The 56006-nt window shown below is 57.4% G+C and carries 57 protein-coding genes (2 of these 57 cut by a window edge); 21 read left to right on the forward strand and 36 right to left on the reverse strand.

What is annotated here, in order from left to right; translation table 11 throughout:
- From SK53_RS12180 to hycA, 8 genes are all read right to left on the reverse strand, one after another.
- Positions 1 to 56: the 5' end (the start) of a formate hydrogenlyase maturation HycH family protein gene (locus SK53_RS12180; RefSeq protein ID WP_003862143.1), read on the reverse strand. It extends 355 nt beyond the left edge of the window; the window shows 56 of its 411 coding nt (coding positions 1-56); it begins with the start codon at positions 54 to 56; its stop codon lies beyond the left edge, outside the window.
- Positions 53 to 820, reverse strand: a complete 768-nt coding sequence (locus SK53_RS12185) for an NADH-quinone oxidoreductase subunit B family protein (protein ID WP_003862141.1) — start codon at positions 818 to 820, stop codon at positions 53 to 55. Before SK53_RS12185 ends, SK53_RS12180 begins: the two co-directional genes overlap by 4 nt.
- Positions 820 to 1362 (reverse strand): formate hydrogenlyase complex iron-sulfur subunit, encoded by a 543-nt coding sequence (locus SK53_RS12190; protein ID WP_003862138.1) that lies wholly within the window; start codon positions 1360 to 1362, stop codon positions 820 to 822. The genes SK53_RS12185 and SK53_RS12190 overlap by 1 nt, the downstream gene beginning before the upstream one ends.
- A gap of 9 nt (positions 1363 to 1371) precedes the next feature.
- On the reverse strand, positions 1372 to 3081 hold the full coding sequence (gene hycE / locus SK53_RS12195) for a formate hydrogenlyase subunit HycE (RefSeq protein ID WP_048209519.1): 1710 nt from the start codon (positions 3079 to 3081) through the stop codon (positions 1372 to 1374).
- Between the two features lie 15 nt (positions 3082 to 3096).
- Positions 3097 to 4020, reverse strand: coding sequence for a respiratory chain complex I subunit 1 family protein (locus tag SK53_RS12200; RefSeq protein WP_048209520.1), 924 nt, complete (start codon positions 4018 to 4020; stop codon positions 3097 to 3099).
- Position 4021: 1 nt separating this feature from the next.
- Positions 4022 to 5836: a formate hydrogenlyase subunit 3 gene (gene hycC, locus SK53_RS12205; RefSeq protein ID WP_048209522.1), complete on the reverse strand. Its 1815-nt coding sequence runs from the start codon at positions 5834 to 5836 to the stop codon at positions 4022 to 4024.
- On the reverse strand, positions 5833 to 6441 hold the full coding sequence (locus tag SK53_RS12210) for a 4Fe-4S dicluster domain-containing protein (RefSeq protein ID WP_017692772.1): 609 nt from the start codon (positions 6439 to 6441) through the stop codon (positions 5833 to 5835). The genes hycC and SK53_RS12210 overlap by 4 nt, the downstream gene beginning before the upstream one ends.
- Before the next feature lie 72 nt (positions 6442 to 6513).
- On the reverse strand, positions 6514 to 6978 hold the full coding sequence (hycA, locus tag SK53_RS12215; protein WP_022651744.1) for a formate hydrogenlyase regulator HycA: 465 nt from the start codon (positions 6976 to 6978) through the stop codon (positions 6514 to 6516).
- A 210-nt stretch (positions 6979 to 7188) separates the two neighbouring features.
- Here hycA and hypA point away from each other — a divergent pair, with 210 nt between their 5' ends.
- The 10 genes from hypA to SK53_RS12265 all read left to right on the forward strand — a co-directional run bounded on the left by hypA (position 7189) and on the right by SK53_RS12265 (position 17118).
- A complete protein-coding gene (gene hypA, locus SK53_RS12220; RefSeq protein WP_022651745.1) occupies positions 7189 to 7539 on the forward strand; it encodes a hydrogenase maturation nickel metallochaperone HypA in 351 nt (116 codons plus the stop codon).
- Between the two features lie 3 nt (positions 7540 to 7542).
- Positions 7543 to 8406, forward strand: coding sequence for a hydrogenase nickel incorporation protein HypB (gene hypB / locus SK53_RS12225; protein WP_023323665.1), 864 nt, complete (start codon positions 7543 to 7545; stop codon positions 8404 to 8406).
- Complete coding sequence (locus SK53_RS12230) at positions 8397 to 8669, forward strand: HypC/HybG/HupF family hydrogenase formation chaperone (RefSeq protein WP_003862132.1); 273 nt, start codon at positions 8397 to 8399, stop codon at positions 8667 to 8669. The genes hypB and SK53_RS12230 overlap by 10 nt, the downstream gene beginning before the upstream one ends.
- Positions 8670 to 8672: 3 nt before the next feature.
- Positions 8673 to 9794 carry a hydrogenase formation protein HypD gene (gene hypD / locus SK53_RS12235; protein ID WP_045331298.1) on the forward strand — a complete coding sequence of 374 codons (1122 nt, stop codon included), beginning with the start codon at positions 8673 to 8675 and terminating at the stop codon, positions 9792 to 9794.
- A complete protein-coding gene (hypE, locus tag SK53_RS12240) occupies positions 9791 to 10801 on the forward strand; it encodes a hydrogenase expression/formation protein HypE (RefSeq protein ID WP_048209524.1) in 1011 nt (336 codons plus the stop codon). The genes hypD and hypE overlap by 4 nt, the downstream gene beginning before the upstream one ends.
- A 62-nt stretch (positions 10802 to 10863) precedes the next feature.
- On the forward strand, positions 10864 to 12936 hold the full coding sequence (flhA, locus tag SK53_RS12245; RefSeq protein ID WP_023323668.1) for a formate hydrogenlyase transcriptional activator FlhA: 2073 nt from the start codon (positions 10864 to 10866) through the stop codon (positions 12934 to 12936).
- Between the two features lie 149 nt (positions 12937 to 13085).
- Positions 13086 to 14084, forward strand: coding sequence for a siderophore ABC transporter substrate-binding protein EitA (locus tag SK53_RS12250; protein WP_022651749.1), 999 nt, complete (start codon positions 13086 to 13088; stop codon positions 14082 to 14084).
- On the forward strand, positions 14084 to 15121 hold the full coding sequence (locus SK53_RS12255; protein ID WP_022651750.1) for a FecCD family ABC transporter permease: 1038 nt from the start codon (positions 14084 to 14086) through the stop codon (positions 15119 to 15121). The genes SK53_RS12250 and SK53_RS12255 overlap by 1 nt, the downstream gene beginning before the upstream one ends.
- Complete coding sequence (locus tag SK53_RS12260; RefSeq protein WP_048209525.1) at positions 15121 to 15882, forward strand: siderophore ABC transporter ATP-binding protein EitC; 762 nt, start codon at positions 15121 to 15123, stop codon at positions 15880 to 15882. The genes SK53_RS12255 and SK53_RS12260 overlap by 1 nt, the downstream gene beginning before the upstream one ends.
- Before the next feature lie 15 nt (positions 15883 to 15897).
- A complete protein-coding gene (locus SK53_RS12265) occupies positions 15898 to 17118 on the forward strand; it encodes an MDR family MFS transporter (protein ID WP_048209526.1) in 1221 nt (406 codons plus the stop codon).
- 5 nt (positions 17119 to 17123) lie between these two features.
- Here the strand turns inward: SK53_RS12265 and SK53_RS12270 are convergent, their stop codons facing one another.
- Positions 17124 to 17468, reverse strand: a complete 345-nt coding sequence (locus SK53_RS12270; protein WP_032610039.1) for a nitrous oxide-stimulated promoter family protein — start codon at positions 17466 to 17468, stop codon at positions 17124 to 17126.
- Positions 17469 to 17642: 174 nt separating this feature from the next.
- Between SK53_RS12270 and SK53_RS12275 the strand changes: the two genes are divergently transcribed.
- The gene (locus tag SK53_RS12275) at positions 17643 to 17906 is read left to right on the forward strand and encodes a SymE family type I addiction module toxin (protein ID WP_023314732.1); all 264 of its coding nucleotides are present in this window, start codon (positions 17643 to 17645) and stop codon (positions 17904 to 17906) included.
- Here SK53_RS12275 and SK53_RS12280 read toward each other — a convergent pair.
- Positions 17891 to 18373 (reverse strand): hypothetical protein, encoded by a 483-nt coding sequence (locus tag SK53_RS12280; RefSeq protein ID WP_023314733.1) that lies wholly within the window; start codon positions 18371 to 18373, stop codon positions 17891 to 17893. The genes SK53_RS12275 and SK53_RS12280 overlap by 16 nt on opposite strands.
- Positions 18373 to 19197, reverse strand: a complete 825-nt coding sequence (locus tag SK53_RS12285) for a winged helix-turn-helix domain-containing protein (protein WP_032610277.1) — start codon at positions 19195 to 19197, stop codon at positions 18373 to 18375. The genes SK53_RS12280 and SK53_RS12285 overlap by 1 nt, the downstream gene beginning before the upstream one ends.
- A gap of 504 nt (positions 19198 to 19701) precedes the next feature.
- Here SK53_RS12285 and mutS point away from each other — a divergent pair.
- The gene (gene mutS, locus SK53_RS12290; protein ID WP_023323671.1) at positions 19702 to 22263 is read left to right on the forward strand and encodes a DNA mismatch repair protein MutS; all 2562 of its coding nucleotides are present in this window, start codon (positions 19702 to 19704) and stop codon (positions 22261 to 22263) included.
- A 90-nt stretch (positions 22264 to 22353) separates the two neighbouring features.
- On the opposite strand, the gene SK53_RS12295 is transcribed toward mutS, so the two are convergent.
- The 3 genes from SK53_RS12295 to SK53_RS12305 are packed head-to-tail and all read right to left on the reverse strand — an operon-like array spanning position 22354 to position 24605.
- Positions 22354 to 22575 (reverse strand): non-oxidative hydroxyarylic acid decarboxylases subunit D, encoded by a 222-nt coding sequence (locus SK53_RS12295; protein WP_003862116.1) that lies wholly within the window; start codon positions 22573 to 22575, stop codon positions 22354 to 22356.
- Between the two features lie 10 nt (positions 22576 to 22585).
- Entirely contained in the window at positions 22586 to 24013 is a 1428-nt protein-coding gene (locus tag SK53_RS12300; protein ID WP_048209527.1) for a non-oxidative hydroxyarylic acid decarboxylases subunit C, read from the reverse strand.
- Entirely contained in the window at positions 24003 to 24605 is a 603-nt protein-coding gene (locus SK53_RS12305; RefSeq protein ID WP_003862111.1) for a non-oxidative hydroxyarylic acid decarboxylases subunit B, read from the reverse strand. Before SK53_RS12305 ends, SK53_RS12300 begins: the two co-directional genes overlap by 11 nt.
- A gap of 173 nt (positions 24606 to 24778) precedes the next feature.
- On the opposite strand from SK53_RS12305, the gene SK53_RS12310 reads away from it, so the two are divergent.
- Entirely contained in the window at positions 24779 to 25186 is a 408-nt protein-coding gene (locus SK53_RS12310; RefSeq protein WP_022651767.1) for a MarR family winged helix-turn-helix transcriptional regulator, read from the forward strand.
- Here the strand turns inward: SK53_RS12310 and SK53_RS12315 are convergent.
- The gene (locus SK53_RS12315) at positions 25183 to 26070 is read right to left on the reverse strand and encodes a LysR family transcriptional regulator (protein WP_003862107.1); all 888 of its coding nucleotides are present in this window, start codon (positions 26068 to 26070) and stop codon (positions 25183 to 25185) included. The two genes, SK53_RS12310 and SK53_RS12315, sit on opposite strands and share 4 nt — an antisense overlap.
- 109 nt (positions 26071 to 26179) lie before the next feature.
- On the opposite strand from SK53_RS12315, the gene SK53_RS12320 reads away from it, so the two are divergent.
- Positions 26180 to 27382, forward strand: a complete 1203-nt coding sequence (locus tag SK53_RS12320) for an MFS transporter (RefSeq protein WP_048209529.1) — start codon at positions 26180 to 26182, stop codon at positions 27380 to 27382.
- Complete coding sequence (locus tag SK53_RS12325) at positions 27379 to 27756, forward strand: DUF4440 domain-containing protein (protein ID WP_048209530.1); 378 nt, start codon at positions 27379 to 27381, stop codon at positions 27754 to 27756. Before SK53_RS12320 ends, SK53_RS12325 begins: the two co-directional genes overlap by 4 nt.
- Positions 27757 to 27806: 50 nt before the next feature.
- On the opposite strand, the gene rpoS is transcribed toward SK53_RS12325, so the two are convergent.
- Both rpoS and nlpD read right to left on the reverse strand, forming a co-directional pair.
- Positions 27807 to 28799 carry an RNA polymerase sigma factor RpoS gene (rpoS, locus tag SK53_RS12330; protein WP_013098493.1) on the reverse strand — a complete coding sequence of 331 codons (993 nt, stop codon included), beginning with the start codon at positions 28797 to 28799 and terminating at the stop codon, positions 27807 to 27809.
- A 59-nt stretch (positions 28800 to 28858) separates the two neighbouring features.
- A complete protein-coding gene (nlpD, locus tag SK53_RS12335; RefSeq protein ID WP_306173475.1) occupies positions 28859 to 29932 on the reverse strand; it encodes a murein hydrolase activator NlpD in 1074 nt (357 codons plus the stop codon).
- Here nlpD and SK53_RS24070 point away from each other — a divergent pair.
- Complete coding sequence (locus SK53_RS24070) at positions 29874 to 30005, forward strand: peptidase (RefSeq protein WP_306173474.1); 132 nt, start codon at positions 29874 to 29876, stop codon at positions 30003 to 30005. The two genes, nlpD and SK53_RS24070, sit on opposite strands and share 59 nt — an antisense overlap.
- Before the next feature lie 94 nt (positions 30006 to 30099).
- Here the strand turns inward: SK53_RS24070 and SK53_RS12340 are convergent, their stop codons facing one another.
- From SK53_RS12340 to cysG, 11 genes are all read right to left on the reverse strand, one after another.
- Positions 30100 to 30726: a protein-L-isoaspartate(D-aspartate) O-methyltransferase gene (locus SK53_RS12340; RefSeq protein WP_015571709.1), complete on the reverse strand. Its 627-nt coding sequence runs from the start codon at positions 30724 to 30726 to the stop codon at positions 30100 to 30102.
- Entirely contained in the window at positions 30720 to 31481 is a 762-nt protein-coding gene (gene surE, locus SK53_RS12345) for a 5'/3'-nucleotidase SurE (protein ID WP_017382816.1), read from the reverse strand. The genes SK53_RS12340 and surE overlap by 7 nt, the downstream gene beginning before the upstream one ends.
- On the reverse strand, positions 31462 to 32511 hold the full coding sequence (gene truD / locus SK53_RS12350) for a tRNA pseudouridine(13) synthase TruD (protein ID WP_048209531.1): 1050 nt from the start codon (positions 32509 to 32511) through the stop codon (positions 31462 to 31464). The genes surE and truD overlap by 20 nt, the downstream gene beginning before the upstream one ends.
- Entirely contained in the window at positions 32508 to 32987 is a 480-nt protein-coding gene (gene ispF / locus SK53_RS12355; protein ID WP_003862097.1) for a 2-C-methyl-D-erythritol 2,4-cyclodiphosphate synthase, read from the reverse strand. The genes truD and ispF overlap by 4 nt, the downstream gene beginning before the upstream one ends.
- Entirely contained in the window at positions 32987 to 33697 is a 711-nt protein-coding gene (gene ispD / locus SK53_RS12360) for a 2-C-methyl-D-erythritol 4-phosphate cytidylyltransferase (RefSeq protein ID WP_022651774.1), read from the reverse strand. The genes ispF and ispD overlap by 1 nt, the downstream gene beginning before the upstream one ends.
- A gap of 19 nt (positions 33698 to 33716) precedes the next feature.
- Entirely contained in the window at positions 33717 to 34028 is a 312-nt protein-coding gene (gene ftsB, locus SK53_RS12365; RefSeq protein WP_003862095.1) for a cell division protein FtsB, read from the reverse strand.
- Between the two features lie 79 nt (positions 34029 to 34107).
- The gene (locus SK53_RS12370) at positions 34108 to 34434 is read right to left on the reverse strand and encodes a DUF3561 family protein (RefSeq protein ID WP_006811767.1); all 327 of its coding nucleotides are present in this window, start codon (positions 34432 to 34434) and stop codon (positions 34108 to 34110) included.
- A 58-nt stretch (positions 34435 to 34492) separates the two neighbouring features.
- Positions 34493 to 35098 carry an adenylyl-sulfate kinase gene (gene cysC / locus SK53_RS12375; RefSeq protein WP_022651775.1) on the reverse strand — a complete coding sequence of 202 codons (606 nt, stop codon included), beginning with the start codon at positions 35096 to 35098 and terminating at the stop codon, positions 34493 to 34495.
- Positions 35098 to 36522, reverse strand: coding sequence for a sulfate adenylyltransferase subunit CysN (cysN, locus tag SK53_RS12380; RefSeq protein WP_045331308.1), 1425 nt, complete (start codon positions 36520 to 36522; stop codon positions 35098 to 35100). The genes cysC and cysN overlap by 1 nt, the downstream gene beginning before the upstream one ends.
- 9 nt (positions 36523 to 36531) lie before the next feature.
- Positions 36532 to 37440 (reverse strand): sulfate adenylyltransferase subunit CysD, encoded by a 909-nt coding sequence (gene cysD, locus SK53_RS12385; RefSeq protein WP_006811770.1) that lies wholly within the window; start codon positions 37438 to 37440, stop codon positions 36532 to 36534.
- Positions 37441 to 37449: 9 nt separating this feature from the next.
- On the reverse strand, positions 37450 to 38808 hold the full coding sequence (cysG, locus tag SK53_RS12390; RefSeq protein ID WP_022651777.1) for a siroheme synthase CysG: 1359 nt from the start codon (positions 38806 to 38808) through the stop codon (positions 37450 to 37452).
- 237 nt (positions 38809 to 39045) lie between these two features.
- Between cysG and SK53_RS12395 the strand changes: the two genes are divergently transcribed.
- Positions 39046 to 40089, forward strand: a complete 1044-nt coding sequence (locus SK53_RS12395) for an aminopeptidase (protein ID WP_023314743.1) — start codon at positions 39046 to 39048, stop codon at positions 40087 to 40089.
- A 547-nt stretch (positions 40090 to 40636) separates the two neighbouring features.
- Here the strand turns inward: SK53_RS12395 and cysH are convergent.
- From cysH to cysJ, 3 genes are read right to left on the reverse strand one after another with little or no spacing between them, the layout of a single operon-like run.
- A complete protein-coding gene (gene cysH / locus SK53_RS12400; RefSeq protein ID WP_048209533.1) occupies positions 40637 to 41371 on the reverse strand; it encodes a phosphoadenosine phosphosulfate reductase in 735 nt (244 codons plus the stop codon).
- 15 nt (positions 41372 to 41386) lie between these two features.
- The gene (gene cysI, locus SK53_RS12405; RefSeq protein WP_045337392.1) at positions 41387 to 43099 is read right to left on the reverse strand and encodes an assimilatory sulfite reductase (NADPH) hemoprotein subunit; all 1713 of its coding nucleotides are present in this window, start codon (positions 43097 to 43099) and stop codon (positions 41387 to 41389) included.
- On the reverse strand, positions 43099 to 44904 hold the full coding sequence (gene cysJ / locus SK53_RS12410) for an NADPH-dependent assimilatory sulfite reductase flavoprotein subunit (RefSeq protein ID WP_003862698.1): 1806 nt from the start codon (positions 44902 to 44904) through the stop codon (positions 43099 to 43101). Before cysJ ends, cysI begins: the two co-directional genes overlap by 1 nt.
- A 303-nt stretch (positions 44905 to 45207) precedes the next feature.
- On the opposite strand from cysJ, the gene queD reads away from it, so the two are divergent.
- Complete coding sequence (queD, locus tag SK53_RS12415; RefSeq protein ID WP_006811776.1) at positions 45208 to 45573, forward strand: 6-carboxytetrahydropterin synthase QueD; 366 nt, start codon at positions 45208 to 45210, stop codon at positions 45571 to 45573.
- Here the strand turns inward: queD and SK53_RS12420 are convergent.
- Complete coding sequence (locus SK53_RS12420) at positions 45558 to 47912, reverse strand: helix-turn-helix domain-containing protein (protein WP_048209534.1); 2355 nt, start codon at positions 47910 to 47912, stop codon at positions 45558 to 45560. The genes queD and SK53_RS12420 overlap by 16 nt on opposite strands.
- Before the next feature lie 171 nt (positions 47913 to 48083).
- Between SK53_RS12420 and SK53_RS12425 the strand changes: the two genes are divergently transcribed.
- Both SK53_RS12425 and SK53_RS12430 read left to right on the forward strand, forming a co-directional pair.
- Positions 48084 to 49253, forward strand: a complete 1170-nt coding sequence (locus SK53_RS12425; RefSeq protein WP_048209535.1) for a M20 aminoacylase family protein — start codon at positions 48084 to 48086, stop codon at positions 49251 to 49253.
- Positions 49254 to 49280: 27 nt separating this feature from the next.
- Positions 49281 to 50678: an MFS transporter gene (locus tag SK53_RS12430; RefSeq protein ID WP_045343916.1), complete on the forward strand. Its 1398-nt coding sequence runs from the start codon at positions 49281 to 49283 to the stop codon at positions 50676 to 50678.
- A 17-nt stretch (positions 50679 to 50695) separates the two neighbouring features.
- Here SK53_RS12430 and queE read toward each other — a convergent pair whose 3' ends face one another.
- Genes queE through SK53_RS12445 form a run of 3 tightly spaced genes read right to left on the reverse strand, consistent with a single transcriptional unit; the run spans position 50696 to position 53688 of the window.
- On the reverse strand, positions 50696 to 51367 hold the full coding sequence (queE, locus tag SK53_RS12435; protein WP_006811780.1) for a 7-carboxy-7-deazaguanine synthase QueE: 672 nt from the start codon (positions 51365 to 51367) through the stop codon (positions 50696 to 50698).
- 54 nt (positions 51368 to 51421) lie between these two features.
- Entirely contained in the window at positions 51422 to 52129 is a 708-nt protein-coding gene (locus tag SK53_RS12440) for an N-acetylmannosamine-6-phosphate 2-epimerase (protein ID WP_045337387.1), read from the reverse strand.
- Positions 52129 to 53688: a PTS transporter subunit EIIC gene (locus tag SK53_RS12445; RefSeq protein WP_045343911.1), complete on the reverse strand. Its 1560-nt coding sequence runs from the start codon at positions 53686 to 53688 to the stop codon at positions 52129 to 52131. The genes SK53_RS12440 and SK53_RS12445 overlap by 1 nt, the downstream gene beginning before the upstream one ends.
- Before the next feature lie 165 nt (positions 53689 to 53853).
- Here SK53_RS12445 and SK53_RS12450 point away from each other — a divergent pair, with 165 nt between their 5' ends.
- Positions 53854 to 54678 carry a MurR/RpiR family transcriptional regulator gene (locus SK53_RS12450; RefSeq protein WP_015571725.1) on the forward strand — a complete coding sequence of 275 codons (825 nt, stop codon included), beginning with the start codon at positions 53854 to 53856 and terminating at the stop codon, positions 54676 to 54678.
- 52 nt (positions 54679 to 54730) lie between these two features.
- Here the strand turns inward: SK53_RS12450 and eno are convergent, their stop codons facing one another.
- Positions 54731 to 56006, reverse strand: the 3' portion of a protein-coding gene (eno, locus tag SK53_RS12455; RefSeq protein WP_006811784.1) for a phosphopyruvate hydratase. Its footprint extends 23 nt past the window's final position; the window shows 1276 of its 1299 coding nt (coding positions 24-1299); its start codon lies off the right edge, out of view; the stop codon is at positions 54731 to 54733.

A 56006-nucleotide genomic window follows, 5' to 3' on the forward strand; every position in this document is an offset into this window, starting at 1 on the left:
TCGTTCTCATCAATAAACTTACGGCTCAGCTGGCTGAACACCACCGTTTCACTCATCGGATACGCGCCTCATCCACAATGTTGTTCAGGTTCGCCACGATCTCATTGAGACGCGGATCGTTCTCGGCCTCCAGCCAGCGCGCTACCTGATGGTCGCCCTGGCTGAGCAGACGCAGATAATCGTCGGCAATCTGGCGTCCGTAGCGGTAGCCCGCCAGCCTGCGTGCCGTGCGGTCGATCTTCACCCGCAGCGGTTGCACCATATCCGGGTGCAGGATAGTGGCTGGCTGGTTGTCCAGCTCGCCTGGCTCGCGGGCGTGGATCTTCTGCTCCAGCAGGCCGAGCGCCATGGCAAAACCGTACAGCGTGGCGGCGGGCGTCGGCGGGCAGCCCGGAATGTAGACGTCCACCGGCACGATTTTGTCGGTACCGCCCCAGACGCAGTAAAGATCGTGGAAGATGCCGCCGCTGTTGCCGCAGGCACCGTAGGAGATGCAGATTTTCGGATCCGGTGCAGACTGCCAGGCGCGTAGCGCAGGCGAGCGCATCGCGCGGGTGACCGCGCCGGTGAACAGCAGGATATCCGCGTGGCGCGGGGACGGCACCACCTTGATGCCGAAGCGCTCGGCGTCAAACAGCGGCGACAGCGTAGCGAAGATCTCAATCTCGCAGCCGTTGCAGCCACCGCAGTCCACGCGATAGACGTAGGCCGAGCGTTTGATTTTTTTCAGCAGCGACGCCTTCATGCTGGCGATGGACTCCTCCACCGTCAGCGGCACCGGAATGCCGTTAGCGTCGCGCGGGCCGAGTAAGTTTTCCATCAGCTGGCCTCTCTCATATGGCGGGTTAAATCGATGCGGTCAGACGGCAGCAGGCATTTCTGACGCTTGCACTCCGGGCAGGTTTCGAAGCTTTCACGGTGATGCTCCGCGCGGACGTCGCCGTTGTGCTTCAGCAGCGCAATGGCGTAGTCGATCTCTTTTTGCACGGCGAACGGACGCTTGCAGACGCGGCAGTTGCACAGCGCAAAGCGCGACTGCTGGAGGAAATCCTCTTTCTTCCACACCGCCAGCTCGTACTCCTGAGACAGGCGAATGGCGACTGTCGGGCAGACCTCCTCGCAGCGGCCGCAGAAGATGCAGCGCCCGAGGTTAAACTGCCAGGCCAGCTCGCCGGTTTTCAGGTCCGTTTCCACCGTTAAGGCATTCGACGGGCAGGCGTTGACGCAGGCCGCGCAGCCGATGCACTGCTGTGGGTTGTGCTCCGGCTTGCCGCGAAAGTTTTTATCCACCGGGATCGGCTCCAGCGGATAACTGCTGGTCTGCGCGCCGGTTTTGATCACTTTTTTGATAAAGGTAAACATGGCGAATCCTTATTTCAGCGGCGAGTTCTTACGCTCGATGCTGTAGCGCTCAAGCTCTTTGTACGGCACCACCTGGCTTTTCTTCTTGCGCACGTCCACGACGGTCATGCGGTCGGTGCAGGAGTAACACGGGTCGAGGCTGCCGATGATCAGCGGCGCGTCGGAGACCGTGTTGCCGCGAAGCATGTAGCGCAGGGTTGGCCAGTTGGCGTAGGTCGCCGCACGGCAGCGCCAGCGGTAGAGCTTCTGGTTGTCGCCGGTCATGCTCCAGTGGATGTCGTCCCCGCGCGGCGCTTCGGCAAAGCCGAGGGCAAAGCGGTTTGGAATGTAGGTGAAGCCTTCCACCATCAGCGGGCCGCCCGGCAGGTTATCGAGGCCGTAGTCGATCATGTTCAGCGCGGTGAATACCTCGTTGATGCGCACCTTCAGACGGGAGATGACGTCGCAGCCCTGCTCGCTGTGCACGGTCATCGGCAGCAGGCCGTAGCCGACGAACGGGTGATCGGCGCGGGTATCGCGGGCGTGGCCGCTGGCGCGCACCATCGGACCAACGTTACTGAAGTCGCGGGCGATTTCCGGGTCAAGACGACCAATCCCGACGGTGCGCTGCTCAATGTTGGGCGTGCTGAGCAGCATATCCACCAGCTCCTGCACGTCCCGGCGCATCTGCTGCGCCAGCTGGCGGGTCTGGATCATGTCGTCTTTCAGCAGGTCGCGGCGGATCCCGCCGATCAGGTTCAGGCCGTAGGTTTTACGCGCCCCGGTAAGGATCTCCGCCATCTTCATCGACGCCTCGCGCACGCGGAAGAACTGCATAAACCCGGAGTCAAATCCGACGAAATGGCAGGCCAGGCCGAGGTTCAGCAGGTGCGAGTGCAGGCGCTCCACCTCCAGCAGAATGGCGCGGATCATCTGCGCGCGTTCCGGCACCACGATCCCCATGCCGTTTTCCACCGAGGTGGTGTAGGCGGTGCTGTGGGCAAAGCCGCAGATGCCGCACACGCGGTCAGAAAGAAACGTGACTTCGTTGTAGCCCATGCGGGTCTCCGCCAGCTTCTCCATGCCGCGGTGGACGTAGAACAGGCGGTAGTCGGCGTCGATAATGTTCTCGCCGTCGACGAACAGGCGGAAGTGGCCCGGTTCGTCAGAGGTAACGTGCAGCGGGCCAATCGGCACCACGTTATTCTTCTTGCTGCCCAGCTCGTTGATGAACTCGTAGGTTTCGCTGTCGGTGGTTGGGGCCGGGCGCTGGCGGTAGTCCATGCTGTCCTTGCGCAGCGGATAGAGTTCATCCGGCCAGTCGTCCGGCAGCACCAGGCGACGCTCGTCAGGCAGGCCAACCGGCATCAGGCCGTACATGTCGCGCACTTCGCGCTCGCCCCAGACGGCGGCAGGCACGCGCGGCGTGACGGACGGGTATTCCGGTTTATTCGGGTCGACCTCGACGCGCACGGTGATCCAGCACTTCTCGCCCTGCTCCATCGACATCACGTAGTACACCGCGTAACTGCCGCACAGCTGGTGCTCGTCGTTACCGAACAACACCGACAGCCAGCCGCCCTGCTGGTAGTAGAGAAACTCCACCACTTCCGGCAGATAGTTCACCTTAATGGTGACGGTGATCTGGTCTTTGGTTTGCCAGGACTCCTCCAGCACCACGCCCGGGAAAGCCTGATGCAACGCGGCGAGATACTGCTGACCTTTCTTTTCTTCAGACATAAACACTCTCTTTAATCACGCCACCAGCAAGGAGACGAACGCTAAAAATGCAAAACCAAACCCGGCCCAGGTAATGCGTGACGTTTCGACAAAACGCAGGCGCGCCATGCTGTTTTCAAACAGGGCAATGACCAGCACGCCGATAAGCAGCTTGAGCACAGCCACCACCACGGCCAGCAGCAGGCCGCCCGCAGAGAAGTGCGTCATCTGCCCCCACGGGAAGAAAACGCCGACGAACATCTGCAACACCACCAGCTGCTTGAGACTGATGCCCCACTTCAGCACCGCAAAGCCGTAGCCGCTGTACTCGGTGAGCGGCCCCTCCTGTAATTCCTGCTCCGCTTCCGCGAGATCGAACGGCAGCTTGCCCATCTCGATAAACGTGGCGAACGCGCAGGCGCAGAGCGCCAGCACCAGCGGGAGCGAACGTGAAACCGGCCAGTGGTAAACGGTGTCGGTGATAAAACTGATGTGGGTCGAGCCTGCAACCTGCGCGGCGACCCACAGCCCCAGCAGCAGAATTGGCTCAACCAGCACGCCGAGCATCGCCTCGCGGCTGGCGCCGATACCCGTAAACGGGCTGCCGGTGTCCAGGCCCGCAATCGCAAAGAAGAAACGCGCGATGGCGAAGAGGTAGATCAGCGTAATCAGATCGCCCAGCACCGGCAGCGGCGACGCCACCGTCACCACCGGCAGCGCGGTGGCGATGGTCAGCATCACGCCCACCATCACAAACGGCGTCAGGCGGAACACCCAGCCCGCGGTATCCGGCGCGACGCTCTGACGGGAGAGCAGTTTGAAGAGATCGCGGTACTCCTGGAGCACGCCAGGTCCGCGACGGTTGTGCAGCCGGGCGCGCGCCACGCGCGTGATGCCCGACAGCAGCGGCGCGGCGGCGAACAGCACCAGCGCCTGAAGAATTGCCAGTAACAGACTCATGTCAGGCTCCTCGTGAAATGACAATCACCACCAGCACCGCCAGCTCGATCAGCGCCAGGCGGCGGAACAGTACGGGCACGGCGGCTCCCTGCCAGCCCGGCACCCAGCCCACCGGGTTCAGCCAGTGGCGCAGCTTCAGCACGGCGGCAAAGTTCTCTTTCACCGGCATGGCGAAACCGTGGGCGGTGATGACCATCGACTGCTCGTGTTCGTAGCCGCAGGCCCACGCCGCGCCGCGCGAGCGGGAGGCGAGACGGTCGCGTCTGAAGAACAGCATCAGCACGAACGGCAGGAGCGGCGCGGCAATCAGCAGCAGCGCCATCATCGGCTGGGAAACGACGGTATGCGCCGTGACCAGCGGCAGCGGAATAGCGTGGCCCAGCAGCGGCAGCAGCCACGGCGCGGCAACCCCGCCCGCGATGCAGCACAGCGCCAGCGCGACCACGCTGGTGGTCATCAGTACCGGGGCGCAGCAGGCGTTTTCCGCTTCTCGGGTGCGCGGCGCGCCCAGGAAGGTGACACCGTAAACTTTAGCCATACACATCGCCGCCAGCGCCCCGGTGATCGCCAGGCCCACCGCCAGCAGCGGGCCGAGTAAACGCCCGATAAACGCCTCGCTCTGGCCGAGGGCGAAGAAGGATTGATAAATCACCCACTCGCCGGCAAAGCCGTTCAGCGGCGGCAGCGCAGCCATCGCCATCAGCCCGACCAGCATCGCCAGCGAAATGACGGGCATTTTTTTGCCAATCCCGCCGAGCTTCTCAATATCGCGGTGCCCGGTGCGGAACCAGACGCTGCCCGCGCCGAGGAACAGGGTGCTTTTAAACAGGCTGTGGTTGATAAGGTGATACAGACCGCCAATAAACCCGGCGGCAATCAGCGCCGGCTGGTTGAGCGCCAGCCCGGTGACGCCTGCGCCCATGCCGAGCAGGATAATCCCGATGTTCTCCAGGGTGTGGTACGCCAGCAGACGCTGGATGTTGTGCTCCATCAGCGCGTAGAGGCCACCGACGAACGCGGTGATCATCCCCGCAATCAGCAACGCCACGCCCCACCACAGCGGCGGCTGATTGCCCGTCAGGGTTATCGTCAGGATGCCGAACAGACCGACCTTCATCACCACGGTGGAGAACAGCGCAGCGGCCGGGGCTGAGGCATTGGCATGCGCCTGCGGCACCCAGCCGTGCAGCGGGATTATCCCGGCCAGCAGGCCAAAACCGACTACGCCCAACAGCCAGACGTCGTTGCCCAGCGGCTGGCCGTTAAGCGCGGCGAAATCCAGCGTGCCAAAACGCTGCCACACCAGCCAGCAGGCCAGCGCCAGCAGCAGCGTGCCGAGACGTCCGAGCGCAAACCACAGCTTGCCGGAGGCGCTGCATCCGGTCAGGAACACGCCGCACAGGGCCATGATTTCAGCCATCACCACCAGTGCGCCGAAGTTGCTGGCGACAACGGTACAGACCGCGGCGGCCATCAACAGGTTAACCAGCAGGCCGTTGGCTTTGGTGTGCTGATGGCGGTGCCAGTCGATATTAAACAGGCTGATAAACAGCCCGCACAGGCCAAAGGTTATCAGCCAGATGGCGTTCAGCGGCGTAAGCTCAACGGCGTGGTGAATCAGCGGGATGAGGGTGTCGACGGATTGCCCGTCGATCAGGACAACCCCGCCCGCCGCCAGCGTCATCAGGCTGCCGACCGCCCCGCCGATACCAGCAATCACGCCGCTCAGCGTTTTATGGAAGGCGAGGAGCAGCGCCAGGACAGCGGCGGCGGCAAACCAGGCCACGCCGCTGGTCATCATAACTATCGCGTTCATTTCGCCCCCTCGTTAAGCGCCCGCAGCAGCGAAAGATCGCCGACGTCGGTATTGATGGTCAGCTCGCGCTTGCGTTTGCTGGTGCGAGCGATGTCGCGGATGTTGACCAGGACCAGCGCCCGGGTCGGGCAGGTCCGCACGCAGGCCGGACCCTGCTCATCGAAGCTGCACAGGTCGCACTTCACCGCAACGGCGCGAATGCCCGGCACCCAGTCCAGCAGCGTGCTCACGCGTGCCGGAGCCGGCGGCGCAGGCGGCGCTTTCGGGGTATTGGCATTCGCCGGAATATGCAGCGGACGGCTGCCGGAAAACTCAATGGCGCCGAACGGACAGGCGATGCCGCACAGCTTGCAGCTCACGCACAGGCTTTCGTTCAGCTGTACCGCGCCGTCAACGCGGGTGATGGCATTGACAGGACAAACGCCCGCGCACGGGGCGTCTTCACAGTGGTGACAGAGCTGCGGGGCAGACTCTTTCTCATTACGCATGACGCGCAGGCGCGGCATGGACTGTAGCCCGTGCAGGCGGTGCGTTTCCGAGCACGCCGCCTCACAGGTCCGACAGCCAATACAGACCGTCGAGTCAGCAATTACAAAACGGTTCACCGGGTCATCCTCTGGTGATGGTCATTTTTGACGAAAAAAACTGTCTTATCGACACTTCTCGACACTCGCTTTTCAGGCCACGTTCGCGGAGGATTTTCCGTCGATCAGCTGTTTCAGGTTGATCGGCTGATCGTGCTCAACGGCGGCGTAGAGGCCGTTATAAACCGGCGCTATTTTCTCCAGATAGTGCTCCAGCACCTGCTGGCGATCGCGGTTGCTGACGTGACCGTCCACCATGCCGTCGGCCATCAGTTGAGCTTTCGCAATACACTGTTTTTCACCCTCTTTTGTCTCAACGTAATACTCAATGGTGTGGCTGTTGAAGCTCTCCGCCAGGGTGACAAAAATCGTGAAGTGACCAAACAACACAAAGCGCATGTCCCCCTGCGCCGCGCAGCTCATGGCATGGTGCAGACGGGCTTTTGACAGGGTGATCCCCTGAATCAGAGAGTTGCAGTAGAGGTGCCACTGATCCTGAAGCTGCTGATGACGTTGCGCGATGTAATCCGCTTTTTCGCTAATTTCCCAAATAGTCATAAAAGGTATCCGGTTAATGGAGTTAGCGGCTGTTAAGCAGTTTTCGTGCCAGTTTTTAATCTGTTGATTTAAATATCTTTTAACAAGATACGTACTGTCACCGCCGCGGTGTCGACGTGTCATTTCGACAGCGTTGACATCGTCACGCCGTAACGCAAATCAAGCTGGCACTGTTATTGCATTGAAGGGGCAATTCATTAAGGAGGCGTCATGCACGAAATCACCCTCTGCCAGCGGGCACTGGAACTTATCGAACAGCAGGCTGTGCAGAACCATGCGAAGCGCGTGACCGGCGTCTGGCTGAAGGTCGGGGCGTTTTCCTGCGTCGAGACCAGCGCCCTCACCTTCTGTTTTGAGCTGGTGTGCCGCGGCACGCTGGCGGAAGGTTGCGCACTGCATATCGAGGAGCAGCAGGCGGAGTGCTGGTGCGAACAGTGTCAGGAGTACGTCACGCTGCTGTCATCGAAGGTACAGCGCTGTCCACAGTGCCAGAGCAGCGGGCTGCGCATCGTGGCGGATGACGGTATGCAGATCCAACGCCTCGAAATCGAGAAGGAGTAAAGTATGTGTAGTACCTGCGGTTGCGCTGAAGGCAACCTGTATATCGAAGGGGATGAACACCGCCCCCACTCCGCGTTTCGCTCCGCGCCCTTTTCCCCTGCCCCGCGTCCCGCGGCGGCACTGACCGGCATCACCTTCGCGCCGCAGCGTTCCGACGCGGGTGACCTGCATTACGGCCGCGGCGAAGCGGGCACCCACGCGCCGGGCATCAGCCAGCGCCAGATGCTGGAGGTGGAGATTAACGTGCTGGATAAAAACAACCAGCTCGCCGTCCGCAATCGCGCCCGCTTTGCCGCGCGCGAACAGCTGGTGCTGAACCTGGTCTCCAGCCCCGGCTCCGGTAAAACCACGCTGCTGACCGAAACCCTCAAACGGCTGAATAAACGTGTCTCCTGCGCCGTTATCGAAGGTGACCAGCAAACGGTAAACGACGCCGCGCGCATCCGCGAAACCGGTACGCCTGCGATTCAGGTCAACACCGGGAAAGGGTGCCATCTGGACGCGCAGATGATTGCCGACGCCGCCCCGCGCCTGCCGCTGGCGAACAACGGCATCCTGTTCATTGAAAACGTCGGCAACCTGGTCTGCCCGGCAAGCTTCGACCTCGGCGAGCGGCATAAAGTGGCGGTACTCTCCGTGACCGAAGGGGAAGACAAGCCGCTGAAGTATCCGCATATGTTTGCCGCCGCCTCCCTCATGCTGCTGAACAAAGTCGACCTGCTGCCGTACCTGAATTTCGACGTGGATAAGTGCCTGGCTTACGCCCGCGAAGTGAATCCGGACATTGAGATCCTGCTGGTTTCCGCCACGCGCGGCGACGGGATGGACGCCTGGCTGAACTGGCTGGAGAACGAACGATGTGCATAGGCGTCCCCGGACAAATTCATTCCATCGACGGCAATCAGGCCAAAGTGGAGGTCTGCGGCATCCTGCGCGATGTCGACCTGACGCTGGTAGGCAGCCACGATGAGACCGGCGCATCGCGTCTCGGCCAGTGGGTGCTGGTCCACGTAGGTTTTGCCATGAGCGTGATTAATGAGGAAGAAGCCCGCGACACGCTGGACGCGCTACAGAATATGTTTGACGTCGAGCCGGACGTGGGCGCCCTGCTGTATGGGGAGGAACGATAACACATGCGTTACGTTGATGAATATCGCGCGCCTGAGCAGGTGTTGCAGCTTATCGATCGCCTGAAGTCCCGCGCGTCGCTGCTGGACTACACGAAAGAAAAACCGCTGCGGATCATGGAGGTGTGCGGCGGACACACCCACGCCATCTTTAAATTTGGCCTCGACCAGCTGCTGCCGGAGAACATCGAATTTATCCACGGCCCCGGCTGCCCGGTGTGCGTGCTGCCGATGGGGCGCATCGACAGCTGTCTCGACATCGCCAGCCGCCCCGGTGTGATTTTTTGTACCTTTGGCGACGCCATGCGTGTACCGGGAAAAAATGGCTCGCTGCTCCAGGCGAAGGCGCGCGGCGCGGACGTGCGGATCGTCTACTCACCGATGGATGCCCTGACGCTGGCGATGGCTAATCCTGAGCGTAAGGTCGTCTTTTTCGGGCTGGGTTTTGAAACCACCATGCCCGCCACCGCCATTACCCTCCAGCAGGCGAAAGCCCGCAACGTCACAAACTTTTACTTTTTCTGCCAGCACATCACGCTTATTCCCACGCTGCGCAGCCTGCTGGAAGCGCCGGATAACGGTATCGACGCGTTTCTGGCGCCGGGCCACGTCAGCATGGTGATCGGCACAGAAGCCTACGGTTTTATCGCTGAACAGTACAATCGTCCGTTAGTGGTGGCTGGTTTCGAGCCACTTGATCTACTGCAAGGCGTGACCATGCTGGTTGAGCAGAAAATAGCGGCCCTGAGTGCGGTGGAAAATCAGTATCGCCGCGTGGTGCCCGATGCAGGTAACAGACGGGCACAGCAGGCCATAGCCGACGTGTTTAGCGTCGAAGGCGACAGCGAATGGCGCGGACTGGGGCTGATTGCCGAATCCGGCGTGCACCTGACGCCCGCGTATCGCGCCTTCGACGCCGAAGCGCATTTCCGACCGCAGCCGCAGCAGGTGTGCGACGATCCCCGCGCCCGCTGTGGCGACGTACTCACCGGAAAATGCAAACCTCATCACTGCCCGTTATTTGGCAACGCCTGTAACCCGCAAACCGCGTTTGGCGCGCTGATGGTCTCTTCAGAAGGGGCATGCGCCGCGTGGTATCACTATCGCAACCAGGAGTGTGAAGCATGAACACGGTGGAAATGGCGCACGGAAGCGGTGGACAGGCGATGCAGCAGCTGATTAACCGGCTGTTTATGGACGCCTTTGACAATCCCTGGCTCGCCGAGCAGGAAGATCAGGCGCGCATTGCGCTCTCAACCCTCACCGCACACGGTGACAGGCTGGCGTTCTCTACCGACAGCTACGTGATTGACCCGCTGTTCTTCCCGGGCGGCGATATCGGCAAGCTCGCCGTCTGCGGCACGGCAAACGACGTCGCCGTCAGCGGCGCGATCCCCCGCTACCTCTCCTGCGGGTTTATCCTCGAAGAAGGGTTACCGATGGAAACGCTCACGGCGGTGGTCAACAGCATGGCGCACACCGCCCGCGAGGCGGGGATCGCTATCGTCACCGGGGATACCAAGGTGGTGCAGCGCGGCGCGGCGGATAAGCTTTTTATCAACACCGCCGGGATGGGGGCGATCCCCGCCGATATTCACTGGGGCGCTCAACAGCTTTGCGCAGGCGACGTGCTGATTGTCAGCGGCACGCTGGGCTGCCACGGGGCAACCATCCTGAACCTGCGCGAAGGCCTGGGGCTGGACGGGGAACTGCGCAGTGACTGCGCGGTACTCACGCCGCTGATCCAGACGCTGCGTACCGTTCCCGGCGTGAAAGCGCTGCGCGATGCCACCCGCGGCGGCGTGAATGCCGTGGTGCATGAGTTTGCCGCCAGCAGTGGCTGTGGTATTGAGCTTAACGAGCGCAGCCTGCCCGTCAGACCTGCCGTTCGTGGCCTGTGCGAACTGCTGGGGCTCGACCCGCTGAACTTTGCCAACGAGGGCAAGCTGCTGATCGGCGTGGAGCGCCAGGCTGCCGAAGCCGTACTTGCACAGCTGCGCGCGCATCCATTAGGGAAAGACGCGGCCATCATCGGCGACGTGGTTGAGCGCAAAGGGGTGCGCCTGACCGGGCTTTACGGCGTGAAGCGTACGCTGGATCTGCCGCACGCTGAACCGTTACCCCGAATTTGCTAGACCGCGCCAAAAGCGGTCAGCGCTGAATTTCTCTTTTTGCCAGTTTCTATTGGAAAGCAACAATGCCGTATACACCGATGAGCGATCTTGGACAGCAGGGCCTGTTTGACATCACGCGCACACTTTTACAACAGCCCGACCTCGGCGCACTGAGCGATGCCCTGACGCGGCTGGTCAGGCAATCTGCGCTGGCGGACAGCGCCGCCATTGTGCTCTGGCATAGCGCAACCCACCGCGCGAGCTATTTCTCAACGCGTGATAACGGCAAAATCTTCGAATATGAAGATGAAACGTTTCTTGCCCACGGCCCGGTGCGGCGTATTCTCTCCCGCCCGGAAGCGCTGCACTGCAATTTTGACCAGTTTCGCCAGGCCTGGCCGAAGCTGGCAGAGAGCAACCTTTACCACCCGTTCGGCCACTACAGCATGCTGCCGCTGGCGGTGGAAGGGCAAATTTTTGGCGGCTGCGAGTTTATCCGCGATACCGACCAGCCCTGGAGCGAGGCGGAGTACGAACGCCTGCACACCTTTACCCAGATTGTGGCCGTTGTCGCGGAGCAGATCCAAAGCCGCGTCACCAATAACGTGGACTACGACCTGCTGAGCCGCGAGCGCGATAACTTCCGCATTCTGGTTGCCATCACCAACGCCGTGCTCTCCCGCCTGGACATGGATGAGCTGGTCAGCGAAGTATCAAAAGAGATCCATCACTATTTTAAAATCGATGCCATCAGCATTGCGCTACGCGGCAACCGGAAAGGCAAGCTGAACATCTACTCCACCCACTACCTTGATGAAGCTAACCCGGCGCACGAGCAGAGCGAAGTGGACGAAGCGGGAACGCTGTCCGAGCGGGTATTTAAAAGCAAAGAGATCCTGCTGCTCAATCTCAATGAACAGGATCCGGTAGCCCCCTACGAGCGGATGCTCTTCAACACCTGGGGCAACAAGATCCAGACCCTGTGCCTGCTGCCGCTGATGTCCGGCAACACCATGCTCGGCGTGCTCAAACTGGCGCAGTGCGATGAAGCCGTATTTACCACCGCCAACCTGAAGCTGCTGCGCCAGATCGCCGAGCGCATCTCCATCGCGCTGGATAACGCCCTCGCCTATCAGGAGATCCACCGCCTGAAGGAGCGGCTGGTGGACGAAAACCTGGCGCTGACCGAGCAGCTCAACAACGTGGACAGCGAGTTTGGCGAAATCATCGGGCGCAGCGATGCCATGTACAGCGTGCTCAAGCAGGTGGAGATGGTGGCGCAAAGCGACAGCACGGTGCTGATCCTCGGTGAAACCGGTACCGGGAAAGAGCTGATTGCCCGGGCGATCCACAACCTGAGCAACCGCAACAGCCGCCGGATGGTGAAGATGAACTGCGCGGCGATGCCTGCTGGCTTACTGGAAAGCGACCTGTTCGGCCACGAGCGCGGTGCCTTTACCGGCGCCAGCAGCCAGCGGCTGGGCCGTTTTGAGCTGGCGGATAAAAGCTCTTTGTTCCTCGACGAAGTGGGCGATATGCCGCTGGAGCTCCAGCCCAAGCTGCTGCGCGTGCTGCAGGAGCAGGAGTTTGAGCGCCTCGGCAGCAACAAGCTGATCCAGACCGACGTGCGTCTGATTGCCGCCACCAACCGCGATCTGAAAAAAATGGTCGCAGACCGTGAGTTCAGAAGCGATCTCTACTATCGCCTGAACGTGTTCCCGATCTGCCTGCCGCCGCTGCGCGAGCGCCCGGAAGATATTCCGCTGCTGGTGAAAGCCTTTACCGCGAAGATTGCCCGCCGGATGGGGCGAAATATCGACAGTATTCCTGCTGAAACGCTACGCACACTCTCGGCGATGGAGTGGCCGGGGAACGTGCGCGAGCTGGAAAACGTCATCGAGCGCGCGGTGCTGCTGACGCGCGGGAACGTGCTTCAGCTGTCCCTGCCGGAGGTTTCTCTTGCGGAAACGACCGTGGCCGCAACCGAGGTTGCGAAGGATGGAGAGGATGAATATCAGCTCATTTTGCGCGTGCTCAGGGAGACCAACGGCGTGGTGGCCGGGCCGAAAGGCGCGGCGCAACGGCTGGGGCTGAAGCGTACCACCCTGCTCTCGCGCATGAAGCGTCTGGGAATCGATAAAGAGAGCCTGAATTAACCCGTCATTCCGGCGCCGTATATGGCGCCGCCTTTCATCACTCTGCGTAATTGTCTCACATTGACACAATATATTTTCCTCTGTATAAAATTCCGCCTTAATAATGCGTTTCATTTGCATCAAAATAATTTTAATGAAGGTAGCGTTTAATGAAAAAGGTTCTCTGCGCGTTAGGCCTGGCGGTTGCATCAATGAGTACAGCTCTGGCTACCACGTACCCGCTCACGATAGAAAACTGCGGGTATAAAGAAACCTTCACCAAAGCGCCGGAACGCGTTGTGGCCCTGGGGCAGAATACCGTCGAGATCCTGCTTCTGCTGGGTCTGGAAGATAAGGTGAAAGCCAGCGCGTTCTGGCCGACCAAAGTATTGCCGCAGCTGGCTGAGCAGAATGCAAAAATCAAAACCCTGACCGTCGAAATTCCGACACTTGAATCCATTCTTGCGCAAAACCCTGATTTTGTTCCTGCACAGCTGCCGCTGCTGCTCGGACCGGAAAGTAAGGTCGCAAAACGCGAAGACCTGGCCACCGTTGGGGTAAACAGCTATTTATCTCCGGGCATGTGCGCCACCAAAAAAGCCGCAGGGGACATGTACGGCAGCCGCCAGACGCTGTGGGACATGACCTACCTTTATCAAGAGATTGAGGATTTCGCCAAGATTTTCAACGTGGAAGCGCGCGGTCAGGCCGTTATCGCCGACTTCAAAAAACGTGAAGCCGACCTGCGCCAGGAGTTTGGCAAAAACAACAAAGACCTCTCCTTTGTTTTCTGGTTCTCAAGCTCCTCACCTTCGGCTGATGCCTATGTCGGCGGCAAAAACAGCGCCTCTGGCTTTATTGCTAACGTGCTGGGCGGCCATAACGCCATTACCTCTGAGACCGAATGGCCGACCGTGGGCTGGGAAAGTATTATTGCCGCTAATCCGGACGTGATTGTGGTCTCCAGCCTGGATCGTAACCGCTGGGCGCTGGACAACGCCGAAGAAAAAATCAAATTCCTGAAAAGCGATCCAGCCGTCAGCCAGATGGAGGCGGTGAAGAAGGGTCATATTGTGGTGATGGACGGCCAGGCCATGAACCCGACGATTCGCACGCTTTACGGTGCTGAGCAGGTCGGCGAACAGCTCAGAAAACTGGGACTGAACTGATGACCACCGCCGTACTTCAGATGCGGCAGGGGGTGCTCCTGACCACGTCATGCCTGCTCGCCTTCGTGCTGTTGTTTCTGGTGATCGCCCTTGGCGTCAGCATCGGTGAGTTGTCTATCCCGCTCAATAACGTGTTCTACGCCATCAGCAATAAGCTGGGGCTGACTGACGTTCCGCTCAACCGCATCTACGAGAGCGTCATCTGGGACTTTCGCCTCAGCCGCGCGCTGGTGGCGGCCTGCTGCGGAGCCGGGTTGGCCATCTGCGGGGCCGTATTGCAGAGCCTTTTGAAGAATGCGCTGGCGGAACCTTACGTGCTCGGCGTGTCGGCGGGAGCGTCAACCGGGGCGGTGTCAGTCGTCGTATTGGGTCTCGGCACCGGCGCAGTGTCGCTTTCTGCGGGCGCGTTTGCCGGAGCCTTCGCCGCCTTTGCCTTCGTCGCCTTCCTGACCAACGGCGCGCGCGGCGGCAATGAACGCACGATCCTGGCGGGCGTAGCGGCCTCTCAGCTGTTTAACGCCATTACCGCCTATACCATCAGCACCTCTGCCAGCGCGCAACAGGCGCGCGACGTGATGTTCTGGCTGCTGGGCAGCTTTAGCGGCGTACGCTGGCCGGAATTCCAGCTGGCGCTGGTAGTGGTACTGGCGGGGCTGGCCGTCTGTCTTTATTATTCCCGTGCGCTGGACGCCTTTACGTTCGGTGATGATGCCGCCGCCTCGTTGGGCATTGCCGTGCCCTGGGTGCGCCTGGCCTTGTTTACCACCACCGCCCTGATCACCGCGACCATCGTCAGCATGGCGGGCTCTATTGGTTTTGTCGGGCTGGTCGTGCCGCACGTTATGCGTTTCCTGTTCGGGCCGCTGCACCGCACGCTGCTGATAGCCAGCGCGCTGGCGGGGGCGATCCTGATGGTGCTGGCCGACATCGCCTCGCGGATGCTGATTGCTCCGCAAAGCCTGCCGGTTGGCGTCGTTACCGCGCTGGTTGGCGTACCGTTCTTCGCCGTTATTATCTACCGCTCAAGGAATAAGTAATGAGCATCTGCGCCGAGAAAATCACCTGGAAGGTAGGTAAAAAGATCATTGTGAATAATGTTTCGCTGACGGTTTCCCGGGGCGAAACGGTGGGCCTGCTTGGCCCTAACGGCTGCGGTAAATCCTCGCTGTTGCGCATACTGGCAGGTCTGCGCCGCCCGGATGCCGGGTGCGTGACGCTGGACGGACAGGACATTGCCCGCATTGCCAAAAAGCAGCTGGCGCGGCGCGTGGCGTTTGTTGAACAGCACGGAATGACCGACGCCAATATGCGCGTGCGTGACGTCGTCAAACTGGGGCGAATTCCGCACCATTCTCCCTTCTCAAACTGGAGCGCGCAGGATGACGAAACCGTCACCGCCGCCCTGCAACGCGTGGATATGCTGGATCGCAGCGAACAGGGCTGGCTGAGCTTATCCGGCGGCGAGCGTCAGCGGGTACATATCGCCCGCGCGCTGGCGCAAGCGCCAACCGAAATTCTGCTGGATGAACCGACCAACCACCTGGACATTCATCATCAGATACAGCTTATGCATCTCATCAGCGAGCTGCCGGTGACCAGCATCGTCGCCATTCACGATCTTAACCACGCATCCATGTTCTGCGATTCGCTGATTGTGATGCAGCAAGGGCAGATTGTGGCGACCGGAACGCCGCAGGAAATCTTATCCGAGGAACTACTCTGGGACGTCTTCAGGGTGAAAACCAGAATCGAGATCTCGCCGTACCACGGCAAAAAACACATCCATTTTATCGTGTAGGGGTGAGTTAAAACGATGCCTCTTCGCACTGCCACCACGCTCTGGCCGCCCGTTCTGCTGGGCAGCCAGTTCGTGTTTAACATTGGCTTTTACGCGGTCGTTCCCTTCCTCGCGATCTTCTTGCGTGACGATATGCTGCTCTCCGGCGGGCTGATTGGGCTGGTGCTTGGGCTGCGCACCTTTTCCCAGCAGGGGATGTTTATTGTTGGCGGCGCGCTTTCAGACCGGTTTGGCGCGAAGAGCGTGATCCTCAGCGGCTGCATCGTCCGCGTGGTGGGTTATTTACTGCTGGCCTTTGGGCAATCCCTGTGGCCCGTCATTCTGGGGGCCTGTCTGACGGGCGTCGGCGGCGCGCTGTTCTCACCGTCGATAGAAGCCCTGCTGGCCAAAGCGGGAACGCAAAGCGAGGCGAAGGGTAAACGGAGCCGCGCGGAGTGGTTTGCGCTGTTTGCGGTGTGCGGTGAACTTGGCGCCGTTCTTGGCCCGGTGATGGGGGCCCTGCTGACGGAGCTGGGCTTTCGTCAGGTTGCGCTCGCAGGCGCAGGGATATTTATCGTTGCGCTGGTGGTGCTCTTTTTCTGCCTGCCTGCGGCACATCACAGCACGAAGCCGCTGAAAATTCTGCCCTGGTGGACGACGTTCCGTCAGCCGCGTTTCGTCGCCTTTATCATTGCCTACAGTTCATGGCTGTTAAGCTATAACCAGCTCTATCTGGCGCTGCCGGTGGAGATCCAACGCGCCGGCGGGAACGAAAAAGATCTGGGGCCGCTGTTTATGCTGGCCTCGGTGCTGATTATTGTTCTGCAGCTGCCCCTTGCCCGTTTCGCCCGAAACGTCGGCGCGGTCCGGATCTTACCGGTGGGCTTTTTGCTGCTTTCCGCCTCGTTTGCAAGCGTGGCGCTCTTTGCCGCGACGGAGCCGCCGGAGGGCTGGCTGCGCCTGCTGCCCTCTGCAAGCCTTGTCACGCTGCTGACGCTCGGACAAATGCTGCTGGTGCCGTCGGCTAAAGATTTGATCCCGCGCTTTGCCGAGGAGTCAACGCTTGGAGCGCACTATGGCGCACTCTCAACCGCCGGCGGCATCGCGGTGCTGGTGGGGAATTTAGGTTTAGGCAGCCTGCTGGATAAGGCGCTGGTGCCCTCGACGGAGGCCATTTACCCGTGGCTGCTGCTGGCGGTGTTTCCACTGTGCAGCGCGGTCGCGCTGAGCGTGATTTGCCGCCCGCTGCGGCGCTGAAGCGCCTATTTTTTAGGTCGATACTTTTCAGGCAGTTCCGGAACCGGACGGCGATCGTCAATAAGGTGGCGAAGAGTCAGAATCGGATGACGCCATAGCATTCGTGGCCCCGCCCAGCGCATCACCTGCTTCATCTCCTCACGTCTGGCGGGCTGATAGCAGTGCACCGGGCACTGTTTGCAGGCGGGTTTTTCCTCACCAAAGATGCATTTATCCAGGCGCTTATCCGCGTAGGCATTCAGCGCCTGATAATGGCCCTCATCCTTTACCGCCTGCGGACAGTTTTTTTCATACAGGGCGATCATTTTCGCGATCGTCTCTTTTTCGCGCGCAATGCGTTTCCCCGCCATTTTCATCCCCCCTCAATAACACGCATTCAGAATACCATTTTAAAAAAGGGATTTCAGTCGTTGCATTCTGTTTTCTGAAGGCGCCTTCCAGTCTTCGCTCTTTCCTGACGCGTTTTTACTGTTATTTTATACAGGCAGTCTGAACACACGTTGCCAACAGTTACCGGAGGATCTATGCAAGGAATGGCTATCACCAAACCGTATCGTCACTTAAAAGTGGGTTATTTCAGAAAGCGTCATGAAGATCGTAAAACCAAGATCCCAACGCGTTACAGCGTACACGCAGCCCTGAATCTGAAAGGGGACTGGCTCGAAAAAGCAGGCTTTTTAACCCATTCGCAGGTTCGGGTGGAGGTCGGGCCGGGTAAAATAATTATCGAACTCATTAAAGAGCCGGATGATGGACATCCCGGCCATGTCGTTCAGCGAGAGCAGTAAAAAATAGGGCGTTTTCCGACAGAAAACATAAACCCACGGGGTCCCTGCTGCGTAATGGAATAATTCAGGTTTTTCTTCGGATACAGAAAGAAGTCAGGGAGAATTTCATTCATAATCTCATTTGGTGCGGTTTGCTGACCATTAATGTCATGTATATTTACCGATGTAAAATGGAATGAGTCTTTATTTTCTGTCCATACATAGGAGACATCTCTGCGGATAACGCCAGCAAGTTTATCATTTTTATAATAGGCTCCGCTTAGCGCAATGACGCCAGTCTGCTTCTTCATCGTGTACATGAAGTCCATCGTCAGGTTAGCGCGAATATCCTCATGATAGACGACGATTGACGCTGAACAGGCCTCCGTATTTTCACTGTTTTGCTGGTGTAGACGGTATAGCCATGCGGCCAGTGCGCCAGCGAGGAAGAATACCAGAAACAACAGAACGGTTGCCTTTTTGGTCATCAGAGATGTCCTCTAAAATAGAGCGAAATACATCCGGCATTTGCTTTTATTTCAAAGGGTTCTCTGCAAGCAAGAACGGAAAGCGCCGGAGCATGGCTGGATGAGGAAAAATAGACCCACGGATATTTTTTACAATCAAGCCCCGTGTCTAAAATGATTTTTATAAATCGCCTGAAGTTGCCGACGCCACGAATATCATCGTTTTGCGAGGAAAAATGACAGCCGTTCTGTGTAAGAGTAATTGGATAATCCCTGAAAAAATCTTTTTCCGGGTTATCATGTAAAAGGTATTGAAACGCAAAGAAACCGGCACAAAACGCGATTATCATTAAAGCTGTCGGGAAAATATACTGGCGTAATTGACGCTGTTTTTTCCTCCCACCCGGCATTACGGGAATATTTTCGACAGGTTTATCCTTTGTTTCAACCGGAGAGGTTTCCACTCCCGTCGCTGTCGCTTTTTTTCCGTCATCAACACAGTCCGTGTCAACGCGGGTTACCCTGACATTTTTCTCTATCTGGAATCCTTTTCTCGGCACCGTCGCCACCAGCGTATCGTCCGTCTCTCCTGTGGTCCGGAGCCCGCGTCGAATTATAGAGATATTCTGATAAAGCGTATTTGCCGGAACCAGCATGCCGTCCTCGCCCCAGACTTTATCAAAGAAGTATTTCTGCGTAACGACTTCTGGAAATGATTCTAAAAGAAGGTTCAGACAACGGCTGGCAGGGGTTGTCAGAATTACATTTAAGTCAGGACGGGTCAACGAAATCAGCAAATTCCTCTCTGGACAAAATTTAATTTTATCGTTAATTATCCAGAACATATGCCGCTCGCTTACGATAAACAGAATAGTTAACTGCCGGGGTGAAGTGTAATTATACTCTGCGATCAACCCTTGTCAAAGCAGGGGGTTATCACTTTTTCCTTCCGCATTTACCTGTTCCGACAGAACATTAATGCCGCGGATAAGGACCAGATTTACAGTCAATCGCAATATTTAATAGTCGGGCCTCTTTTTAAAGTATATTCACCCGCGGGATGAACGTAATAACGAGTAACGGACGCTAAATGCGATGTATGCTTGGATTAACGCTGTACAGCGCGACAGCACCTTGAGTGCCGGATTAGCTACAAGGATGGAATGAGGTACGCATTTTACAGAAAGAGCCCTTTCCTGCTGTTTTCCTGCCATACAGACTTCGTTATCATGGTCGCCATACATCGATGAATGAAACGCAGGATTCATGAGTTCCAATGAGCGGATATGTAACCAGACAACAAAAAAATACAACTCATTGAAATTTAAGAACATGGACACCAGGATTTTATGAGCACACTTGAGAATTTTGACGCCCACACGCCAATGATGCAGCAGTACCTGAAGCTGAAAGCGCAGCATCCGGAAATCCTGCTCTTTTACCGTATGGGCGATTTTTATGAGCTTTTTTATGACGATGCGAAACGTGCGTCTCAGCTGCTCGACATTTCCCTGACGAAACGTGGCGCGTCGGCAGGCGAGCCCATCCCGATGGCGGGTATCCCGCATCACGCGGTTGAAAACTATCTGGCGAAGCTGGTGAACCAGGGCGAGTCTGTCGCTATCTGCGAACAAATTGGTGACCCGGCCACATCGAAAGGCCCCGTTGAGCGCAAGGTCGTACGCATCGTCACGCCGGGAACCATCAGCGATGAGGCCCTGCTTCAGGAGCGCCAGGATAACCTGCTGGCGGCGATCTGGCAGGATGGTAAAGGGTTTGGCTACGCCACGCTGGATATCAGCTCCGGTCGTTTTCGCCTGAGTGAACCGGCTGACCGTGAAACCATGGCGGCTGAACTACAGCGCACTAATCCGGCAGAACTGCTTTATGCAGAGGATTTCGCCGAGATGGCGCTGATTGAAGGTCGCCGCGGCCTGCGTCGTCGTCCACTGTGGGAGTTCGAAATTGATACCGCGCGCCAGCAGTTAAACCTGCAATTTGGCACGCGCGATTTGATTGGCTTTGGCGTGGAAAACGCCCCGCGCGGGCTGTGTGCCGCAGGCTGCCTGTTGCAGTACGTTAAGGATACGCAACGTACCGCCCTGCCCCATATTCGTTCCATCACCATGGAGCGTCAGCAGGACAGCATCATCATGGATGCCGCCACGCGCCGCAACCTGGAGATCACGCAGAACCTCGCTGGCGGCATGGAAAATACGCTGGCGTCGGTTCTTGACAGCACGGTTACCCCCATGGGCAGCCGTATGCTCAAACGCTGGCTGCATATGCCGATCCGCAATACCGAAACGCTGACTGGCCGCCAGCAAACCATTGCCGCATTGCAGGATCGTTACACCGAATTGCAGCCGGTGCTGCGTCAGGTGGGTGATCTTGAGCGTATCCTGGCGCGCCTGGCCTTGCGCACCGCGCGTCCACGCGATCTCGCCCGTATGCGGCACGCGTTCCAGCAGTTGCCGGAACTGCGCGCTCAGCTGGGAGAGATCGACAGCGCGCCAGTGCAAAAGCTGCGCGAAACCATGGGCGAATTTACCGAGCTTCGCGAACTGCTGGAACGCGCCATCATTGATGCGCCGCCTGTTCTGGTGCGGGATGGCGGGGTTATTGCTCCGGGTTACAACGAAGAGCTGGACGAATGGCGTGCGCTGGCCGATGGCGCGACGGATTATCTGGATAAGCTGGAAATCCGCGAGCGTGAACGTCTGGGGCTCGACACCCTGAAAGTCGGCTACAACGCGGTACACGGTTACTATATCCAGATCAGCCGTGGGCAGAGCCACCTGGCCCCGATTCACTACGTTCGCCGCCAGACGCTGAAAAATGCCGAGCGCTACATTATACCCGAGCTGAAAGAGTACGAAGACAAAGTGCTCACGTCGAAAGGTAAAGCGCTGGCGCTGGAGAAACAGCTGTATGACGAGCTGTTCGACATCCTGATGCCGCACCTGGCTGACCTGCAACTGAGCGCCGCTGCGCTGGCCGAGCTGGATGTCCTGGTAAACCTGGCTGAGCGCGCCGACACGCTGAATTACACCTGTCCGACCTTTACTGACAAACCCGGCATTCGCATTACCGAAGGCCGCCACCCGGTGGTTGAGCAGGTGCTGAACGAGCCGTTTATTGCCAACCCGTTGAACCTGTCACCGCAGCGAAGAATGCTGATCATTACCGGCCCCAACATGGGCGGTAAAAGTACCTATATGCGCCAGACAGCCCTTATCGCGCTGCTCGCCTACATCGGCAGCTACGTTCCAGCGCAGAAGGTTGAGATTGGCCCTATCGACCGTATCTTCACCCGTGTGGGTGCGGCGGACGATCTGGCGAGCGGTCGCTCTACCTTTATGGTCGAGATGACCGAAACCGCCAACATTCTGCATAACGCGACAGAGAACAGTCTGGTGTTGATGGACGAAGTAGGACGCGGTACCTCCACCTATGACGGCCTGTCTCTGGCCTGGGCGTGCGCGGAAAGTCTGGCAAATAAAATCAAGGCGCTGACGCTGTTCGCAACGCACTATTTCGAACTGACACAGCTGCCAGAGAAAATGGAAGGCGTGGCTAACGTCCACCTTGATGCGCTTGAGCACGGCGACACCATCGCCTTTATGCACACGGTGCAGGACGGCGCGGCAAGCAAGAGCTATGGCCTGGCCGTCGCCGCGCTGGCGGGCGTGCCAAAAGAGGTGATTAAGCGCGCGCGTCAGAAATTGCGTGAGCTGGAAAGTTTGTCACCGAATGCGGCAGCTACGCAGATAGATGGTACGCAGATGTCACTGCTGGCGGTGCCGGAAGAGACCTCTCCGGCGGTAGAAGCGCTGGAGAACCTCGACCCGGATTCACTGACGCCGCGTCAGGCGCTGGAGTGGATTTATCGGTTGAAGAGTCTGGTTTAGTTTTCTGCGGTCTTTTGCCCGGTGGCGGCTTCGCCTTACCCGGCCTACAAAACCCGTAGGCCCGGTATGCGTAGCGCCACCGGGCTTTTTTTACAGCAGCGGCGGGATCGTCGGCACCTGCGGTGCTTCATCAATATCCTTCTGGGTCATGCGGAACGCTTCCGGGTAATGCTCGCGGCTGGTACGGCGCAACGGTTCGGTATCGCGCCAGGTATACAGACAGTGCTGACACTGATATACCGTCCAGACACCTTTCACCGGTGATGTTGCCATCACTTCAATATGTTCATCGGCACAACGTGGACAAATCATTTTTTCCTCCTTATTGACGTGCCGCCAGCATCGCGGTCAGTTTTTCGGCCCAGGCTTTGGTTTCAGGGAGATCCTGTACCGGCTGGCTGTAGTGACCACGGTTGTCCGGGGCAACCGGGGTGGTGGCATCAATGATCAGCTTGTCAGTGATCCCCGCCGGGCTGGAGCCGGGGTCAAGCTCGAGCACAGACATATTCGGTAGCTGCACCAGATCGCCTGCCGGATTGACCTTTGATGACAGCGCCCACATCACCTGCGGCAGGTTAAACGGATCGACGTCTTCATCCACCATAATCACCATTTTCACGTAACCCAGACCGTGTGGCGTGGTCATGGCTCGGAGGCCGACCGCACGGGCAAAACCGCCGTAACGCTTTTTAGTGGAGATAATCGCCAGCAAACCGTGGGTGTACATGGCGTTTACCGCCTGCACTTCCGGGAATTCCGACTTTAGCTGCTGATAGAGCGGTACGCAGGTGGCGGGCCCCATCAGATAATCAATCTCGGTCCACGGCATGCCGAGGTAAAGGGATTCGAAAATGGGTTTGGTGCGGTAAGAGACTTTATCAATGCGTACAACCGTCATATTGCGTCCGCCGGAGTAGTGTCCGGTAAACTCACCGAATGGCCCTTCAATTTCACGTTTCCGGCCTTCAATCACCCCTTCGAGGATCACTTCCGACCCCCACGGCACATCGAAACCGGTCAGTGGAGCCGTCGCCATCGGATACGGGCTTTCGCGTAGCGCACCGGCCATCTCATACTCGGATTGATCGTATTTCAGCGGCGTGGCGCCCATCAGGGTGATGATCGGATCGTTACCCAGCGTAATGGCAATAGGCAGGTCTTCGCCGCGCTCTTCTGCCTTATGCAGATGCAGCGCGATATCATGCATCGGCACCGGTTGCAGGCCGAGCTTACGCTTGCCCTTCACTTCCATACGGTAGATCCCGACGTTCTGTTTGCCGAAGTGATCGGGGTCGAGCGGATCGCGGGAGACAACGCACGCTTTATCGAGATAAAAGCCTCCGTCACCGTCGTTCAGGCGGAACAGCGGCAGAATGTCGAACAGGTTGATGTCTTCCCCGTCCACCGTGTTCTGCGCCCAGGCCGGATTTGCACGACGCTCTGGCGAGACGGGGAATTTGTCCCAGCGACGAATAAACTCGTCGATCTGTTTTTTCACCGGGGTATTCGCTGGCAGCCCCATCGAAATAGCGTGGTTTTGCCACGAGCCGATAGTGTTCATCACCACACGGGCATCGGTGAAGCCGCGAATATTATCGAACCACAGCGCAGGCGCACCATCGCCAATGCGTCCGGTCGCGTTGGCGGCCGCCGCCAGATCCGGCTCGGCGTTAACCTCTTCCTCAATTTTCAGCAGTTGCCCTTGCTCATCGAGCGCCTGCAGGAAGCTTCTCAAATCATCAAATGCCATCTTTATTCTCCTGTGAAAAATGTTTCGCTGCCTGCAAACCTTCCCAGCGTCGGGCTTTTTTATGCTCCAGACCAAACTGGTCGAGAACACGGGTCACGATATGCTGGGTAATGTCATCGGCGGTTTGCGGGTGGTTGTAGTACGCAGGCATAGGCGGCACCATCGCCACGCCCATACGGGAAAGAGCAAGCATGTTCTCGAGATGGATGGTGCTGAGCGGCGTCTCACGGGGAACCAGCACCAGCTTGCGCCCCTCTTTCAACACTACGTCTGCCGCACGCCCTACCAGCCCTTCGGCGTAGCCCGCGCGGATACCCGCCAGCGTTTTCATGCTGCACGGGATGACGATCATGCCGTCGGTGCGAAACGAGCCGGAGGAGATGGTGGCAGCCTGATCGGCCGGGCTATGGACGACATCCGCCAGTGCAGCAACGTCATGCGCAGTGAAGGGCGTTTCCAGCTCAATCGTGGTTTTTGCCCACTTCGACATCACCAGGTGCGTTTCCACCTCCGGCATTTCCCGCAGCGCCTGTAACAACGCCACGCCTAATGGCGCACCCGTCGCGCCCGTCATTCCCACAATCAATCTCATTCAGCACCTCAATTAATTTGTTCGTATACGAACATATTAATTAAACTACGCCTTGATCCTGCTGCTGACAAGATCGTTCGCATACGATCACACTAATCGCTAAAAAACTCTCGCGTTAAAATTCAGCCCAAGAGCGGCTATCATAGAGGGAGTATTTTTCCGTCGGAGTGTCCATGGAGTTAAGACAAGAAGCTTTCCACCTGCTACGTCAGCTTTTTCAACAGCATACCGCCCAGTGGCAGCACGCATTGCCTGAACTGACCAAGCCACAATATGCGGTGATGCGGTCAATTGCTGAAAATCCTGGTATTGAGCAGGTTGCCCTGACTGAAGTCGCGGTGAGCACCAAAGCGACGCTGGCAGAAATGCTGAGCCGCATGGAAGCACGCGGCCTGGTCAGGCGCGAGCACGATCCGGCAGACAAACGCCGTCGGTTTGTCTTTCTGACTGCCGAAGGAGAGGCCCTGCTTGAGAGCAGTAAACCGATTGGAAATGAGGTGGATGAGGCATTTCTGGGGCGCCTTAATGGCGCGGAACGAGAGCAATTTTCAGCGCTCATTAAAAAAATGATGCAGGGTTAAGTCACCCTGACGCGCATAAAATCAATAAATGTTCGCACTTTCGCGGGCACATGCCGGGCATCGGGATAAACGGCATAGATGCCCTGCTGAGCAAACGTGTATGCCGGTAACAGCGAGACCAGTTCCCCCGCATCCAGTGCGTTACGCACCAGCCACTCCGGCAGCAGCGCCACTCCACATCCCGCGAGGGCAAAAGCCATCAGCGCCTGGGCGCTGTCTGCATACAGGCGCGGCGCTTTCTTGATCTCAAAGGAAACCGGATGTCCATCAACACCTCTCACCTGCCAGCGCAGCGGCGACGTTAAACGCTCGTGAATGATCCAGTCCGCTTCCGCCAGTTGTTCCAGCGAGTCAACCGGATGGTTTGCCAGCCAGCCTGGCGTTGCCACGGGCAGGATGGTGAAAGAGGTCATCAACGCGGCGTGGTAGCGCGAATCTGCAAGCGTGCCGAGCCGGATAGCGACATCGAAGCGCTCGGCGATAAGATCGGCATGCAAAGAGGACGAGACATGCCGCACGCGAAGGTCCGGGTGCAACTGGCTAAATTCAGCCAGCAAAGGCACCACCACCTGCGAGCCATATTCGGGCGTGGTGGTGATCCGCAGTTCTCCCGTCAGCCCGGCGTGGTTGGCGCGAACGTCATCCTGCAATCGCTCTGCATCCCGTAACAGCATCACGCTTCGTTGATGAAAGAGCTTCCCCGCCTCGGTCAGCGTCAGGCGTCGGGTGGTTCGCAGCAACAGGGTGACGCCCAGCTCCTCTTCAAGCTGACGAATATGAAAGCTGACCACCGCTTTTGTCAGCCCCATCGCCTCCGCCGCGGCGGTGAAACTGCCGGTGTCCGCTACGGCGATAAACATTGCCGTACGCTGTAAATTAAGCATCGCTTGCCTGGTTAACTGTCAAAATAATGTTGACAGTATATCGTGCTTTGTCGCGTTTATCCGTAACGCGCGGGCCGATACGATACGCCACCTCACCGGAGGAACTTCCATGACGTATCGCAGCAAAATCGCCGTCGTCTTTCTGCTCGGCTTTTTCCTTGATTTGATAAACATGTTTATTGCCAGCGTCGCCTTTCCGGCGATGGCTCGCGCTTTCAATACCACACCTTCCGCGCTTGCCTGGGTAAGTAACGGATACATTGCCGGGCTGACGCTAGTCATCCCTTTCAGCAGTATCCTGATGCGCCGCGTCGGGCCGAAGCGCGTTATCCTGCTCTCACTGCTTCTCTTTAGCGCGGCCTCCGTTGCGGCGGGTCTCTCATCTTCGCTGGAAAGTCTGATTGCCTGGCGAGCCGTGCAGGGCGCCGGAGGGGGGTTACTGATCCCGGTTGGTCAGGCGCTGACCTGGCAACAGTTTAAGCCTCATGAGCGGGCCAGACTCTCCTCGGCGGTGATGCTGGTCGCACTGCTTGCCCCCGCGTGCTCACCGGCTGTGGGCGGTATGCTGGTTCAGACATTCAGCTGGCGCTGGATATTTTTTGCCACCCTGCCCGTCGTCATTGTCACCTTTGCTTTGGCCTGCGCGTGGCTTAAAACAGAACCGTCGCCGATAACCCCCACCAGGACAGTAAACCTGTCTTTGCTGACGGATCCGCTGTTGCGCTTATCCATGCTTATCTATGTGTGCGTACCCGGCATTTTTATCGGCGTGAACGTAACGGGCATGTATTACCTCCAGAGCGAGGCCAATATGACACCCGCCGCAACGGGCATGCTTATGCTGCCGTGGTCTGTGGCTTCGTTTTTGGCTATCACCGCGACAGGACGCTATTTCAACCGTATCGGCCCCCGGCCGCTGGTGGTCATCGGTTGCCTTTTGCAGGCGACGGGCATTCTGCTTTTAGTTAACGTCGGCCCGGCAATGCTGCTACCTGCCGTTGCGTTTGCGCTGATGGGCGCGGGGGGAAGCCTTTGCAGCAGTACGGCTCAGAGCAGCGCGTTTTTGACGATGCGACCGGAAGATATGCCCGATGCCAGCGCGCTATGGAATCTCAATCGTCAGTTGAGCTTTTTTGCGGGCGCTCTGCTGCTGGCGCAGGCGCTGAGCTTCATGCAGGCTTATCTCTCGCCGCTGGCCGCCTGGCACGGGATGTTTGTTTTTGCCGCAGTCATCACTCTACTGCCCGTACTGTACGTCTACCGTCTTAACAACACGCAGTTACTTGCGCAACTGCAACAGGAGCAACCATGACCCATTTCGAACAAGAGATCCTCGACATTCACGTCGCCCTTGAAAACTGGTTAGGTGCAGGCGAAGGCAATCGGGACGCCCTGCTCGCCCGTTTCCGTCCGGATTTTCTGATGGTTCCACCGAGTGGCAACCCGTTAGATCATCACGCGCTTGCCCAATTTTTATATGCGCAGCGGGGAACCCGACCCGGGCTCAGGATCGGTATTGACGCGTTAACAACGCTTCAGACATGGGACAACGGCGCGGTGCTCCATTACCGGGAGACGCAAACCCGGCCAGGCCAGCCCGTCAACGTGCGCTGGTCAACCGCGGTGCTTAATCAGGAAGGGGATAACATCACCTGGTGTTTGCTGCACGAAACGGCGCAGCCGTAAGGCATAAAAAAGGCCCGTCTCACGACGGGCCTTTTCTGACGAATGGTTGCTTACTCGCGGAACAGCGCTTCGATATTCAGACCTTGCCCTTGCAGGATCTCACGCAGGCGGCGTAGGCCTTCAACCTGAATCTGACGAACACGTTCACGGGTCAGGCCAATCTCACGGCCGACATCTTCCAGTGTCGCAGCTTCATACCCCAGTAAACCGAAACGACGTGCCAGCACTTCACGCTGTTTGGCGTTCAGTTCGAACAGCCATTTGACGATGCTCTGTTTCATGTCATCGTCCTGCGTGGTGTCTTCCGGGCCGTTGTCTTTTTCATCGGCCAGGATGTCCAGCAGCGCTTTTTCGGAGTCGCCACCCAGCGGGGTGTCAACCGAGGTAATGCGCTCGTTGAGACGCAACATACGGCTTACGTCATCAACCGGTTTGTCGAGTTGCTCTGCGATCTCTTCCGCACTTGGCTCGTGGTCCAGTTTATGGGACAACTCGCGCGCGGTACGCAGATAAACATTCAACTCTTTGACGATGTGGATCGGCAGTCGAATCGTACGGGTCTGGTTCATAATAGCCCGTTCGATGGTCTGACGAATCCACCAGGTCGCGTAGGTTGAGAAACGGAACCCGCGTTCCGGGTCAAACTTCTCAACTGCGCGGATGAGACCTAAGTTGCCCTCTTCAATCAGATCCAGCAGAGCCAGACCACGATTGCCGTAACGGCGGGCAATTTTCACGACCAGTCGCAGGTTACTTTCGATCATGCGACGACGCGAGGCAACATCACCACGCAAAGCACGACGTGCGAAATAGACTTCTTCTTCGGCCGTTAGCAGTGGGGAGTAACCAATCTCCCCAAGGTAAAGCTGAGTCGCGTCCAGCACACGCTGTGTGGCACCCTGCGATAACAGCTCTTCTTCAGCCAAATCGTTATCACTGGGTTCCTCTTCTACTAAGGCTTTTTCGTCAAAAGCCTCTGCTCCGTTCTCATCAAATTCCGCGTCTTCATTTAAATCATGAACTTTCAGCGTATTCTGACTCATAAGGTGGCTCCTACCCGTGATCCCTGGACGAGACACCCTGGCTGGCATGCCCCGTCAATTTATCGCTGCGGTAAATATTGCAGCGGGTTTACGGATTTCCCCTTGTAACGAATTTCAAAATGCAAGCGTGTAGAACTGGTTCCGGTGCTACCCATGGTAGCGATTTTTTGCCCCGCCTTAACTTCTTGTTGTTCCCGGACCAGCATTGTGTCGTTATGGGCGTAGGCACTCAGGTAATCATCATTATGTTTGATGATAATAAGATTACCGTAACCGCGCAGTGCGTTACCGGCATAGACAACGCGTCCGTCTGCGGTCGCGATGATTGCCTGTCCTTTACTGCCTGCGATATCGATCCCTTTGTTGCCCCCCTCAGAGGTAGCGAAGTTCTCGATGATCTTGCCGTCAGTTGGCCAACGCCAGGTGGTAATTGACGAGCTGGCATTCTGACTGCTTGCAGTCGGTACAGTAGAGCTAACCACAGGTGCCGTAGTCGGTGCTGTGACAACAGTCGCAGTACCTTTATTATTCGGCAACATTTTGTTAGCACTCTGATCACCTGAATCCTCAGAATACGTAATTACAGGTTGTGAAGCAACCACCGTGGTGGTTTTTTGTGCAGGGGTGACGCTGTTATTTTGCGCAGTTACGTCGGCTGCTGAAACGGTGTTGCCTGGCGTAAGCGGTGTCCCCGTCGCGTTGCCAACCTGAAGCGTTTGCCCGACTTCCAGAGCATACGGGGCCTGGACGTTGTTTCGCTGTGCCAGATCGCGGAAATCGTTCCCGGTGATCCAGGCAATATAGAACAGCGTATCGCCGCGCTTCACGGTATAGGTGCTGCCGCCGGTATAGCTACCTTTCGGAATGTTCCCATACTTACGGTTATACACTATGCGGCCATTTTCAGTCTGAACAGGCTGTTCCACTGGCTGTATCTGCGTAGGCTGCGTAACTGGACGCTGAACCGGCTGGATCTGCGGCGTTTGCTGCGCCGTTGAGGTGCCCATTTTAGGCGGAGGGGTAATCAACATTCCGCTGGACGTGTTACCCGAGCCGCTGGTTCCATTAACGGAACTGACGGGCGCAGGCGCGTTATTTGAACTTGTACAGCCTGCCAGCCAGAGCGAAACCAGTGATAATGCCGCAACACGGCTGATGGTGAATTTTGGGCTTCCCGCGCTCATTTATCCCCCAGGAATGTGTTAACTACCAGTGACTTAAAAATAACCGTGATGGCACGAACCTATCGCGCCACACCATACGCTGAATTTGCCTTAATAACCCTGGAAAAATCCGAGTCTCAGGCCAGCTCGCCCTTAACCAGGGGCACAAAGCGTACGGCTTCCACGGTATCGATAATAAACTCGCCGCCGCGTCGACGAACGCGCTTTAAAAGCTGCTGCTCATCGCCGACGGGCAAAACAAGAATGCCGCCCTCGTCCAGCTGCGAGAGAAGTGCAGCGGGGATTTCAGGTGGCGCTGCCGTGACAATGATGGCGTCAAACGGGGCGCGAGCCTGCCAACCCTGCCATCCATCGCCGTGGCGTGTCGATACATTATGTAAATCAAGCTGTTTCAGGCGACGGCGCGCCTGCCACTGCAACCCTTTAATCCGTTCCACGGAACAGACATGGTGCACAAGGTGGGCCAGGATCGCGGTCTGATACCCTGAACCGGTGCCAATTTCCAGCACCCGGGAGTCTGGCGTTAACTCCAGAAGCTCCGTCATACGCGCCACCATGTAGGGCTGCGAAATCGTCTGGCCTTGCCCGATGGGCAGCGCCACGTTTTCCCACGCTTTGTGTTCAAACGCCTCATCTACAAACTTCTCACGGGGAACCTGGGCAAGCGCATCCAGCACCTGCTCGTTGGCAATCCCCTGTGCGCGTAATTGTTCCAGAAGAGTTTGTACACGTTTACTTACCATTGCGCGTTCACTCCGACCCGATCTAACCAGTCCGACACCACATCATGCGCGCTATAAGCGGTTAAATCTACGTGCAACGGCGTTACGGAAACGTAACCCTCATCCACCGCAGCGAAGTCGGTGTCTGGCCCGGCATCGCATTTATCTCCCGGCGGGCCGATCCAGTACAGGGTATTGCCACGCGGATCCTGCTGGGGAATAACCTGATCGGCCGGGTGGCGACTGCCGCAGCGCGTCACGCGGATCCCTTTAATCTCGTCCAGTGGGAGATCCGGCACGTTAATATTAAGGATACGTCCGGTACGCAGTGGCTCGCGGCCAAGCGCACGGAGAATGGAGCAGGTCACCGCGGCGGCAGTGTCATAGTGGGTGTGGCCGTTTAACGAGACCGCCAGCGCCGGGAAACCCAGGTGACGCCCTTCCATCGCCGCGGCCACGGTGCCGGAGTAAATCACATCATCGCCAAGATTTGGCCCCGCATTGATGCCGGAGACCACAACATCCGGCCGAGGGCGCATTAGCGCATTTACGCCCAGAAACACGCAGTCGGTCGGCGTCCCCATCTGGACGGCAATATCGCCATTCTCAAAGGTAAAGGTGCGAAGTGAAGACTCCAGCGTCAATGAGTTAGACGCGCCACTGCGGTTACGATCGGGAGCCACGACCTGCACATCCGCAAATTCGCGGAGGTGTTTCGCCAGCGTCTGAATACCTGGCGCATGGATCCCGTCATCGTTACTCAGCAATATTCGCATAATCACCCGACGTGTTGATAAGTTCCCTGACAACACTGGTGGCAAAGCTACCTGCCGGCAGCCAGAAGCGTAACTCGACGGTTACGTCATCCCACCAGTTCCAGCTCAACTGTTGCGGGTAGAGGAGCATCGCACGGCGCGCCGCCTCGACCTTTTCCCGCACCAGCAACGATTGTAATTCTGGCGCATCCGCCACCGCTGACTGCTCAGCGGCCAGCGCCTCGCCCTGGGTTCCCCAGTCGCCTGAACCCGGCAAGGCGGCGGTAATCATCAGCGTTTTAGCGTCCACGCGCGACTGGACATCGGCCATCTCATCGGCCGTTGCCACAAACCAGCTTCCGCGTCCCGCTAATTGTAGCGCATCGCCGACAACAACTTGATTCGCGTCCGGTTTTTTCAGCCGTTCGCTCACAATCTGATTAAACAACGCACTGCGGGCCGCCGACAACCAAAAACTGCGTTTATTACGATCGCGCACCGGTGCACCGCTTTGCGCCCAGCGCAGCGCACCCAGCAGGTTGCTGCCACCAATGCCAAAGCGCTGTGCGCCGAAATAGTTTGGCACGCCGCGTTCGTTAATGGCCTTCAGGCGTTTTTCAATGTCTTCGCGTTCGGTCACTTCGCGCAACACCAGAGTAAAGGCATTGCCTTTTAACGCTCCCAGACGCAATTTGCGTTTATGGCGGGCGTACTCCAGTACCTTACAGCCCTCAAGCTCAAATTTGCTTAAATCGGGCATGCCGTTGCCGGGCACGCGGGCGCAAAGCCACTGTTCGGTCACGGCATGTTTATCTTTTTGACCGGCAAAGCTCACTTCGCGGGCGTGAATATTGAGGAATTTTGCCAGCGCGTCCGCCACGAAGCGGGTGTTGCAGCCGTTTTTCAGAATGCGCACCAGGATGTGCTCGCCTTCGCCGTCCGGCTCAAAACCGAGATCTTCCACTACCACGAAATCTTCAGGGTTGGCTTTCAGCAGCCCCTTGCCCTGCGGTTCACCGTGCAGATACGTCAGGTTGTCGAAATCCGTCATTTGGCCGCCTTCACCAGCAGCGCCACGGCTTCACAGGCAATGCCTTCGCCACGACCGGTAAAGCCCAGCTTCTCCGTGGTGGTCGCTTTGACGTTGACGTCGTCCATATGGCAGCCCAGATCTTCAGCGATAAACACACGCATCTGAGGGATGTGCGGCAACATCTTCGGTGCCTGGGCAATGATCGTCACATCAACGTTGCCAAGGGTGTAGCCTTTGGCCTGAATACGACGCCAGGCTTCGCGCAGCAGTTCGCGGCTGTCTGCGCCTTTAAAAGCAGGATCGGTGTCCGGGAACAGTTTGCCAATGTCGCCCAGCGCGGCGGCACCCAGCAGCGCGTCGGTCAGCGCATGCAGCGCCACGTCGCCATCAGAATGCGCCAGCAGACCTTTTTCGTAAGGAATGCGCACGCCGCCAATGATAATTGGGCCAACGCCGCCAAAGGCGTGTACATCAAAACCGTGTCCAATACGCATTATGCCTTCTCCTGAGGGGTCGTACGGGTAAGATAAAATTCCGCGAGCTGTAAGTCTTCCGGGCGCGTCACTTTTATATTATCAGCGCGCCCTTCAACAAGCGTGGGGTGGAAACCGCAATACTCCAGCGCCGAGGCTTCGTCCGTAATGGTCGCACCTTCTTTAAGCGCACGCGTTAAGCAGTCGTGGAGTAATTCGCGGGGAAAAAATTGTGGCGTCAGCGCGTGCCATAGATCGACGCGCTCGACGGTGTGGGCAATCGCCGGTTTACCCGGTTCGGCACGCTTCATGGTGTCACGCACCGGGGCGGCCAGAATGCCGCCCACGTTACTGGTTTCGCTCAGGGCCAGCAGACGTGACAGATCGTCGTGATGCAGACAGGGACGCGCGGCATCGTGCACCAGCACCCACTGCGCGTTCCCAGCAGCCTGAATGCCCGCCAGAACGGAGTCAGCCCGCTCTGCGCCGCCGTCAACGACGGTAATCTGAGGGTGATTCGCCAGCGGGAGCTGAGCAAAACGTGCATCGCCGGGGCTGATGGCAATAACAACGCGTTTCACCCGAGAATGCGCCAGCAGCGCCGCCACGGCGTGCTCGAGGATCGTTTTATCGCCAATTGAGAGGTACTGCTTAGGACATTCTGTCTGCATGCGCCGGCCAAAACCTGCGGCCGGCACCACGGCACAGACGTCCGAAAAAGTTGCTGCCATGTCGTAATCCTGGGCCTGATTATCGATTGTTTTGTGCGGAGCCCTGATTGCGTTTAGACGCATCCGGAACCAGGCGATAAAACGTTTCGCCCGGCTTAGTCATACTGAGTTCATTGCGTGCGCGCTCCTCAATCGCCTCCTGGCCGCCATTGAGGTCATCAATTTCAGCAAAAAGTTGATCGTTACGCGCTTTAAGTTTGGCGTTTGTCGCCTGCTGTGCCGCGACGTCATCGCTCACCCGGCTGTAGTCGTGCAGTCCGTTTTTGCCGAACCACAGCGAATATTGCAGCCAGACCAGCAAAGCCAGCAACAGCAGCGTTAGTTTACCCATCCTGCCCCCTGAAAAAACGGCATCATCATCCCATAACTTTCCGCTGGACTCTACTGCGGGGTTTTAATTATGCCGTAAGTTAGCCCATCAGCCATAAAAACAGCAGGCCAAAGATGACCACAACGGTGGCGATAGTGATGAGCGTACTATACAGGAGCTTGCCGTTGAAAAGGGAGTGCAGCGCCACGCCCACAACCACCGCAACGGGCATCAGCGCCAAAAAGAAAGGCCAGGTATAGAGGAAGAAAAAGAGGGTGTTACCACCGTAGATCAAAAACGGGATACCCAGCGCCAGTAGCCACGACACAAAGCCGACTATCGCCCCAGGGAAGGACCAGGTCGTCTCGTCGTCGGTCGTTAACGGTTCCGACCCGGTGGTAATCATGTAGTTTTCACTGTTGCGCATAGCTAATCCTGTGACCGTGACTCATCGCTCGGGAAGACAGCTCCCGAACGATACCGTCTCAGGATCTGATAATATCGTCCCGTCTGAGCAGGTCTAATAATTGGCTTACTAAATTTGTTACCAATTGTTGACCTTCCAGCTGAATCTCAGGGGATTCAGGCGCTTCGTAAACGGAGTCAATGCCGGTGAAGTTTCGCAGCTCTCCCGCGCGGGCTTTTTTGTACAGCCCTTTAGGATCGCGCGCTTCGCAGATTGCCAGCGGGGTATCCACAAACACTTCAATAAAGCGATTCTGCCCCACGCGCTCACGCACCATCTGACGTTCGGCGCGGTGCGGTGAGATAAACGCCGTCAGCACCACCAGCCCGGCATCCGCCATCAGGCTGGCGACTTCCCCCACCCGACGAATGTTCTCTTTACGATCTTCATCGCTGAACCCTAAATCGCTGCACAGGCCGTGACGCACGTTGTCGCCGTCCAGCAGGTAGGTGCTCACCCCCTGCTGATGCAGCGCCTCTTCCAGTGCGCCTGCCACCGTGGATTTACCGGAGCCAGACAGCCCGGTAAACCACAGCACAACCCCACGGTGACCGTGGAGCTGTTCGCGCTGGGCGACGGTGACCGGATGAGGATGCCACACGACGTTCTCATCATGGGCGGCCATCACTTGCCTCCCAGCAGATCGCGTGCGCCCCAGTGCGGGAAGTGCTTACGCACCAGCGCGTTCAGTTCCAGCTCGAAGGCGCTGAACTCAGACGTCACGCTCGCCTGCGCGTCAGGCTCGCGCACCATGCCGGCACCGACGGTAACGTTAGTCAGGCGGTCAATGAAGATGAGCCCGCCCGTAACAGGGTTCTGCTGATACGGATCCAGCACCAGCGGCTCGTCGAAGGTCATATCCACCAGACCGATGCCGTTCAGCGGCAGCTCGCTCACGTCACGGTGGGTCAGGTTGTTGATGTCCACCTGGAACTGAATGCCGTCCACGCGGGCGCGGGTTTTCTTGCCGGCGATTTTAATGTCATAGCTCTGGCCTGCGGTCAGCGGCTGTTCCGCCATCCACACCACGTCCACGGATGCGCCCTGCACCGCCGCCAGCGTTTCCTGCGCGTCGACCAGCAGGTCGCCGCGGCTGATATCAATTTCGTCTTTCAGTACCAGGGTTACCGCTTCACCTGCTCCGGCTTCCTCCAGATCGCCATCAAAGGTGACGATTCGGGCAATGGCCGATTCCACACCGGACGGCAGCACCTTCACGCGCTGGCCCACTTTGACCGAGCCGGACGCAATGGTGCCCGAGAAGCCGCGGAAATCGAGGTTCGGACGGTTCACGTATTGCACCGGGAAGCGCATCGGCTGGGTATCAACCACGCGCTGAATTTCAACGGTTTCCAGCACTTCCAGCAGCGTCGGGCCGCTGTACCACGGCATGTTCCCGCTCTGAGAGGCGACGTTATCCCCTTCCAGCGCCGACAGCGGCACAAAGCGAATATCGAGGTTGCCCGGCAGCTGTTCAGCAAAGGTCAGGTAGCTCTGACGGATCTCGTCGAATCGCGCTTCGCTGTAGTCCACCAGATCCATTTTGTTCACCGCCACCACCAGATGTTTGATCCCCAGCAGCGTAGAGATAAAGCTGTGACGACGAGTCTGATCCAGCACACCTTTACGGGCGTCAATCAGCAGGATCGCCAGATCACAGGTGGACGCGCCGGTCGCCATGTTACGGGTGTACTGCTCGTGCCCCGGGGTGTCGGCGATAATAAATTTGCGCTTTTCGGTAGAGAAGTAGCGATAGGCGACATCAATGGTAATGCCCTGCTCGCGCTCCGCCTGCAAGCCGTCTACCAGCAGCGCCAGGTCGAGTTTTTCGCCCTGGGTGCCGTGGCGTTTACTGTCATTGTGCAGGGAAGAGAGCTGATCTTCGTAGATCTGGCGCGTGTCGTGCAGCAGACGTCCTATCAGGGTACTTTTCCCGTCATCCACGCTGCCGCAGGTCAGGAAACGCAGCAGACTTTTGTACTGTTGGGCGTGCAGATAAGCTTCTACGCCGCCTTCATCGGCAATTTGTTGGGCAATAGTCGTATTCATGGCGGCTCCTTAGAAATAACCCTGACGTTTCTTCAGCTCCATGGAGCCTGCCTGGTCGCGGTCAATCACGCGCCCCTGTCGCTCACTGGTAGTCGACACCAGCATCTCCTCGATGATCTCCGGCAGCGTCTGCGCACTGGATTCCACCGCGCCGGTCAACGGCCAGCAGCCGAGAGTACGGAAACGGACCATCTGTTTTTTGATCACTTCGCCCGGCTGTAAATCAATGCGATCGTCGTCGATCATCATCAGCATGCCGTCGCGCTCCAGCACCGGGCGCTCGGCCGCCAGATACAGCGGAACGATCTCAATATTTTCCAGATAGATATACTGCCAGATATCCAGCTCGGTCCAGTTGGAGAGCGGGAAGACGCGAATGCTTTCGCCCTTGTTGATCTGGCCGTTGTAGTTGTGCCACAGCTCCGGACGCTGGTTTTTCGGGTCCCAGCGGTGGAAGCGGTCGCGGAAAGAGTAGATACGCTCTTTGGCGCGGGATTTCTCTTCGTCACGGCGCGCGCCGCCGAAGGCCGCATCAAAACCGTATTTATTCAGCGCCTGCTTCAGCCCTTCGGTTTTCATGATGTCGGTATGCTTGGCGCTGCCGTGCACGAACGGGTTGATACCCATCGCCACCCCTTCCGGGTTTTTGTGCACCAGCAGCTCGCAGCCGTAGGCTTTGGCGGTACGGTCACGAAACTCGTACATCTCGCGGAATTTCCAGCCGGTATCCACGTGCAGCAGCGGGAACGGCAGCGTACCCGGATAAAACGCTTTACGCGCCAGGTGCAGCATGACGCTGGAATCTTTACCGATGGAGTACATCATCACCGGGTTAGAAAACTCGGCGGCCACTTCGCGGATAATGTGGATACTTTCCGCTTCGAGCTGCCGCAGGTGAGTAAGTCGTTTTTGGTCCATAACCGTTCCTTAAGCCAAATTTATAACAGAAGCGCCAAAGCCTTCTGTGTCGGTTGTGTGTTGGAACCAGGCGAGCGTGCTGTGCAGCTGCACCACTTCTCCCACCACAATCAGGGCGGGCATTGGGGCGTCTTTCGCCAGGGTTGCAAGGTCTTGTAAAGTGCCGATGGCGACATGCTGATCGACGCGTGTCCCGCGGGAGATCACCGCTACCGGCGTCGCCGCATCGCGACCGTGCTGAATAAGCTGTTCGCTGATGTCTGCCGCTTTCATCGTGCCCATATAAATCGCCAGCGTTTGCCGGCTCTGGGCGAGATGCGACCAGTCAAACGGCGTACTGTCGGCTTTATAGTGCCCGGTCACAAAGGTCACGCTCTGGGCGTAATCGCGATGGGTCAGCGGAATACCGGCGTAGGCCGTGACGGCAGACGCCGCCGTAATGCCGGGAACCACCTGGAACGGGACGCCCGCTTCGGCTGCCGCCTGCAACTCCTCGCCACCACGACCGAAGATAAACGGATCGCCCCCTTTCAGGCGCACCACGGTTTTGCCCGCTTTCGCAGCGGCAATCAGCATTTGATTGGTGTCGTGCTGCGGCACGGAGTGCTCGCCGGCACGTTTGCCGACGCAGATTTGCTCCGCGTCACGGCGGATCAGCTCGCGAATACCGTCGGTGACCAGGTGGTCGTAGAACACGACATCCGCATCCTGAAGAACCTGGAGGCCACGCAGCGTGAGCAGCCCGGCATCGCCCGGCCCGGCGCCCACCAGAATGATCTCCCCGCCCGTACTGCCGGGGTTATCCAGTTCGTCTTCGAGGATTTGTTGCGCCGCCGTCTCGTTACCGGCCTGCATCAGGCTGGCAAAGCGGCCGCGAAACACACGCTCCCAGAAGCGACGGCGTTCCGTCACGCTGGTCAGACGCGTTTTCAGATGGTTGCGCCAGTAGCTGGCCTTCTCCGCCATACGTCCGAGGCTGGTCGGCAGCAGCGCTTCGATTTTTTCTCTCAGCACGCGCGCCAGCACCGGGGCGGTGCCGCCGGAGGAGATCGCCACCAGCAGCGGCGAGCGGTCGACAATCGACGGGAAGATAAATGAACATAACGGCTGGTCGTCTACCACGTTCACCAGGCGGTGACGGGCCTGGGCTGCGTCGGAGATTCGGCTGTTGAGCGCCCGATCTTCGGTTGCCGCAATCACCAGTACCACGCTGTCGATCTGAGACTCTGCAAAATCCGCCTCTGCAACGATCTGCACCTGCGCCCCGGCGCGTTGCAGGAAGGCGATTTTGCGATCGGCAATTTCACCCGTCCCGACAACCAATACCGGTCGGTCTTTTAAGGCAGCAAAAAGGGGGAGATAGTCCACAGGCAACAACTCACTAACAACCACGAATAAAGGGACTATAGGGGGCGGCTTAGATCGAATGAAATTACGAATTGGAATGAGTAGTTACTCAATGGAATAACGCCGTGGAAAAGCAAATATCAAAAAGTGCTTAACACGCGAAATTTCGGGCATTTAAGAGCAATTCAAATTGTGTCTACCCGATCACAGTTTCATACTATGCGGGTTAAAATTTTGCTCTGTTTTTAAGGACTCACTATGTTTTCCGCAATGCGCCACCGATTCGTTGCCCTGGCGCTCGGCGTTTGCTTTATCCTTCCGGCTCAGGCAAAAAATCCATCTTACGGTGAAATAGCCAGTATGCAGGCGCGGCATATTGCGACGGTCTTTCCGGGCCGTATGACCGGAACCCCAGCCGAGATGCTCTCGGCAGACTATATTCGTCAGCAGTTTGCGGATATGGGCTATGAAAGCGACATTCGCGCTTTCCACAGCCGCTACATCTATACCACTCGCAATAAAACGCAAAACTGGCATAACGTAACCGGCAGCACGGTCATTGCGGCGCACGAAGGAAAGGCGGCTGAGCAGATTATTATTATGGCGCACCTTGATACCTACACGCCGTTGAGCGATGCCGATGTCGATAATAATCTCGGCGGGCTGACGCTTCAGGGACTGGATGATAATGCGGCGGGTCTGGGCGTGATGCTTGAGCTGGCCGAACGCCTGAAGAATATTCCGACGAAATACAGCATTCGCTTTGTTGCGACCAGCGGCGAAGAAGAAGGAAAACTCGGCGCTGAGAATCTCCTTAAGCGCATGAGCGCTGAGGAGAAGAAAAATACGTTGCTGGTGATTAACCTCGATAATCTGATCGTGGGGGATAAGCTCTATTTTAATAGCGGACAGAGCACGCCGAGCAGCGTACGTAAACTCACCCGCGACCGCGCGCTGGCGCTTGCCCGCACGCATGGCGTCTATGCCGCGACAAATCCGGGCGGTAACCCGGAGTATCCTAAAGGCACAGGCTGCTGTAATGACGGTGAAGTGTTTGATAAGGCGGGCATTCCGGTGCTGTACGTCGAGGCGACGAACTGGGCGCTGGGCAAAAAAGATGGCTATCAGCAGCGCAGCAAATCGAAAGCGTTCCCGGACGGGACCAGCTGGCATGATGTGCGGCTGGATAATCAGCAGCACATTGATAAAGCGCTGCCGCAGCGGATTGAGCACCGCAGCCGGGATGTCGTTAAAGTGATGCTGCCGCTGGTGAAGGAGCTGGCGAAAGCGGGGAAAGCCTGAGGCCGTTAAGCATAGTACGGCCTTATGCCCTCACCCCAACCCTCTCCCACGGGGCTGAGGGTTCCCCACAAAATAATGCCTGCACAGACGGCCCCCTCTCCCTTGAGGGAGAGGGCTGGGGTGAGGGGGAACATACGGCTCTGGTGGTCATTCCGTTCACTTTATGTTCCTTGCTACTCTGTCACGACATGACCGGTGAACGTGCCAGGGTGGCTCAGTCGCCACCACCCTGGCGACCCGGGCTTCCGGCGGAAAATCGCCGCTTCGCGGTGCCTTCGGCTCATTCCTTCCGGCTTATCGGGGACGGGCGGAGGTAACATCCCTGTAAAGCCCGCCCTCTCGGCGCATCCCTGCGCCTCGCCCCGGCCTACAGGAAACGCCTCAGCGATTTACAGCCGGACCGAGGCATCGCTGAAAGCCCTCAGTTATTCTGAGGCAACGTTATCGCTTTTGCTTTCAAATTACTGGGGAACCCTCTACCCACGGAGAGAGGGAGAATTAAGCCTTTGTAGGCCCGGTAAGCGCAGCGCCACCGGGCGAAAAAACATTACCCTTCGTGCAGCCCGCACTCGCGCTTCAGCCCGAAGAATCGCGTCTCTTCTTCCGCCATTCCCGGTTCCCATTTACGCGTGGTGTGGGTGTCGCCTACCGACAGGTAGCCTTGATCCCACAGCGGATGGTACTTCAGCCCGTGCTTTTGCAGATACTGGTACACCGTGCGGTTATCCCAGTCGATGATCGGCAGCACTTTGAACACGCCGCGCTGCACCGCCAGCACCGGCAGCGTTGCCCGGCTCCCGGACTGCTCGCGGCGCAGGCCCGCAAACCAGGTCTGAGCGTTCAGTTCTTTTAGCGCCCGGTTCATCGGCTCGACCTTGTTGATCTCATTGTATTTCTCAATGCCCTCAACGCCCTGCTCCCACAGCTTGCCGTAACGCGCCTCCTGCCAGGCCGCGCTTTCCGTCGCACTGTAGACTTTCAGGTTCAGCCTGAGCTTATCCGTCAGCTCGTCGATAAACTGATAGGTCTCCGGGAACAGATAGCCGGTATCGGTGAGGATCACCGGAATGTCCGGACGGATCTGATTCACCAGATGCAGACTGACCGCCGCCTGAATGCCAAAGCTCGACGAAAGCACATAGTCTCCCGGCAGGTTTTCCAGCGCCCACGCCACACGCCCTTCGGCGTCCAGCTTTTCCAGTTGGGCGTTAGTTTCTGCGAGTGCCAGAATGCGTTCGACTTTTGGCAATGCGTTAAGCGCGTTTAGATCGAGTACGGACATAATTACCTCTCGTGGTTACTCCCAGAAATCCCTTGCGGGATCGAGCACCGGGCGAATGATGCCCGCACGTACCGTAAAGTCGCCGAAGCCTTCACCCGCTTCGCGCTCTTTCGCCCAGCGTCCGATAAGCACGTCGAGGGAATCGAGAATTTCCGGCTCGGTGATGTTCTCGCGGAACATACGCGGAATACGCGTCCCGATACGGTTACCGCCCAGGTGCAGGTTATAGCGACCCGGCGCTTTCCCTACCAGACCGAGTTCGGCCAGCATCGCGCGGCCGCAGCCGTTCGGGCAGCCCGTCACGCGCATAACAATATGCTCGTCCGGAATACCATGTTTTTCCAGAATCGCTTCCACTTTATCAGTGAAGGACGGCAGGAAACGCTCGGCTTCGGCCATCGCCAGCGGACAGGTCGGGAACGACACGCAGGCCATCGAGTTTTCACGCTGCACGCTCACCGCATTCATCAACCCGTGCTCGCGGGCCAGCTCTTCAATTCTCGCCTTTTCGCTTTCCGGCACGCTGGCGACGATCAGGTTCTGGTTAGCGGTGATACGGAACTCGCCTTTGTGGATCTTCGCGATTTCCAGCAGGCCGGTTTTCAGCGGACGGCCCGGATAATCAAGAATACGGCCGTTTTCGATAAACAGCGTCAGGTGCCATTTATTATCGATACCTTTAACCCAGCCGATGCGATCGCCGCGACCGGTAAATTCGTAAGGGCGGATCGGCTCAAACTTGATGCCCGCGCGACGCTCCACTTCTTCTTTGAACGTCTCGACGCCTACGCGCTCCAGAGTGTATTTGGTTTTCGCATTTTTACGGTCGGTACGGTTACCCCAGTCGCGCTGGGTAGTAACCACCGCCTCAGCCACAGCCAGCGTGTGCTCCAGCGGCAGGAAGCCGAACTCGCTCGCGGTGCGGGCGTAGGTTTTCTTGTTCCCATGCTCAATGGACAAACCGCCGCCCACCAGCAGGTTAAAGCCGACCAGCTTGCCGTTTTCGGCAATCGCCACGAAGTTCATGTCGTTGGCGTGCAGGTCGATATCGTTCTGCGGCGGGATCACCACCGTGGTTTTGAACTTACGCGGCAGGTAGGTCTGACCGAGGATCGGCTCTTCATCGGTGGTGGCGACTTTCTCCTGATCGAGCCAGATCTCCGCATAGGCGCGGGTACGTGGCAGCAGATGTTCGGAGATTTTTTTCGCCCACTCGTACGCTTCGGCGTGCAGTTCGGACTCGTACGGATTCGAGGTGCAAAGCACGTTACGGTTCATGTCGTTGGCGGTCGCCAGCGCGTCCAGACCCACGGAGTGCAGCATCTGGTGAACCGGCTTGACGTTCTTCTTCAGAATGCCGTGGAACTGGAAGGTCTGACGGTTGGTCAGACGAATGCTGCCGTAAATCGTGTTGTCATGGGCAAACTTGTCGATCGCCTGCCACTGTTTGGTGGTGATGATGCCACCCGGCAGACGACAGCGCAGCAGCATCGCGTGACGCGGCTCCAGCTTCTGCTCGGCACGTTCGGCGCGGATATCGCGGTCGTCCTGCTGGTACATACCGTGGAAACGGATCAGCAGGAAGTTGTCGCCTTTGAAACCGCCGGTCAGGCCGTCATTTAAATCTTCGGCAATGGTACCGCGCAGGTAGTTGCTCTCTACCTTCATGCGCTCGGCATCAGACAGTTTGCCTTCGACCACCAGTGGGCCAGGATGTTTTTCGCTCATTAGTAGACATCTCGCTGATAACGGCGCTCTACGCGCAGCTCACTTAAAAATTCATCCGCCGTTTCGGCATCCATACCGCCGAATTCGGCAATCACTTCCAGCAGTGCCTGCTCAACGTCTTTCGCCATGCGATTGGCGTCGCCGCAGACATAAATGTGGGCACCGTCATTGATCCAGCGCCACAGCTCTGCGCCCTGTTCGCGCAGTTTGTCTTGTACGTATACTTTTTCTTTCTGGTCACGAGACCAGGCCAGATCGATGCGGGTCAGCACACCCTCTTTGACGTAGCGCTGCCATTCAACCTGGTAGAGGAAATCCTCGGTAAAATGCGGGTTGCCGAAGAACAGCCAGTTTTTACCCGGTGCCTCGTCCGCTGCACGCTGCTGCATAAAGGCGCGGAACGGTGCGATGCCGGTGCCCGGGCCAATCATGATCACCGGCGTTTCCGGGTTCGCCGGCAGACGGAAGTTGTCGTTGTGCTCGATAAAGACGCGCACCTCGCCCTCTTCTTCCACGCGGTCGGCCAGGAAGCCCGAGGCCCCGCCCGCCCGCGCGCGGCCTTCGATGTCGTAACGCACCACGCCAACGGTGATGTGGACTTCGTTTTCCACTTCCGCCTGTGAGGAGGCGATGGAGTAAAGACGCGGCGTCAGTGGACGCAGCAGGCCGATCAGCGCGTCGGCATCCAGCTGTGCCGGTGAGAAACGCACCATATCGACAATCGGCGTTGTCGCCGCGTATTGCTGTAACTTCGCCTTATCCCCAACCAGCGGAAGGAGCGATTCGCTGCGGGTTAAGGTGGCGTAGTTTTCAACGATGTTGGCGGTGTTCACCGTCAGCTCGAAATGCCACTGAAGCGCCTCAGAGAGCGGTAAGGTTTTACCCTCCACCTGGACCGGCTCCGTGCCTTTCAGCCACAGCAGTTCGACCAGCTCTTTCACCAGCGCCGGATCGTTCTGATACCAGACGCCCAGCGCATCGCCAGGCTGATAACGCAGGCCGGAGTCACCGAGATCGATTTCGATATGGCGCACGTCTTTTTCCGAATCACGGCCCGTGATTTTCTGGTTTACCGACAGGGTCGCCGTCAGCGGCGCCTCTTTCGTGTAAGGGCTGGTGTGGATTTCGTTGACGGTGCCCGCTGCGGTAACGGCGGCCTGCGCTGGCGTCTCTTTCGGGACGCGGGCCTTCAGCACCTCAACGATGCGCGCCCGCCATTCGGCGGCGGCGGCCTGGTATTCGACATCAGCGTCTACGCGATCCAGCAGGCGCTCTGCACCCAGCTCCGCCAGCTTGCTGTCGAAATCTTTACCGGACTGGCAGAAAAATTCATAGGACGTGTCACCGAGGCCGAAGACGGCAAAGGCGGTGCCCTCGAGCTTTGGCGCTTTTTTCGAGAACAGGAACTTATGCAGCGCGACGGCTTCTTCCGCAGGCTCGCCTTCGCCCTGCGTTGACGCCACCACCACCAGCAGTTTTTCTGACGCGATCTGTTTGAATTTATAATCCCCGGCGTTGACCAGGTTAACGTTCAGCTTCGCGGCGAGCAGGTCATCACGCAGCGCTTCGGCCACACGACGGGCATTACCCGTTTGCGAAGCGGAGATAAGCGTGATGGCAGGAATTTCAACGGCCGTTGGCGGGACGCCAGCCACAGCACCCGGCTGCTGGTTCAGCATTCCCCAGAAATAGCCGGAGACCCAGGCGAGCTGGGTGGGTGAAAAATCGGAAGTCGCGGCCTGGAGGCGCGCCAGTTGCTCCGGGTTAAGGGGAAGCAAATTTGAAGGTGGGGCCTGTGTTGTCATGCGTCGTTATGTTCCAGTAGCAAAGCGGACTTTAAGCGAATAAATCCAAACTGAAGATAAGGTTAACGGCGGGGATAATAACAATTAAAGAAGGGATGGAAATAATAAATAACCAAATGGACTAACCTGTTTTAGTTATCGTTCTTAACGATAAAAGCGATTAAACAACTATCTGAAATAAAACAACAAAAGTCGATAAACACCATGAATACGAGGCGTTGACCGTTCAGAGCCGTTTTAGTTAATGATAAAAATTGTGCTTTCCGGTACTATGCGGCGGTTTTTTCCGCATTCCTGAGAGCTATGATGTCCACCACACTGTTTAAAGATTTCACCTTCGAAGCCGCACACCACCTTCCACACGTTCCTGCCGGGCACAAATGTGGCCGCCTGCATGGACACTCGTTTATGGTGCGTCTTGAAATCACCGGTGAAGTCGATCCCCATACGGGCTGGATCATGGACTTTGCCGAACTGAAGGCCGCGTTTAAGCCGACCTACGATCGTCTCGATCACTACTATCTGAATGATATTCCGGGCCTTGAAAACCCGACCAGCGAGGTGCTGGCGAAATGGATTTGGGATCAGATGAAACCGCTGGTCCCGCTGCTGAGCGCGGTGATGATCAAAGAGACCTGCACGGCAGGCTGCGTCTACCGCGGGGAGTGAATCTCCTCCGTTTCGGCCTCACGAGGCACGAGCGGCGTAAACTCGTAGAGCACCAGCGCATTACTCTCCAGTGATTCACTCAGTTGCCAGCCGTCATAAAGGCGTTCATCGCGTACGGAAAGCGTTGGACGCGCTTTATGCGCTATCCAGCGCCACATCTCTTCATCAGGGCCGCTTTCGCTGCCAACCCCTTCAAGCAACGGATAGAGCGCGCCGTTGTGCTGATCAAACAGATGACATTTAATTCGCCATTTACCGCGCATTCCCTTCAGGTGTAAATGATACTGCTGGCGAAAACGCTGGATGAAGGCTTCTTCACTGGATAGGAGCGGATTAAAAACCACCACATTACGCAGCAACAGCTGATAACCATTGCGATGGCGCGTAAGCAGGACACGCTTATCATTGACCAGCACCTCGCCCCGCAGACGTTGCCAGAGCCAGAGTACCCAATAAACCGGACGCGGCAGACCATGGTTATACTGTAGCGCAAGGCTTGAGGTATCGATGGTGTTGTTCGCACGGGCTTCTCCCTGAAGGCCCGAATTGAGCCAGAATCCCGCCAGCCAGACCTGCTCCGAAAGCCCGAGCAGGTTCTGCATCAGCAGCGCCCCACGAAAAAACCAGCCGTTTGTCGCCCGCGTGTTGCCGGTGAGGGTATTCCAGGAGAGAAGCCAGACGGGAAGCGAACATTTTCGCAGGCGAAGGTCAGCGAGGATCTGGCGGACCTTCAGTATCGGATAATTTTCCGTTGAGGAGAGAGGGGTTACCTCCAGCTGCGCGGGATCGAGAAGTTCATTGGCATCGGCAGAGCAGGCAAGAAAATCGGCCTGCATCAGGATGTCTGAACTGAACAGGGTATCGTCGCTTACGCCCGCGCTGACGGGGGCAAATCGGTGCCATAAACCAAACTTTGCCTGCGGAAGATAAGTTCGTATTGCCTTTTGCTGGGCCAGCCAGACCTGCTCCCGGGTCTCCTCACTCGCCTGTGTTGACCAGTGCATGACGAAGTGCCAGCCCGCGGTGATTTCTGGCGAAAAATGATTAACCGACTGTTGTAAAAAGCGGGTGAGAAGATCGCGACGGGTGGTTACGCCGGTGTGCAGTAGCACCGTCCACTGCTTTTTTGCCAGCCAGGTGAAGAGCTGATGCAGATTGTACCAGCAGGCGTAGCCCGCCATCTGGGGGTCATCCCACCCGGTAGCAAACAGACGACTGCTGAGAAAAGGTTCGGCGATATCAATTCCCTCAATGGGAATGGCCTCATTTATCGCCTCCAGATTTTGTCGAACGTCCTCACGGAGCAAATCGTCGAGCTCACGCAGGGTAATGACCACCCGCATACGGCGCAGCGAGGCAGAAAGAGGATTGAGCTGCTCAAGATCCAGTCTCTGCTCCTGCTGCGGGTGAACGACGAGCGGCGAGGCTCCCCAACCGCGCGCCACCGGTTCATTGAGCAGGCTAAACAGCTTGTCCACGGCGACCGGATAGCGCTGCTCACGCCTGTCCGTCCGAATACGTGCCGCCTCCGGGTGCTGGCGTCGGGCCTTACGAAACTCACCCGGAGACATATTGTGAACACGCCTGAACCGATCGCTCATCATGCGCGTGCTGGCGAAACCCTGCTCAAGCGCAATCTGGTGCAGCGGTCGGTTCGTCAGCCGGAGAGCGTCGGCCGCCTTTTCCAGCCGCAGGCGGGTGATGTACTGCATGAAACTGATCCCCACCTCCTTGCGAAAGAGACGAGAGAGCCAGGCTTCAGAAACATATTCACTCGCGGCGATTTCCGCAAGCGTAATACGGCGGGAATAACTGGCATTGATCCGCTCTATCACCCGGGCGATGCGTTTGCTGTGCGCTGAGGAAAGTTCCCGGGACAGCATACGGGCGGGCTGTTGAAAGCGGCTGGTCAGCAACAGCAAAATCTCGCTCAGCCAGCGGTACGCCTCCAGCCGGTAGCGGTGCGGGTCGTTGATGAGGGTGACCACAAGAAGCTGGCGCAGCAGATCGCGAAGCGCATCGCACTGGGGCCAGACGCCTCCGGCTTCTGCCGGTACAGCATAATCATGGGCAAAAAAATCATTGCAGAGCTGGACGACCCAGCGCCCGGAAAGGGTTACGCGCAGGGTGACATTTGCCGTTTCGCTCGTGAACTGCCAGCGCCGATGACGGTTTATGATGGCAAGGGTATTGGCCTCCAGGATGTCACGTCCCGCATCGGTGTTCAGCTCTGCCCGCCCTTCCAGCACCCAGAGCAACGTTAGCGTATCGCCTTCATCCTCCACGCAGTGGCGAATGTCCTGAATCTCTATCCAAAATTCATCTCCCCGTTGCGCCATCTTACCCCTCATCAAAGACAAATAATGACCTGCTCTTTTTTGTCATAACTGAATTGTATGAAAAACAATCAAAATAAAGCCGTCGCTTTACAACAAAAAAATGCATTTTCAGGCGGGACGATCGTCATAGACTCGAAATTATCATCGTTTGGCAGAAAAAGGATAACAAAAATGACACATCCAATTATCGAAGCTCTGCGTGGCAACGAAGCTCGGTTCACTGAATTACGGCGCTATTTTCATCAGCATCCTGAAATTGGTTTTGAGGAGCACAACACGAGCGATCGCGTTGCTGCGCTGCTTCAGGAATGGGGATATGAGGTTCATCGCGGGCTGGCGAAAACCGGTGTGGTCGGCACACTGAAGGTGGGTAACGGGCATAAACGCCTGGGCCTGCGCGCCGATATGGATGCGCTGCCAATGCAGGAAAACAACGGCAAGGCGTGGAGCAGTACCGTTGAGGGTAAATTCCACGGCTGCGGTCATGACGGCCACACCACAACGCTCCTGTATGCAGCGGAGTACCTGGCACGCACCCGTAATTTTAACGGCACGCTGCACCTTATTTTTCAGCCCGCGGAAGAACTTCTGTATGGCGGACGCGTTATGGTAGAGGACGGTTTGTTTGACCTGTTCCCCTGCGACCACATCTTTGGTCTGCACAATATGCCGTCACAGCCCCTCGGAAAAATTGGTCAGCGCGATGGCGCCATGATGGCCTCTTCCGACACTCTTCATATTGAGGTTAACGGCGTGGGGGGTCACGGCGCGGTGCCAGAACATACCGTTGACGCCACCCTGGTTGCCTGTCATATCACTATCGCGTTGCAGTCGATTGTTTCGCGCAACATTACCCCCTTCCAGCCAGCCGTCGTTACCGTAGGCAGCATTCAGGCCGGGCACGCCCCCAACATTATCAACGACAAAGTATTGATGAAACTTACCGTGCGCACGCTGGATGAACGCGTGCGGCAAACCGTGCTACAGCGTATCCATGATATCGCCGTTGCACAGGCGGAAAGTTTCAATGCGACGGCCACCATTCGACACATTAACGGCAGCCCGGTACTGAAAAACAATCCGCAAGCCAATGAGATGGTGCGCAACGTCGCCACCGATCTGTTCGGTCAGGATTCCGTCGCGGAGGTGAATGCGTTTATGGGCAGCGAAGACTTTGCTTTCATGCTCGAGAAAAATCCCAATGGATGCTATTTCACCCTTGGCGCCGGCGATGAGCCGGACCGCTGCATGGTACATAACCCGGGTTACGACTTTAACGACAACATTCTCCTCACCGGCGCGGCGCTGTGGGCCGCACTGACCGAACACTATCTGCGCTGATTCGCACCTTCCCGGGAGGGCTGCACTATGAGTACCGTTTCCCTGACAGGCGCATCCGCCTACGCCGGTAACGATCGGCTGCTGGCGGGTATCGTCATGAGCGTTCTGACATTCTGGCTGTTTGCCCAGTCGGTTATCAACGTGGTTCCGGCCATGCAGAATAGCCTCGATATTGCCCTCGAAACCCTTACGCTGGCCGTCAGCCTGAGCGCATTGTTCAGCGGCTGTTTTGTCGTTGCCTGCGGTGGGTTTGCCGATAAGTTTGGGCGCATGCGACTGACCATGATTGGCCTGATCCTGAGCATGATCGGGAGTGGTCTGCTGTTCATTTCATGGGAGCCCGTCCTGTTTCTGTTGGGAAGAGCGATACAGGGGCTATCAGCGGCCTGCATCATGCCCGCCACGCTGGCGCTGATTAAGACCTGGTATGACGGTAAAGCACGCCAGCGGGCCATCAGCTTTTGGGTTATCGGCTCCTGGGGCGGCAGTGGCCTGAGCTCGTTTGTGGGAGGCGCCATCGCTACCACGCTGGGCTGGCGCTGGATATTTATTTTCTCCATGGTGGTGGCTCTGGCCGCGCTATTGCTTATCCGCGCCACCCCGGAAAGCCGCAGCCCTGATGCGTGTCGACACAAACTGGATATCAGCGGCCTGGTGAGTTTTGTCCTTATGCTGGTGCTGTTCAATCTGTTTATCAGCAAAGGACACAGCTGGGGCTGGAGCAGCAGTTTATCGCTTCTTGTACTGTGTGGAGCCGTGATTGCACTGATGTGCTTTGTCGTTACCGGGCGGCGAAAAGGCGATGCGGCGCTGATCGATTTCGCCCTGTTTAAAAACCGGGCCTATAGCGCCTCGGTATTCTCAAATTTCCTGCTCAACGGCTGCATTGGCACCATGATGATCGCCAGCATCTGGTTGCAGCAAGGCCATCATCTGTCACCACTACAGACAGGCATGATGACGCTGGGGTATCTGGTTACCGTACTGGCGATGATCCGGGTGGGTGAAAAACTGCTTCAGCGCTATGGCGCCAGGCTGCCGATGATGACCGGCCCGCTGCTGACCGCAACAGGTATTTCGCTGATTTCATGCACCTTCTTAAGCAAAGAGGTCTACATTGTTACCGTTTTTCTGAGCAATATTTTATTCGGGCTGGGGCTCGGATGTTACGCCACGCCCTCAACGGACACGGCGGTAATGAATGCCCCTGAAAACAAAGTGGGGGTGGCTTCAGGGATCTATAAGATGGGCAGTTCCCTGGGCGGCGCAATGGGTATCGCGGTCACCGCATCGCTGTACGCGCTATGGCTGCCGATGGGAACGGCCAGTGCCGCGCAGTATGCCTTGCTTTTCAACAGTGCGATTTGCCTTGGGTCGGCAGTCGTGACCTGGGCTTTACTGCCAACAACAAAAGCCCCGCGTTAAGCGGGGCCACAAAAGTATCAGGCAATGTTCAGATATTTGTGCGTCTGCATCGACAGCCGCCAGTTGCGGGCGATACAGGTTTCAATGCACAGACGGGTCGCATCGTCTTTCTGGCTGATAGGCTGTAGCGCGATCACGCGCTGCTTTTCGTCCGTCAGCGTCGCCAGCAGTTCGTCCAGCGCTTCGATGTCACGCACGCGCCCCACCGGATGTTTGATCTCATCAGCACGCTCAAGCGCCTGCGATAGTACGTCATACCCGCCGCGCATATTCACTTTCGGTGAAACCGTTACCCACGTTGAATGGGAGCAGCGCACTTCATGGGTACCGCTGGTTTCAATCTGACAGCTATAGCCGTTCTTCTCGAGCAGTTCGGTGAGCGGCATCAGATCGTGAATGCAGGGTTCCCCGCCGGTGATCACCACGTGCCGCGCCGTCCAGCCCTGACGACCAATAATGGCAAGCAGATCTTCCGCGCTGCCCGCGCCCCATTTATCGCTCTCTTTGGTTTTCGCCAGAATGCTGAACAGCGACACTTCCCGATCTGCGAGCTTATCCCACGTATGTTTGGTATCACACCAGGCGCAGCCAACCGGGCATCCCTGTAAACGAATAAAGATAGCGGGAACGCCGGTAAAGTAACCCTCGCCTTGAAGGGTCTGGAACATCTCGTTAATCGGGTACTGCATAGTCAACTCTGTTAAGGGGATAAACGATAAGTATCGCAGATCCCCGTCAGATGATCATGCTCCATCGGTGCTTTGCGCGCCAATTGCCGCCATAAACCGTTCCGTAATTTGCTGCGGTCGGGTGATCGCCCCGCCGACGACAACCGTGTGCGCCCCCAGCGCCAGACACCTGGCCGCGCGATCGGGGGTATCCACGTTACCTTCGGCTATCACGGGGATCGTGACGGCAGACAGCACCTCTTTCAAAAACGCGCAGTCATTTTCCGGTAGCGAATGGCCCGCGGTCTCCGCCGTATAACCGTAAAGGGTGGTTCCGACACAATCAAATCCCAGCGCCTGCGCGGTCACGGCCTCCTGCACGGTGGCAATATCCGCCATCAGCAGCAGCGACGGGTAACGGGTGCGGATCTGCGCGATCAGCATGTCCAGCGATACGCCACCGGGCCGTTTCCGGGCGGTCGCATCCAGCGCAACGATCTCCGGGGCGACCGCCATCAGCTCATCCACTTCTTTGAGCGTCGCGGTGATGAACACCTCGCTGTCCGGATAGTCTCGTTTGATGATGCCGATGACCGGCAGTGAGACCAGCCCTTTGATAGCCTCGATATCCACCACGCTATTGGCGCGGATCGCAGCGGCACCGCCCTGGGCCGCCGCCAGCGCCATTCGCGACATAATAAACGGGCTGTGCAGCGGTTCGTTTTCCAGCGCCTGGCAGGAGACGACCAGTTTTCCTTTCAGGTTATCCAGTACAGTTTTCATTACGATAAGATCTCTTCCACTTCGTTTTTGATAATGGTGACGTGCGGGCCATAGATGACCTGAACCCCGTTACCGCGCACGATGACGCCGCGCGCGCCGGTCGCTTTCAGTGCAGATTCATTGACTTTGCTACCGTCTTTCACCGTGACGCGAAGGCGCGTGGCGCAGCAGTCAACGTCATCCAGATTGTCTTTTCCTCCCAGCCCGGCGATCACCGCCGCGGCGCGCTCGCTTTGCGGCAGGGTAGCCTCGTCAGCCAACGCCTCCTTTTCACGGCCCGGCGTGGCAAAATCAAAACGTTTGATCAGATAGCGGAAGGTACAGTAGTAAAGGAAGAACCACGGTACGCCCACCAGCGGGACGAACATCCAGTTAGTTTTCGCTTCCCCCTGCAAAATGCCGAACAGCACGAAATCAATAAACCCGCCGGAGAAAGTTTGTCCGATGGTGATGTGCAGAATGTGCGCGAGCATGAACGCCAGCCCGTCAAACAGCGCATGAATGACGTACAGCACCGGGGCAATAAACAGGAATGAGAACTCTATGGGCTCGGTAATTCCCGTCAGGAATGAGGTTAACGCCGCAGAAAGCAGCAGCCCGGCGACGCGCTTCTTATTCTCCGGCCTGGCCGTGTGGTACATCGCAAGGCAGGCGCCCAGCAGGCCAAACATCATGGTAATAAAGCGCCCGGACATGAAGCGCGACGTGCCCTCATAGAAATGCTGCGTGTTCGGGTCGGCGAGCTGGGCGAAGAAGATCCGCTGCGTGCCCTCAACCAGGTGACCGTTAACAATTTCACTGCCGCCAAGCGCGGTGGTCCAGAACGGAAGATAGAAGATGTGGTGCAAACCAAACGGGCCAAGCATGCGCAGGATGAAGCCGTACAGCAAAGTCCCCAGATAGCCGGTGGCATCCACCAGCCCGCCGAGGCCAAAGATCAGCTTCTGAAAATGCGGCCAGACCACGGTCATCAGCGCGCCGACGAGTATCGCCGCCAGCGAGCTGATAATGGGAACGAAGCGTGAGCCGCCAAAAAAGCCCAGGAATTGCGGAAGCGCGATTTTATTAAACCGATGATGCAGTGCGCAGGTCACCAGCCCAATAACTACCCCACCAAACACGCCCGTTTCAAGCGTCTGAATACCCAGCGTCATGCCCTGCCCTGCGGCGCCCGGGTTCTCATGCGCCAGTTTTCCGGTCAGGATCAGCAGCGCATTGATAGTGGCATTCATCACCAGATAAGCGAGCAACGCCGCCAGCCCTGCCGTGCCTTTATCATTTTTCGCCAGCCCAACGGCGACCCCAACAGCAAACAGTACCGACAGGTTTGCAAACACAATCGAGCCTGCGCTGCTCATGATGGTAAAGATGGCCTGTAGCCAGCCAACGTCTAAAAATGGATACGCGGTAAGCGTATTCGGATTCGATAGCGCCCCGCCGATCCCCAGCAACAGACCTGCTGCGGGCAGTATGGCGATGGGTAACATAAAGGATTTGCCAAAGCGCTGCGCTTTTTCAAACCATCCGCCGGAAGACGCTCCGCTGAACATTTGCATCATTTTTTATCCCCCTGGTTGTTGATGAAAATTTTTACCACATATATTTTTAATTGTGAAAATTACCACCAAAAACCAGGACACCGATCATACTTTTTCGAAATGACTGGCATCTCTCCCCCGCTTTCCGCCACACTAGTTGGCAGAGAAACGCATTAAGGATCTAGCATGTCGGACCATGAAAACCTGCTGCTGAAGCTACGCCAGGAGGCTTCCGGGTACAGCCCAACGCAACAAAAACTGGGGGAGTTTGTCCTCAACGATCCTGCCAGGGTGCTCTACCTGACGATCACCGAGCTGGCGCGTGAAAGCGGCACCAGCGAGGCCAGCGTCACACGCCTTTGCCGCACGCTGGGCTGTAAGGGGTATAACGAATTTAAAATGGCGCTTGCGCTGGATATTCAGCAGGGTTTGCCTGAGCGTCAGGCAGGAGATGCAATAGATAACGTGGTGGATGAGTCTGTCCAGGCGCTGCAAGATACCGCAAAACTCCTCGACCGGGCCCAGCTTGAACAGGCGACACTGGCCCTGCATCAGGCGCAGTCAGTGCAAATTTACGGAGTGGCGGCCAGCGCGATTCTGGGGGAATATTTGCATTACAAGCTGCTGCGACTCGGCAAACCTGCACAGCTGTTTAGCGATATGCATCGCGCCGCCATGAATGCGACGACGCTCTCGAAAGAGACGCTGGTGGTGGCCATCTCAAGTTCCGGCTCTACACGGGATCTGCTTCACGTGGTGAAACTCGCCCGCAAGAGGGGCGTTAAGGTACTGGCGCTCAGCAATACGCCTCGCAGCCCGCTGGCCTCCCTGAGCGATTTACAGCTGGTTGCAGCCAAACCCGAGGGACCGCTGAGCGCGGGTGCGCTCAATGCCAAGGTTGGCGTGATGCTGCTGGTTGAACTGCTAACCACTTCCCTTATTGCAGTAGACAGCCATTACGGTGACGTTAGCCAGCAAACGGCAAGCGCCACGTTGCCGCTTCTGCTATAGAAAACAAAAAACCCGCCGAAGCGGGTTTTTTCATAAGAACGAAGGTTCAGGCTTATGCCTGGCCTTTGATCTCTTTACGACCGTTGTAAGGTGCTTTTTCGCCCAGCGCTTCTTCGATACGAATCAGCTGGTTGTATTTAGCAACACGGTCAGAACGGCTCATAGAACCGGTTTTGATCTGGCCAGCAGCGGTACCAACAGCCAGGTCAGCGATGGTAGCATCTTCAGTTTCGCCAGAACGGTGAGAGATAACCGCGGTGTAGCCAGCGTCTTTCGCCATTTTGATCGCAGCCAGCGTTTCGGTCAGAGAACCGATCTGGTTGAATTTGATCAGGATGGAGTTAACGATACCTTTCTCGATGCCTTCTTTCAGGATCTTGGTGTTGGTTACGAACAGATCGTCACCAACCAGCTGGATTTTGTCGCCCAGTACTTTGGTCTGGTATGCGAAACCATCCCAGTCAGACTCGTCCAGACCGTCTTCGATAGAAACGATTGGGTACTGTTTGGTCAGGTCTTCCAGGAAGTGGGTGAACTCTTCAGAGGTGAACGCTTTGTTGCCTTCGCCAGCCAGAACGTATTTACCGTCTTTGTAGAATTCAGATGCTGCGCAGTCCATCGCCAGGGTGATGTCTTTGCCCAGCTCGTAGCCTGCTGCTTTAACCGCTTCAGCGATAACAGCCAGTGCTTCTGCGTTAGAACCCAGGTTTGGCGCGTAGCCGCCTTCGTCACCAACAGCCGTGTTCATACCTTTAGCTTTCAGAACTTTAGCCAGGTTGTGGAACACTTCAGAACCCATACGTACCGCTTCTTTCAGGGTTTTCGCGCCAACTGGCTGAATCATGAATTCCTGAATATCAACGTTGTTGTCTGCGTGCTCACCACCGTTGATGATGTTCATCATTGGTACAGGCATAGAGTATTTGCCTGGGGTGCCGTTCAGTTCAGCGATGTGCTCGAACAGTGGCATGCCCTTAGCTGCTGCTGCCGCTTTGGCGTTCGCCAGGGAAACCGCCAGGATTGCGTTCGCACCGAAGTTAGATTTGTTTTCAGTACCGTCCAGATCGATCATGATCTTGTCGATGCCAGCCTGATCTTTAGCATCTTTGCCAACGATAGCCTGAGCAATAGGACCGTTAACAGCGCCAACCGCTTTCAGTACGCCTTTGCCCATGAAACGGGATTTGTCGCCATCACGCAGTTCCAGCGCTTCGCGGGAACCTGTAGAAGCACCTGATGGAGCCGCTGCCATACCGACGAAACCACCTTCCAGATGAACTTCAGCTTCAACGGTCGGGTTACCACGGGAGTCGATGATTTCACGACCG

It is taken from the genome of Enterobacter sp. MGH119, assembly GCF_001037675.1.
Lineage (GTDB): Bacteria > Pseudomonadota > Gammaproteobacteria > Enterobacterales > Enterobacteriaceae > Enterobacter > Enterobacter hormaechei_C.

Bases quoted from the DNA above. Each gene is read 5' to 3' on its own strand.
- SK53_RS12185 (WP_003862141.1), bottom strand. From the start codon at position 820: ATGGAAAACTTACTCGGCCCGCGCGACGCTAACGGCATTCCGGTGCCG.
- SK53_RS12190 (WP_003862138.1), bottom strand. From the start codon at position 1,362: ATGTTTACCTTTATCAAAAAAGTGATCAAAACCGGCGCGCAGACCAGC.
- hycE (WP_048209519.1), bottom strand. From the start codon at position 3,081: ATGTCTGAAGAAAAGAAAGGTCAGCAGTATCTCGCCGCGTTGCATCAG.
- SK53_RS12200 (WP_048209520.1), bottom strand. From the start codon at position 4,020: ATGAGTCTGTTACTGGCAATTCTTCAGGCGCTGGTGCTGTTCGCCGCC.
- hycC (WP_048209522.1), bottom strand. From the start codon at position 5,836: ATGAACGCGATAGTTATGATGACCAGCGGCGTGGCCTGGTTTGCCGCC.
- hycA (WP_022651744.1), bottom strand. From the start codon at position 6,978: ATGACTATTTGGGAAATTAGCGAAAAAGCGGATTACATCGCGCAACGT.
- hypA (WP_022651745.1), top strand. From the start codon at position 7,189: ATGCACGAAATCACCCTCTGCCAGCGGGCACTGGAACTTATCGAACAG.
- hypB (WP_023323665.1), top strand. From the start codon at position 7,543: ATGTGTAGTACCTGCGGTTGCGCTGAAGGCAACCTGTATATCGAAGGG.
- SK53_RS12230 (WP_003862132.1), top strand. From the start codon at position 8,397: ATGTGCATAGGCGTCCCCGGACAAATTCATTCCATCGACGGCAATCAG.
- hypD (WP_045331298.1), top strand. From the start codon at position 8,673: ATGCGTTACGTTGATGAATATCGCGCGCCTGAGCAGGTGTTGCAGCTT.
- hypE (WP_048209524.1), top strand. From the start codon at position 9,791: ATGAACACGGTGGAAATGGCGCACGGAAGCGGTGGACAGGCGATGCAG.
- flhA (WP_023323668.1), top strand. From the start codon at position 10,864: ATGCCGTATACACCGATGAGCGATCTTGGACAGCAGGGCCTGTTTGAC.
- SK53_RS12250 (WP_022651749.1), top strand. From the start codon at position 13,086: ATGAAAAAGGTTCTCTGCGCGTTAGGCCTGGCGGTTGCATCAATGAGT.
- SK53_RS12255 (WP_022651750.1), top strand. From the start codon at position 14,084: ATGACCACCGCCGTACTTCAGATGCGGCAGGGGGTGCTCCTGACCACG.
- SK53_RS12260 (WP_048209525.1), top strand. From the start codon at position 15,121: ATGAGCATCTGCGCCGAGAAAATCACCTGGAAGGTAGGTAAAAAGATC.
- SK53_RS12265 (WP_048209526.1), top strand. From the start codon at position 15,898: ATGCCTCTTCGCACTGCCACCACGCTCTGGCCGCCCGTTCTGCTGGGC.
- SK53_RS12270 (WP_032610039.1), bottom strand. From the start codon at position 17,468: ATGGCGGGGAAACGCATTGCGCGCGAAAAAGAGACGATCGCGAAAATG.
- SK53_RS12275 (WP_023314732.1), top strand. From the start codon at position 17,643: ATGCAAGGAATGGCTATCACCAAACCGTATCGTCACTTAAAAGTGGGT.
- SK53_RS12280 (WP_023314733.1), bottom strand. From the start codon at position 18,373: ATGACCAAAAAGGCAACCGTTCTGTTGTTTCTGGTATTCTTCCTCGCT.
- SK53_RS12285 (WP_032610277.1), bottom strand. From the start codon at position 19,197: ATGTTCTGGATAATTAACGATAAAATTAAATTTTGTCCAGAGAGGAAT.
- mutS (WP_023323671.1), top strand. From the start codon at position 19,702: ATGAGCACACTTGAGAATTTTGACGCCCACACGCCAATGATGCAGCAG.
- SK53_RS12295 (WP_003862116.1), bottom strand. From the start codon at position 22,575: ATGATTTGTCCACGTTGTGCCGATGAACATATTGAAGTGATGGCAACA.
- SK53_RS12300 (WP_048209527.1), bottom strand. From the start codon at position 24,013: ATGGCATTTGATGATTTGAGAAGCTTCCTGCAGGCGCTCGATGAGCAA.
- SK53_RS12305 (WP_003862111.1), bottom strand. From the start codon at position 24,605: ATGAGATTGATTGTGGGAATGACGGGCGCGACGGGTGCGCCATTAGGC.
- SK53_RS12310 (WP_022651767.1), top strand. From the start codon at position 24,779: ATGGAGTTAAGACAAGAAGCTTTCCACCTGCTACGTCAGCTTTTTCAA.
- SK53_RS12315 (WP_003862107.1), bottom strand. From the start codon at position 26,070: ATGCTTAATTTACAGCGTACGGCAATGTTTATCGCCGTAGCGGACACC.
- SK53_RS12320 (WP_048209529.1), top strand. From the start codon at position 26,180: ATGACGTATCGCAGCAAAATCGCCGTCGTCTTTCTGCTCGGCTTTTTC.
- SK53_RS12325 (WP_048209530.1), top strand. From the start codon at position 27,379: ATGACCCATTTCGAACAAGAGATCCTCGACATTCACGTCGCCCTTGAA.
- rpoS (WP_013098493.1), bottom strand. From the start codon at position 28,799: ATGAGTCAGAATACGCTGAAAGTTCATGATTTAAATGAAGACGCGGAA.
- SK53_RS12340 (WP_015571709.1), bottom strand. From the start codon at position 30,726: ATGGTAAGTAAACGTGTACAAACTCTTCTGGAACAATTACGCGCACAG.
- surE (WP_017382816.1), bottom strand. From the start codon at position 31,481: ATGCGAATATTGCTGAGTAACGATGACGGGATCCATGCGCCAGGTATT.
- truD (WP_048209531.1), bottom strand. From the start codon at position 32,511: ATGACGGATTTCGACAACCTGACGTATCTGCACGGTGAACCGCAGGGC.
- ispF (WP_003862097.1), bottom strand. From the start codon at position 32,987: ATGCGTATTGGACACGGTTTTGATGTACACGCCTTTGGCGGCGTTGGC.
- ispD (WP_022651774.1), bottom strand. From the start codon at position 33,697: ATGGCAGCAACTTTTTCGGACGTCTGTGCCGTGGTGCCGGCCGCAGGT.
- ftsB (WP_003862095.1), bottom strand. From the start codon at position 34,028: ATGGGTAAACTAACGCTGCTGTTGCTGGCTTTGCTGGTCTGGCTGCAA.
- SK53_RS12370 (WP_006811767.1), bottom strand. From the start codon at position 34,434: ATGCGCAACAGTGAAAACTACATGATTACCACCGGGTCGGAACCGTTA.
- cysC (WP_022651775.1), bottom strand. From the start codon at position 35,098: ATGGCCGCCCATGATGAGAACGTCGTGTGGCATCCTCATCCGGTCACC.
- cysN (WP_045331308.1), bottom strand. From the start codon at position 36,522: ATGAATACGACTATTGCCCAACAAATTGCCGATGAAGGCGGCGTAGAA.
- cysD (WP_006811770.1), bottom strand. From the start codon at position 37,440: ATGGACCAAAAACGACTTACTCACCTGCGGCAGCTCGAAGCGGAAAGT.
- SK53_RS12395 (WP_023314743.1), top strand. From the start codon at position 39,046: ATGTTTTCCGCAATGCGCCACCGATTCGTTGCCCTGGCGCTCGGCGTT.
- cysH (WP_048209533.1), bottom strand. From the start codon at position 41,371: ATGTCCGTACTCGATCTAAACGCGCTTAACGCATTGCCAAAAGTCGAA.
- cysI (WP_045337392.1), bottom strand. From the start codon at position 43,099: ATGAGCGAAAAACATCCTGGCCCACTGGTGGTCGAAGGCAAACTGTCT.
- cysJ (WP_003862698.1), bottom strand. From the start codon at position 44,904: ATGACAACACAGGCCCCACCTTCAAATTTGCTTCCCCTTAACCCGGAG.
- queD (WP_006811776.1), top strand. From the start codon at position 45,208: ATGATGTCCACCACACTGTTTAAAGATTTCACCTTCGAAGCCGCACAC.
- SK53_RS12420 (WP_048209534.1), bottom strand. From the start codon at position 47,912: ATGGCGCAACGGGGAGATGAATTTTGGATAGAGATTCAGGACATTCGC.
- SK53_RS12425 (WP_048209535.1), top strand. From the start codon at position 48,084: ATGACACATCCAATTATCGAAGCTCTGCGTGGCAACGAAGCTCGGTTC.
- SK53_RS12430 (WP_045343916.1), top strand. From the start codon at position 49,281: ATGAGTACCGTTTCCCTGACAGGCGCATCCGCCTACGCCGGTAACGAT.
- queE (WP_006811780.1), bottom strand. From the start codon at position 51,367: ATGCAGTACCCGATTAACGAGATGTTCCAGACCCTTCAAGGCGAGGGT.
- SK53_RS12440 (WP_045337387.1), bottom strand. From the start codon at position 52,129: ATGAAAACTGTACTGGATAACCTGAAAGGAAAACTGGTCGTCTCCTGC.
- SK53_RS12445 (WP_045343911.1), bottom strand. From the start codon at position 53,688: ATGATGCAAATGTTCAGCGGAGCGTCTTCCGGCGGATGGTTTGAAAAA.
- SK53_RS12450 (WP_015571725.1), top strand. From the start codon at position 53,854: ATGTCGGACCATGAAAACCTGCTGCTGAAGCTACGCCAGGAGGCTTCC.